Origin of the sequence: Streptomyces sp. NPDC035033, from assembly GCF_040636735.1 — a bacterium.
GTDB lineage: Bacteria > Actinomycetota > Actinomycetes > Streptomycetales > Streptomycetaceae > Streptomyces.
The window spans coordinates 1-41,442 of the sequence record NZ_JBEZUZ010000074.1 but is presented as its reverse complement, the minus strand read 5'-3'; the positions used below and the strand labels follow the sequence as shown (position 1 = coordinate 41,442).

General features: G+C 73.1%; 40 protein-coding genes, 1 tRNA gene, 1 pseudogene and 1 riboswitch. Of the genes and pseudogenes, 22 read left to right on the top strand and 20 right to left on the bottom strand.

What is annotated here, in order from left to right; all coding sequences use genetic code 11:
• A partial coding sequence (locus tag AB0E83_RS25990) for a family 2B encapsulin nanocompartment shell protein (protein ID WP_362116525.1) occupies positions 1 to 1,494 on the bottom strand: 1,494 nt, incomplete at its 3' end.
• Between the two features lie 251 nt (positions 1,495 to 1,745).
• On the opposite strand from AB0E83_RS25990, the gene AB0E83_RS25985 reads away from it, so the two are divergent.
• Together AB0E83_RS25985 and AB0E83_RS25980 are read left to right on the top strand one after the other, a co-directional pair.
• The gene (locus tag AB0E83_RS25985) at positions 1,746 to 2,336 is read left to right on the top strand and encodes a peptidoglycan recognition family protein (protein WP_362116522.1); all 591 of its coding nucleotides are present in this window, start codon (positions 1,746 to 1,748) and stop codon (positions 2,334 to 2,336) included.
• Positions 2,337 to 2,490: 154 nt separating this feature from the next.
• Positions 2,491 to 3,375: a pyridoxal-phosphate dependent enzyme gene (locus tag AB0E83_RS25980; protein ID WP_362116519.1), complete on the top strand. Its 885-nt coding sequence runs from the start codon at positions 2,491 to 2,493 to the stop codon at positions 3,373 to 3,375.
• A 7-nt stretch (positions 3,376 to 3,382) separates the two neighbouring features.
• Here AB0E83_RS25980 and AB0E83_RS25975 read toward each other — a convergent pair whose 3' ends face one another.
• Entirely contained in the window at positions 3,383 to 4,978 is a 1,596-nt protein-coding gene (locus AB0E83_RS25975; RefSeq protein ID WP_362116516.1) for a Na+/H+ antiporter, read from the bottom strand.
• 78 nt (positions 4,979 to 5,056) lie between these two features.
• On the opposite strand from AB0E83_RS25975, the gene AB0E83_RS25970 reads away from it, so the two are divergent.
• From AB0E83_RS25970 to AB0E83_RS25960, 3 genes are all read left to right on the top strand, one after another.
• Positions 5,057 to 5,317: a UBP-type zinc finger domain-containing protein gene (locus tag AB0E83_RS25970; protein ID WP_362116513.1), complete on the top strand. Its 261-nt coding sequence runs from the start codon at positions 5,057 to 5,059 to the stop codon at positions 5,315 to 5,317.
• 285 nt (positions 5,318 to 5,602) lie between these two features.
• Positions 5,603 to 6,016, top strand: coding sequence for an anti-sigma regulatory factor (locus AB0E83_RS25965; RefSeq protein ID WP_189946643.1), 414 nt, complete (start codon positions 5,603 to 5,605; stop codon positions 6,014 to 6,016).
• Entirely contained in the window at positions 5,905 to 7,005 is a 1,101-nt protein-coding gene (locus AB0E83_RS25960; protein WP_362116540.1) for an RNA polymerase sigma factor SigF, read from the top strand. The genes AB0E83_RS25965 and AB0E83_RS25960 overlap by 112 nt, the downstream gene beginning before the upstream one ends.
• A 3-nt stretch (positions 7,006 to 7,008) precedes the next feature.
• Here the strand turns inward: AB0E83_RS25960 and AB0E83_RS25955 are convergent, their stop codons facing one another.
• Positions 7,009 to 7,422 (bottom strand): hypothetical protein, encoded by a 414-nt coding sequence (locus AB0E83_RS25955; RefSeq protein ID WP_362116510.1) that lies wholly within the window; start codon positions 7,420 to 7,422, stop codon positions 7,009 to 7,011.
• A gap of 148 nt (positions 7,423 to 7,570) precedes the next feature.
• Here AB0E83_RS25955 and AB0E83_RS25950 point away from each other — a divergent pair, with 148 nt between their 5' ends.
• Both AB0E83_RS25950 and AB0E83_RS25945 read left to right on the top strand, forming a co-directional pair.
• The gene (locus AB0E83_RS25950; RefSeq protein ID WP_362116507.1) at positions 7,571 to 8,539 is read left to right on the top strand and encodes a diacylglycerol kinase family protein; all 969 of its coding nucleotides are present in this window, start codon (positions 7,571 to 7,573) and stop codon (positions 8,537 to 8,539) included.
• Positions 8,540 to 8,856: 317 nt separating this feature from the next.
• A complete protein-coding gene (locus AB0E83_RS25945) occupies positions 8,857 to 9,114 on the top strand; it encodes a WhiB family transcriptional regulator (RefSeq protein WP_003953983.1) in 258 nt (85 codons plus the stop codon).
• Positions 9,115 to 9,284: 170 nt separating this feature from the next.
• Here the strand turns inward: AB0E83_RS25945 and AB0E83_RS25940 are convergent, their stop codons facing one another.
• Both AB0E83_RS25940 and AB0E83_RS25935 read right to left on the bottom strand, forming a co-directional pair.
• Entirely contained in the window at positions 9,285 to 10,751 is a 1,467-nt protein-coding gene (locus AB0E83_RS25940) for a PAS domain-containing sensor histidine kinase (RefSeq protein ID WP_362116537.1), read from the bottom strand.
• A 483-nt stretch (positions 10,752 to 11,234) separates the two neighbouring features.
• Complete coding sequence (locus tag AB0E83_RS25935) at positions 11,235 to 11,837, bottom strand: TetR/AcrR family transcriptional regulator (RefSeq protein WP_362116504.1); 603 nt, start codon at positions 11,835 to 11,837, stop codon at positions 11,235 to 11,237.
• 81 nt (positions 11,838 to 11,918) lie between these two features.
• Here AB0E83_RS25935 and AB0E83_RS25930 point away from each other — a divergent pair, with 81 nt between their 5' ends.
• Together AB0E83_RS25930 and nagB are read left to right on the top strand one after the other, a co-directional pair.
• Positions 11,919 to 12,668 (top strand): SDR family oxidoreductase, encoded by a 750-nt coding sequence (locus tag AB0E83_RS25930; RefSeq protein ID WP_362116501.1) that lies wholly within the window; start codon positions 11,919 to 11,921, stop codon positions 12,666 to 12,668.
• Positions 12,669 to 12,906: 238 nt separating this feature from the next.
• Positions 12,907 to 13,692 (top strand): glucosamine-6-phosphate deaminase, encoded by a 786-nt coding sequence (gene nagB, locus AB0E83_RS25925; RefSeq protein ID WP_362116498.1) that lies wholly within the window; start codon positions 12,907 to 12,909, stop codon positions 13,690 to 13,692.
• Between the two features lie 79 nt (positions 13,693 to 13,771).
• Here nagB and AB0E83_RS25920 read toward each other — a convergent pair whose 3' ends face one another.
• From AB0E83_RS25920 to AB0E83_RS25905, 4 genes are all read right to left on the bottom strand, one after another.
• The gene (locus AB0E83_RS25920) at positions 13,772 to 15,298 is read right to left on the bottom strand and encodes a glycoside hydrolase family 3 N-terminal domain-containing protein (protein WP_362116495.1); all 1,527 of its coding nucleotides are present in this window, start codon (positions 15,296 to 15,298) and stop codon (positions 13,772 to 13,774) included.
• 7 nt (positions 15,299 to 15,305) lie between these two features.
• Positions 15,306 to 16,154, bottom strand: a complete 849-nt coding sequence (locus tag AB0E83_RS25915) for a carbohydrate ABC transporter permease (protein WP_362116492.1) — start codon at positions 16,152 to 16,154, stop codon at positions 15,306 to 15,308.
• The gene (locus tag AB0E83_RS25910) at positions 16,151 to 17,143 is read right to left on the bottom strand and encodes a sugar ABC transporter permease (protein WP_362116489.1); all 993 of its coding nucleotides are present in this window, start codon (positions 17,141 to 17,143) and stop codon (positions 16,151 to 16,153) included. The genes AB0E83_RS25915 and AB0E83_RS25910 overlap by 4 nt, the downstream gene beginning before the upstream one ends.
• Positions 17,144 to 17,218: 75 nt before the next feature.
• Entirely contained in the window at positions 17,219 to 18,502 is a 1,284-nt protein-coding gene (locus tag AB0E83_RS25905) for an extracellular solute-binding protein (protein ID WP_362116486.1), read from the bottom strand.
• 636 nt (positions 18,503 to 19,138) lie between these two features.
• Between AB0E83_RS25905 and AB0E83_RS25900 the strand changes: the two genes are divergently transcribed.
• The 6 genes from AB0E83_RS25900 (at position 19,139) to AB0E83_RS25875 (ending at position 26,230) form a co-directional block, all read left to right on the top strand.
• Positions 19,139 to 19,903 carry a GntR family transcriptional regulator gene (locus tag AB0E83_RS25900; protein WP_362116534.1) on the top strand — a complete coding sequence of 255 codons (765 nt, stop codon included), beginning with the start codon at positions 19,139 to 19,141 and terminating at the stop codon, positions 19,901 to 19,903.
• Positions 19,904 to 20,092: 189 nt separating this feature from the next.
• The gene (locus AB0E83_RS25895; protein ID WP_362116484.1) at positions 20,093 to 20,356 is read left to right on the top strand and encodes a DUF3311 domain-containing protein; all 264 of its coding nucleotides are present in this window, start codon (positions 20,093 to 20,095) and stop codon (positions 20,354 to 20,356) included.
• A complete protein-coding gene (gene mctP, locus AB0E83_RS25890) occupies positions 20,353 to 21,957 on the top strand; it encodes a monocarboxylate uptake permease MctP (protein WP_362116481.1) in 1,605 nt (534 codons plus the stop codon). Before AB0E83_RS25895 ends, mctP begins: the two co-directional genes overlap by 4 nt.
• A gap of 77 nt (positions 21,958 to 22,034) precedes the next feature.
• Positions 22,035 to 22,535 (top strand): GNAT family N-acetyltransferase, encoded by a 501-nt coding sequence (locus tag AB0E83_RS25885; RefSeq protein WP_362116478.1) that lies wholly within the window; start codon positions 22,035 to 22,037, stop codon positions 22,533 to 22,535.
• A 49-nt stretch (positions 22,536 to 22,584) separates the two neighbouring features.
• Positions 22,585 to 22,721, top strand: a riboswitch (cobalamin riboswitch).
• Positions 22,722 to 22,847: 126 nt separating this feature from the next.
• Positions 22,848 to 25,214: a ribonucleoside-diphosphate reductase subunit alpha gene (locus AB0E83_RS25880; RefSeq protein WP_362116475.1), complete on the top strand. Its 2,367-nt coding sequence runs from the start codon at positions 22,848 to 22,850 to the stop codon at positions 25,212 to 25,214.
• Positions 25,214 to 26,230: a ribonucleotide-diphosphate reductase subunit beta gene (locus AB0E83_RS25875; RefSeq protein ID WP_362116472.1), complete on the top strand. Its 1,017-nt coding sequence runs from the start codon at positions 25,214 to 25,216 to the stop codon at positions 26,228 to 26,230. Before AB0E83_RS25880 ends, AB0E83_RS25875 begins: the two co-directional genes overlap by 1 nt.
• Positions 26,231 to 26,291: 61 nt before the next feature.
• On the opposite strand, the gene def is transcribed toward AB0E83_RS25875, so the two are convergent.
• The 8 genes from def to AB0E83_RS25835 all read right to left on the bottom strand — a co-directional run bounded on the left by def (position 26,292) and on the right by AB0E83_RS25835 (position 33,542).
• On the bottom strand, positions 26,292 to 26,942 hold the full coding sequence (gene def, locus AB0E83_RS25870) for a peptide deformylase (RefSeq protein ID WP_362116469.1): 651 nt from the start codon (positions 26,940 to 26,942) through the stop codon (positions 26,292 to 26,294).
• A gap of 67 nt (positions 26,943 to 27,009) precedes the next feature.
• A complete protein-coding gene (locus AB0E83_RS25865) occupies positions 27,010 to 27,990 on the bottom strand; it encodes a hypothetical protein (RefSeq protein WP_282694244.1) in 981 nt (326 codons plus the stop codon).
• 79 nt (positions 27,991 to 28,069) lie between these two features.
• A complete protein-coding gene (locus AB0E83_RS25860; protein WP_362116466.1) occupies positions 28,070 to 29,326 on the bottom strand; it encodes an HD domain-containing protein in 1,257 nt (418 codons plus the stop codon).
• A 16-nt stretch (positions 29,327 to 29,342) separates the two neighbouring features.
• On the bottom strand, positions 29,343 to 30,713 hold the full coding sequence (locus AB0E83_RS25855; protein ID WP_362116531.1) for an HD-GYP domain-containing protein: 1,371 nt from the start codon (positions 30,711 to 30,713) through the stop codon (positions 29,343 to 29,345).
• Positions 30,714 to 30,833: 120 nt separating this feature from the next.
• Positions 30,834 to 31,145, bottom strand: a complete 312-nt coding sequence (rsrA, locus tag AB0E83_RS25850; RefSeq protein WP_362116463.1) for a mycothiol system anti-sigma-R factor — start codon at positions 31,143 to 31,145, stop codon at positions 30,834 to 30,836.
• Entirely contained in the window at positions 31,142 to 31,798 is a 657-nt protein-coding gene (locus tag AB0E83_RS25845) for a sigma-70 family RNA polymerase sigma factor (protein WP_362116528.1), read from the bottom strand. The genes rsrA and AB0E83_RS25845 overlap by 4 nt, the downstream gene beginning before the upstream one ends.
• 252 nt (positions 31,799 to 32,050) lie before the next feature.
• Positions 32,051 to 32,683 carry an alpha/beta family hydrolase gene (locus AB0E83_RS25840; RefSeq protein WP_362116460.1) on the bottom strand — a complete coding sequence of 211 codons (633 nt, stop codon included), beginning with the start codon at positions 32,681 to 32,683 and terminating at the stop codon, positions 32,051 to 32,053.
• 43 nt (positions 32,684 to 32,726) lie between these two features.
• Positions 32,727 to 33,542, bottom strand: a complete 816-nt coding sequence (locus tag AB0E83_RS25835; RefSeq protein ID WP_362116457.1) for an SOS response-associated peptidase — start codon at positions 33,540 to 33,542, stop codon at positions 32,727 to 32,729.
• Positions 33,543 to 33,591: 49 nt separating this feature from the next.
• Between AB0E83_RS25835 and AB0E83_RS25830 the strand changes: the two genes are divergently transcribed.
• The 4 genes from AB0E83_RS25830 (at position 33,592) to AB0E83_RS25815 (ending at position 37,081) form a co-directional block, all read left to right on the top strand.
• Positions 33,592 to 34,275, top strand: a complete 684-nt coding sequence (locus AB0E83_RS25830; RefSeq protein ID WP_362116454.1) for a M50 family metallopeptidase — start codon at positions 33,592 to 33,594, stop codon at positions 34,273 to 34,275.
• A gap of 20 nt (positions 34,276 to 34,295) precedes the next feature.
• Positions 34,296 to 35,648: a 3-phosphoshikimate 1-carboxyvinyltransferase gene (gene aroA / locus AB0E83_RS25825; protein ID WP_362116451.1), complete on the top strand. Its 1,353-nt coding sequence runs from the start codon at positions 34,296 to 34,298 to the stop codon at positions 35,646 to 35,648.
• Between the two features lie 3 nt (positions 35,649 to 35,651).
• A complete protein-coding gene (gene rsgA / locus AB0E83_RS25820) occupies positions 35,652 to 36,662 on the top strand; it encodes a ribosome small subunit-dependent GTPase A (RefSeq protein ID WP_362116448.1) in 1,011 nt (336 codons plus the stop codon).
• 95 nt (positions 36,663 to 36,757) lie between these two features.
• Positions 36,758 to 37,081 carry a multidrug efflux SMR transporter gene (locus tag AB0E83_RS25815; RefSeq protein ID WP_362116445.1) on the top strand — a complete coding sequence of 108 codons (324 nt, stop codon included), beginning with the start codon at positions 36,758 to 36,760 and terminating at the stop codon, positions 37,079 to 37,081.
• Here the strand turns inward: AB0E83_RS25815 and AB0E83_RS25810 are convergent.
• Positions 36,973 to 37,608: a helix-turn-helix domain-containing protein gene (locus AB0E83_RS25810; protein ID WP_362116442.1), complete on the bottom strand. Its 636-nt coding sequence runs from the start codon at positions 37,606 to 37,608 to the stop codon at positions 36,973 to 36,975. The two genes, AB0E83_RS25815 and AB0E83_RS25810, sit on opposite strands and share 109 nt — an antisense overlap.
• A 132-nt stretch (positions 37,609 to 37,740) precedes the next feature.
• Here AB0E83_RS25810 and hisN point away from each other — a divergent pair, with 132 nt between their 5' ends.
• The 3 genes from hisN (at position 37,741) to AB0E83_RS25795 (ending at position 39,541) form a co-directional block, all read left to right on the top strand.
• On the top strand, positions 37,741 to 38,553 hold the full coding sequence (hisN, locus tag AB0E83_RS25805; protein WP_362116439.1) for a histidinol-phosphatase: 813 nt from the start codon (positions 37,741 to 37,743) through the stop codon (positions 38,551 to 38,553).
• Positions 38,554 to 38,689: 136 nt separating this feature from the next.
• Positions 38,690 to 39,076, top strand: a complete 387-nt coding sequence (locus tag AB0E83_RS25800) for a CBS domain-containing protein (RefSeq protein WP_362116436.1) — start codon at positions 38,690 to 38,692, stop codon at positions 39,074 to 39,076.
• A 45-nt stretch (positions 39,077 to 39,121) separates the two neighbouring features.
• Positions 39,122 to 39,541, top strand: a complete 420-nt coding sequence (locus tag AB0E83_RS25795) for a Fur family transcriptional regulator (RefSeq protein ID WP_362116433.1) — start codon at positions 39,122 to 39,124, stop codon at positions 39,539 to 39,541.
• 110 nt (positions 39,542 to 39,651) lie between these two features.
• Here AB0E83_RS25795 and AB0E83_RS25790 read toward each other — a convergent pair.
• Positions 39,652 to 39,725 (bottom strand) — tRNA-Met (locus AB0E83_RS25790).
• 48 nt (positions 39,726 to 39,773) lie between these two features.
• A pseudogene (locus AB0E83_RS25785) lies at positions 39,774 to 41,351 on the bottom strand (sel1 repeat family protein); the annotation flags it as partial.
• Positions 41,352 to 41,442 lie beyond the last annotated feature (91 nt).

The window sequence follows — 41,442 nt, the reverse complement described above, 5'->3', positions numbered from 1 at the left end:
GTCGCCGCCGAGTCGCAGTACTCCCGCACCGCGCTCGTCCGCGCCACCACCCGCCCCCGGTGCACCACGATCCGGCTGTACGCGAGGGCGGCGGCCGATCTCGACGTTCTCCAGGACGCCGAGCGCGTCGGGCACGAGGACCGCCGCGGAGTAGTAGGCCGTGACCAGGTAGGAGGTGATCGCCTGCTCGTCGATGCCCATGAAGCGGACGGAGAGGCCGGGCTCCACCTCGTCCGGCAGGCCGGTCCGGTGCAGGCCGACGACGCCCTGGTCGGACTCGCCGGTCCGCATGCAGATGATCGAGCTGGTGCCGGCGGCGGTCACCGGGATCTTGTCGCAGGGGTAGATCGGGACCCCGCGCCAGGTGGGGATCCGGGTGCCGGCCACGTCGATCGTCTCCGGGACCAGGCCCCGCCGGTCGAGCTCGCGGCCGATGGCGGCGATGGCCCTCGGGTGGGCGAGGAAGAGCCGGGAGTCGCGGCGGCGGGAGAGCAGCTCGTCCAGGTCGTCGGGGCCGGGGACGCCGTCGTGCGGCTGGATCCGCTGGCCGTGGTCGCAGTTGGCGAGGAGACCGAACTCCTTGTTGTTGACGAGCTCGTGCTCCTGGCGCTCGCGCAGCGCCTCGACCGTGAGCCGCAGCTGGTGCTCGGTCTGGTTCATCGGATGGCTGTAGAGGTCCGCCACGCGCGTGTGGACCTTGAGGACGGTCTGGGCGAGGCTCAGCTCGTACTCGCGCGGCGCGGGCTCGTAGTCCACGAAGGTGTGCGGGACGACGGCCTCGCCGACGTGGCCGGCGGAGAGGGCGACGGCGGCCTCGCCGTAGGCGTTGACGGGCCGCTCCGGGCGGGCGGCGGCGCCGGCGAGGTGGGCGGAGAGCGAGCCGGAGCGGGCGGCCAGGGCCGTCACGTCGGCGCGGGTGAGCTCCAGGACCGTGCAGGGGGTGACGGCGCGGGCGGTCCACTCCCAGGTGGCGTCCCCGGCGAGGAGGGCGGCGTCGCCGAAGTAGGAGCCGTCGGCGAGGACTCCGAGCACGGTCTCGTCGCCGTACGGGCCCTCGCCGACCCGCTCGACCCGGCCGTGCGCGAGGAGGAGGACGCGGTCGGCGGGGGCGCCGGCGGCGGCGATGACCTCGCCGGCGGCGAACCGGCGCTGGACGCAGCGGGCCGCGAGCTCGCCGAGGACCTCCGCGTCCTCGTACCCGCGCAGGGCGGGCAGCTCGCCGAGCTCCGCGGGGATCACGGCGACCCGCTCCCCGGTCTGGACGAAGGTGACGCGGCCGTCGCCCACGGAGTGGGTGAGGCGCCGGTTGACCCGGTAGACGCCGCCCTCGACCTCGACCCAGGGCAGCGTCCGCAGCAGCCAGCGGGAGGTGATCTCCCGCATCTGCGGGGCCGACTTGGTGGTCGAGGCGAGGTTCCGCGCGGCGGCGGTGCCGAGACTCTGCCGCGGGGGCCCCTCCGCGAGGACCTCGTCGCCCACCGAACCAACGGACATGGAACTCCCTCTCGTACGTCTGGCTTGCGAAGGAAGCCTTTCAGCACGGAGCGTGGCGGCGCCATTACACAATCGGGTGGGACTGTTCGGCGATCATCGGGGCATGTCGGCCGATTTCCGCCCGGACGGCGGAGCACGTGGCCCGGCCATTTCGTCCTGATCGGTTCGTACGCGGATCGAACGGATGGCAGCGGAGGGGCGGCCTCCGGTACTCCGGAGACTCGGTCCGTTCCGTCGGAAGGAGCACCCCCATGGCCGTTCCGCTGTCCGCGAGCAGGGTCCTCGGCGCACTGCGCGGCGAGGGCCTCTCGGTCGTCGAGGTCGGCGACTGGTCCACCCACAACAGGAACCACAAGGGCCCGTGGGGCCCGGTGCACGGAGTGATGATCCACCACACCGTCACCCGGGGCACCGCGCACACCGTCCGCATCTGCCGCGACGGTTACGAGGGGCTGCCCGGCCCGCTCTGCCACGGCGTCATCGCCAAGGACGGCACGGTCCACCTGGTCGGCCACGGGCGCGCCAACCACGCGGGGCTCGGCGACGACGAGGTGCTGCGGGCCGTGATCGCCGAGCGGGGCCTGCCGGCGGACGACGAGGCCACCACCGACGGCAACCGGCACTTCTACGGCTTCGAGTGCGAGAACCTCGGCGACGGCGAGGACCCCTGGCCCAAGGTCCAGCTGGAGGCGATCGCGAAGGCGTCGGCGGCGCTCTGCCGGGCGCACGGCTGGACCCACCGCTCGGTGATCGGGCACCGGGAGTGGCAGCCGGGGAAGGTGGACCCGCGCGGCTTCACCATGGCCTCGATGCGCGAGCGGATCGCCGACCTGCTGCGCTGAGCCCGGGGCACGCGCGCGTGCGGGGAGGCGACGGCCCAGGGGCCGCGGCACGCGCGCGTACGCGGGGCGCCGGCCCGGGAGGAGCGCCGGCCCCGGGCGCGCGCGGCGGAGGGGCTCCGGGGCCGGCGCGCCCGCCACCCGCGAGAATGGCCGGGTGGACACGTACGCCCTCTCCGCCCTGCGGCCCCGGCTCCCCTCGCCCCTGGAGCCGGTGGAGGACGAGCGGTTCACCCGGCGCGGGCTGGCGCTGCTGCTCAAGCGGGACGACCTCATCCACCCCGACCTGCCCGGCAACAAGTGGCGCAAGCTCGCGCCCAACCTGCGGGCGGCGGGCGGGCGCCCGGTGCTGACCTTCGGCGGCGCGTACTCCAACCACCTGCGGGCCACCGCCGCCGCGGGCCGGCTGCTCGGCTTCCCCACGATCGGGATCGTGCGCGGCGACGAGCTGGCCGGGCGGCCGCTGAACCCCTCGCTCGCGCGGTGCGCGGCGGACGGGATGCGGCTGGAGTTCGTGGACCGGGCCACGTACCGGGCGAAGCACGAGCCCGCGGTGCTCGCGGCGCTCCTCGGCCGGGCCCCGGAGGGGACGTACGTGGTCCCGGAGGGCGGCAGCAACGCGCTCGCGGCGGAGGGGTGCGCGGCGCTGGGGCGGGAGCTGTCCGGGCGCGCGGACGTGGCCGCGGTGGCCTGCGGCACGGGCGGCACCCTGGCGGGCCTGGCGGCCGGTTTCGACGGCCGGACGCTGGGGGTGCCGGTCCTGAAGGGCGGGTTCCTCGGCGGCGAGGCGCGGGCCCTCCAGGAGGCCGCCTTCGGCGGTCCGCGCGGCGACTGGTGGCTGGACGAGCGCTTCCACTGCGGCGGTTACGGCCGTAAGACCCCGGAACTCGACGCGTTCGCACAGGACTTCGAGGCGCGGCATGGACTCGCCATCGAGCGGCTGTATGTCGCCAAAATGCTCCTCGCACTGGTGTCCCTCGCCGAGGAGGGCGCCTTCGCGCCGGGCACCCGGGTCGCCGCGGTGATCACCGGCGCCCCGTGAGGGCCCCTCAGGCGGTCTCCTCGCGGTGGGCGGCGGCCTCCTCCAGGTCGAGCCGGCGCAGCAGGGTGCGCATCATCTCGTCGTCGATCCGGCGCTCGTCGCGGAGCCGGACGAAGACCGCGCGCTCGGCCTCGATCATCTCCCGGGAGAGCCGGCGGTAGGTGTCGTCGGCGGTCTCGCCGGTGAGCTCGTTGACCGCGCCGAGCCGCTCCCAGACGCTGTTGCGGCGGCGCTCCAGGACCGTGCGGAGGCGGTCGGAGAGGGGGCCGGGCAGGGTGTTGCGCTCGTCGGCGAGGAGCTCGTCGAGGCGGGCCTCGGCGGCCCGGGAGGCCTCGCTCTGGGCCTGCGCCTCGGCCAGGGTCTCCTGGTGCCGGTCGCGGCCGGGGAGCTTCAGGGCGCGGATCAGCGGGGGCAGGGTGAGGCCCTGGACGACGAGGGTGGAGATGACGGTGGTGAAGGTGAGGAAGAGGACGAGGTTGCGCGCCGGGAACTCGACCCCGTCGGTGGCGACGGGGATGGAGAAGGCGATGGCGAGGGAGACCACCCCGCGCATGCCGGCCCAGCCGACCACCACCGGCGCCTTCCAGTCGACGCCCGGTTCCCGCTCCCGGACGCCGGCGGAGAGCCAGCGGGGCAGGAAGGTCGCCGGGAAGACCCAGACGAAGCGCACCACCACGACGAGGACGAAGACCCCGAAGGCGTACCAGAGCGCCTCCCCGACGCCGTACCGGCCGAGCCCCTGGACGACGTAGGGCAGTTGGAGGCCGATGAGGGCGAAGACGGCGGACTCCAGGACGAAGGCGACCATCTTCCACACCGCCTCCTCCTGGAGGCGGGTGGCGAAGTCGACCTGCCACGCCTTGTGTCCGAGGAAGAGGCCGACCACGACGACGGCGAGCACCCCGGAGGCGTGGACCTCCTCGGCCGCCGCGTAGGCGATGAAGGGGATGAGCAGGGAGAGGGTGTTCTGGAGCAGCGGCTCGGTGAGCCGGGTCCGCAGCCAGTGGATGGGCACCATGAGGACCAGGCCGACGCCGACGCCGCCGACGGCGGCGAGGGCGAACTCGCCGAGGCCGCCGGCCCAGCTGACGCCCTCGCCGACGGCGGCGGCCAGGGCGACCTTGTAGGCGGTGATCGCGGTGGCGTCGTTCACCAGGGACTCGCCCTGGAGGATCGTGGTGATCCGGTGGGGCAGGCCGAGGCGGCGGGCGATGGCGGTGGCGGCCACCGCGTCCGGCGGGGCGATCACCGCGCCGAGGACGAGGGCGGCGGTGAGCGGCAGGTCGGGGACGAGGACGTACGCGAGCCAGCCGACGGCCACGGTGGCGAAGAGGACGTACCCGACGGAGAGCAGCGCGACGGGCCGGATGTTGGCCCGCAGGTCCAGGTAGGAGGAGTCGACGGCGGCCGTGTAGAGCAGCGGCGGCAGGATCAGCGGCAGCACGATGTGCGGGTCGAGGGTGTAGTCGGGGACGCCGGGGACGTAGCCGGCGGCCAGACCGGCCGCGACGAGGAGGAGCGGCGCCGGTACGGGGGTGCGGCGGGCGAACCCCGCCACCGCCGCGCTCGCCGCCACCAGTGCCACCAGCCGCAGTGCGTCCATGCCGTCCCTCCGCCGTCCCGGCCCGTGGCCGCGTTCCGTCCCTCCGGTCCGGGGCGTCCGCCACGTACCCTGGCCATCATGATCGAGTGCCCGCACGTAGCAGAAATGCCGCGCCCCGAGCCGGCCCCGCTCCACGAGACCTGCCCCGAGTGCCTGGCCGAGGGCACGAACCCGGTGCAGCTGCGGCTCTGTCTGACCTGCGGGCACGTGGGCTGCTGCGACTCCTCGCGGGGGCGGCACGCGACCGGGCACTTCGACGCGACGGGGCACCCGGTGATGCGGACCTTCGAGCCGGGCGAGGCGTGGCGGTGGTGCTTCGTGGACGAGGCGCTGGTCTGAGCCGGCCCGGTCTCCCGGCGGCGGCGCGGTTCGACCGGCGGGCCGTTGGGTACGTCACCCCTCCGCCGGTCGCCGCGTTTTGGCCCCCGCACACCCCTGGCCACGGTCCGCGCCCATGGTCCTACCATGAGTGACGGGCCGGGCTCGGGGGCCCGGGGGCTTGCGGCGACACGGCAGGATGGATCGCGATAGCGTCACGGCGGACCGCGCAGCCCCTGCGTGACCGCCCGGTCCGGGGGCCTTCCCCCGGGCCCCGATTGAGCTTGTGCCACCTTGGAGGTGAGGGTGTCCCAGATCGCAGGCGAGCCCGGGACCCAGGACTTCGTGGAAGTCCGGCTGCCCGCTGCGGGTGCCTATCTGTCCGTGCTGCGTACGGCCACGGCCGGTCTCGCGGCGCGCTTGGACTTCACCCTCGACGAGATCGAGGACTTGCGGATCGCGGTGGACGAGGCCTGCGCGATCCTGCTCCAGCAGGCGGTGCCCGGCTCGGTCCTGAGCTGTGTCTTCCGGCTGGTGGACGACTCCCTCGACGTGACCGTGTCGGCGCCGACCACGGACGGCCGGGCTCCCGAGCGGGACACCTTCGCCTGGACGGTGCTGTCGGCGCTGGCCGGGAAGGTGGAGTCCTCGGTCGCGGACGACAACACGGTCTCGATCAGCCTGTACAAACAGCGCGGCGCGGGGCCAGGCCCGGCGTGAGGAGCGGGGACGCGACGGCCGGCTTCCCCGGCCAGCAGGCACGGTCGCACGAGGTCGCTACGGAGCAGCAGGCGGACCAGATGAGCGAGCACGATCAGCAGCACGACGGGGCTCCCCCGGCGCCGGTCCACGCCCCGGAGGCGGGCGCGGAGGCCGGGGCCGCGGTGCCCGCGCCCGCCGCGGCGGACGGTTCGGCGGACGGGGCGGCCGGTGACGGCGCGCGCGGCCACGACCCGCAGGACCGCACCGGCGCCCGCGCGCTCTTCGTCGAACTGCGGTCGCTGCCGGAGGGCTCCCCGGAGAAGGCCGAGCTGCGCAACCGGCTGGTGCGGATGCACCTGCCGCTGGTCGAGCACCTGGCGCGGCGCTTCCGCAACCGCGGCGAGCCGCTGGACGACCTGACGCAGGTGGCGACGATCGGTCTGATCAAGTCGGTCGACCGGTTCGACCCGGAGCGGGGCGTGGAGTTCTCCACGTACGCGACCCCGACGGTGGTCGGCGAGATCAAGCGGCACTTCCGCGACAAGGGCTGGGCGGTCCGGGTGCCGCGCCGGCTCCAGGAGCTGCGTCTCTCGCTGACCACGGCGACGGCGGAGCTGTCGCAGCAGCACGGACGGTCACCGACCGTGCACGAGCTGGCCGAGCGGCTGGGGATCTCCGAGGAGGAGGTCCTGGAGGGTCTGGAGTCGGCGAACGCCTACTCGACGCTCTCGCTGGACGTGCCGGACACCGACGACGAGTCGCCGGCGGTCGCGGACACGCTGGGCGCGGAGGACGAGGCCCTGGAGGGGGTCGAGTACCGGGAGTCGCTCAAGCCGCTCCTGGAGGGCCTGCCGCCGCGGGAGAAGCGGATCCTGCTGCTGCGCTTCTTCGGGAACATGACCCAGTCGCAGATCGCGCAGGAGGTCGGCATCTCGCAGATGCACGTCTCCCGGCTGCTGGCCAGGACCCTGGCGCAGCTGCGGGAGAAGCTCCTCGTGGAGGAGTGAGGCTCAGCCCTCCTGGCCGGGGCGCCGGATGCCGAGCGCCTCGGTCGTGGCCGGGCTCACCAGGAGGACGAGCCCGGTCACGGCGAGCGCGGCGAGGACGATCCCGAAGGGGATCACGCCCTCGGACTGGAGCATCTGCCAGGCGACGGGCAGGGCGAGGATCTGGGTGATCACGGCCGGGCCGCGGCTCCAGGAGCGCATCCGCCACAGGCCGCGGGCGGCGGCGAGCGGGATCAGGCCGAGCGCCAGCACGGTCACGGCGCCGGTCACCCCGCCGGTCAGGTCCCCGCCGTCATCGGTGAGCGCCCTCACCAGCATGTAGACGCCTCCGGCGAGGAGCCCGAGGGCCTCGACGAGGGCCACGCCCGCGGCGGCGGCCAGGCGGGTGGGGCGGGGGGTCTGCTCCGTACTGCTCATGCAGGGCAGCGTAACGGGGGCGGCCGGGGAGCCGGGGGCGGGCCCGGGGCGGAGGGCCCCGGCGCGAAGGGTCCGGGCGGGGCCGTGGGGGCGTCCGCGCACCGGGCGGGACTGGGATCGGTACCGCCGGGTAGGTACGCTGGCGGTCATGCGCGCACTTCTCGTGGTCAACCCGGCAGCCACCACCACCAGTGCCCGCACCCGTGACGTGCTGATCCACGCGCTGGCGAGCGAGATGAAGCTGGAGGCCGTCAGCACCGAGTACCGCGGGCACGCGCGGGACCTCGGCCGGCGGGCCGCCGAGTCGGGGGAGATCGACCTGGTCGTCGCCCTCGGCGGCGACGGCACGGTGAACGAGGTCGTGAACGGGCTGCTGCACGGCGGCCCCGATCCGGACCGGCTGCCGGGCCTGGCGGTCGTGCCGGGCGGTTCGACCAACGTCTTCGCCCGCGCGCTGGGGCTGCCGAACGACGCCGTGGAGGCGACCGGCGCCCTCCTCGACGCGCTGCGCGAGCGGAGCGCCCGGACGGTGAGCCTGGGGCTCGCCTCGGGGACGCCGGGCACCCCGGACGAGGAGGTGCCGGCCCGCTGGTTCACCTTCTGCGCCGGGCTCGGTTTCGACGCGAGCGTGATCGGCCGGGTCGAACAGCAGCGCGAGCGCGGGAAGCGGTCCACGCACGCGCTCTATCTGCGCCAGGTGTTCCGCCAGTTCCTGGAGGAACCGAACCGGCGGCACGGGACGATCACGCTGGAGCGGCCCGGCGCCGAGCCGGTCGAGGACCTGGTCCTCTCCATAATCTGCAACACCTCCCCCTGGACCTACCTGGGCAATCGCCCGGTGTACGCGTCCCCGGAGGCGTCCTTCGAGACCGCGCTCGACGTCCTCGGACTGAGCCGGCTCTCCACCCCGGCGGTGGCCCGGTACGCCACCCAGCTGCTCACTTCCAGCCCCGAGCGGGGCCCTCGCGGCAAGCACGCCACGACCCTGCACGACCTCACCGACTTCACCTTGCATTCGAAGGTGCCCCTCCCTCTCCAGATGGACGGAGACCACCTCGGACTGCGTACGAGCGTGACGTTCACAGGCGTACGCCATGCACTGCGTGTGATTGTGTGAGTGGAAGGGCCTAAAGTCCTTGCACTCGAACGTTTAGGCGCGCATCCACCCCTTAGAAGTACGGCTGTGACCTAGCCGACACCGAGGAATCAAAAAAAACTTTCCGGAAGGGGTTGTATCCGCTGCCGAGGTTTGCGAGTCTCTTCTTGGCGATCGGGACGGCCCGCAAGACCGGCCTCCACTGAGAGCCAGAACCCCTCCTCAAACCCAGGACCACACCGGTTCATCCGGCAGTCGGCCCTTCACTTGTTGAGGGATTCGTGAAAGCGTTCACATTCACAAGCAACCTGCATGTAACACCGAGAGAGGTAGCAGCCATGGACTGGCGTCACAACGCCGTTTGTCGTGAGGAAGACCCCGAGCTGTTCTTCCCCATCGGCAACACCGGTCCTGCGCTGCTGCAGATCGAGGAAGCCAAGGCCGTCTGCCGCCGCTGCCCCGTCATGGAGCAGTGCCTGCAGTGGGCGCTCGAGTCCGGCCAGGACTCCGGCGTCTGGGGTGGCCTCAGCGAGGACGAGCGCCGCGCGATGAAGCGCCGCGCCGCCCGCAACCGGGCGCGCAACGCCAGCGCCTGAGCCACCTGCACAGCCTGAGGCACGCGGCGCGTACACCGTGTACGCATTCACCGCCCCCCGAGCCGCAGCGCGCAGCAGTTAGCAGTACCCCACAGCATTCGAGCCCCGGACCGAGCACTTCGGTCCGGGGCTCGCTGCTGTGCGTGACCGGAACGCCGGCCCGCCGGGCGCTACTTCTGCGGGCGGACCGGGATGTCCAGGACCACCTTCGTGCCGCCCTCGCTGCCCGGCCGCATGTCGAAGGTGCCGCCCAACTCCCCTTCCACCAGGGTCCGTACGATCTGGAGGCCGAGGTTGCCGGCCTTCTGCGGGTCGAACCCCTCGGGCAGGCCGCGGCCGTCGTCCCGGACGGTGATGAGCAGCCGCGCGTCGGCGCGGGGTTCGCCGCGCACCGCGCTGACCTCGACCGTGCCGTGCTCGCCGGGGGCGAAGGCGTGCTCCAGGGCGTTCTGCAGGATCTCGGTGAGGACCATGGAGAGCGGAGTGGCGACCTCGGCGTCCAGGATGCCGAAGCGGCCGTTGCGCCGGCAGGTGACCTTGCCCGGGGAGATCTCCGCGACCATCGCGATGACCCGGTCGGCGATCTCGTCGAACTCGACCCGCTCGTCCAGGTTCTGGGACAGCGTCTCATGGACGATGGCGATCGAACCGACGCGCCGGACCGCCTCGTTGAGCGCCTCGCGGCCGCGGTCGGAATCCATCCGGCGGGCCTGGAGGCGCAACAGGGCCGCCACCGTCTGGAGGTTGTTCTTCACCCGGTGGTGGATCTCCCGGATGGTGGCGTCCTTGGTGATCAACTCGCGCTCGCGGCGGCGCAGTTCGGTGACGTCCCGGAGCAGGACCAGGGAACCGATCCGGCTGCCCTTCGGCTTGAGCGGGATGGCCCGCAGCTGGATCACCCCGCCGCTCCCCTCCACCTCGAAGTTCCGGGGGGCGTAACCGGAGGCGAGTTTGACCAGGGCCTCGTCGACCGGGCCCCGGGAGGGCGCCAGTTCGGCGGTGATCTGGCCGAGGTGCTGGCCGACCAGGTCGGCGGCGAGGCCGAGCCGGTGGTACGCGGAGAGGGCGTTGGGCGAGGCGTACTGGACGAAGCCGTCGGCGTCCAGGCGGACCAGGCCGTCGCCGGCGCGCGGCAGGGAGTCCATGTCGGACTGCTCGCCGGGGTACGGGAAGGAGCCGGCCGCGATCATCTGGGCGAGGTCGGAGGCCGACTGGAGGTAGGTGAGCTCCAGCCGGGAGGGGGTGCGGACGGTCAGCAGATTGGTGTTCCGGGCGATCACGCCCAGGACCCGGCCGTCCCGGCGGACCGGGATGGACTCGACCCGGACCGGGACCTCCTCGCGCCACTCCGGGTCGCCCTCGCGGACGATCCGCCCCTCGTCGAGCGCCGCGTCCAGGAGGGGGCGGCGGCCCCGGGGGACCAGGTGGCCGACCATGTCGTCCTGGTAGGAGGTGGGCCCGGTGTTGGGCCGCATCTGGGCGACGGAGACGTACCGGGTGCCGTCGAGGGTGGGCACCCACAGGACGAGGTCGGCGAAGGAGAGGTCGGAGAGCAGCTGCCACTCCGACACCAGCAGGTGGAGCCACTCCAGGTCGGAGTCGCTCAGGGCGGTGTGCTGGCGGACGAGGTCGTTCATGGAGGGCACGGTGCGAGCGTACCCGCGGAATTAACAGCTGGTGAACCTGGATCTCCGGGGCTTCGTGTTGGAGGATGGGCCCGGAAACACCGCGTTCAGATGGATGGACAGACAAGAATGGTCTAGTCCACAATGAGCGCATCGAACTTCACACAGCCTCCGTCCTCCCCGCACAGGAGGACGGACGAGGTGCCCGGCGCTCTCTGCCCTGACTGCGCCGAGACCTCCCTTCACGGCCGAGGGACCGCACACCCCCGGCCGGGCACACCCGGGCTGCGGTGCCGGGCGGGTTGAGGGTCCCGCCGGGCGCCGCGGCCCGCGGTCTTTCCGGGCCGGGGTTCGCGCGTCCTCCGGGACGGACCCCCGCACCCTTTCCGGGGCAGGCCCCGTGCGCTCCCCCGGGGCGACCCCGTGCGCTTCTCCGGGGCGGCCCCCACGCGCCTCTCCGGGGCGATCCCCGCGCGCACCCCTCCGGGGAGGCCCCTACGCGGACGTGCGCGGCCAGGCGAGCATCGCCGCCTCGGCCACCGCCGCCAGCTCCTCCTCCGTCGCCCCGTCCCTCGCCTGCTGGGACATGCCCTGGAGCACGGCCCCGCTCAGTCGCGCGAGCACCCGGGGGTCGGTCGCGGCCGGCAGCTCGCCGGCCTCCACGTCCCGGCGGATCCGCTCCTCGATGGCGGCCAGGTTGGCGTTGCGCCGGGCGCGCAGGGCCTCCTCGACCTCCGGGGTCGAGCAGTTGACGGCGGCGGAGATCACCAGGCAGCCGCGCGGGTGGCCGGGCTCCGTGTAGTGGAAGGCGGCCTCGCGGAGCATCCGCGCGACGCCGGCGCGGGCGGTCGGCTCCTCCGCGAAGGCGCGGTCCCCGAAGGCCCCGTGCGAGAGCGCGTACTCCGCCACGACCTCCTCGAAGAGCGTCTTCTTGTCGCCGAAGGCCGCGTAGAGGCTCGGGGCGCTGATGCCCATGGCGCGGGTGAGGTCGGAGACCGAGGTCGTCTCGTAGCCGTGCTCCCAGAAGGCCATGGTGGCCTGCTCCAGCGCCGTCGGACGGTCGAAGGAACGGGGCCGGCCGCGCTGTCCTGTCGTCATGACGCCAATTCTATAGCGGCCGCTAAAGAACGTGGTACGGTCACTTCTGTAACGACCGCTAGGAAATGAGGGGGCGTCGCCATGGGCGTGCTCACGGGAAAGACGGCACTGGTCACGGGCGCGAGCCGGGGCATCGGACGGGGGATCGCCGAGCGGCTGGCCCGGGAGGGCGCGCGGGTCGCGGTCCACTACGGGACGAACGAGGCGGCGGCGAAGGAGACGGTCGCGGCGATCGAGGCGGCCGGCGGGGAGGCCTTCGCGCTCGGGCAGGAGCTGGGGGTGCCGGGGGACGCGGCGGCGCTCTGGGCGGCCTTCGACGAGCGGGCGGAGGGGCTGGACGTCCTGGTGAACAACGCGGGGATCGGAGCGTCGAGCCCCTTCGCCTCCATCGAGGAGGCGGAGTACGACCGGATCTTCGCGGTGAACGCGAAGGCGCCCTTCTTCCTGGTGCGGTCGGGCGCGGAGCGGCTGCGGGACGGCGGCCGCGTCGTGAACGTGTCGACGGGGCTGAGCAGGACGGCGCTGATGCCGGAGCTGATCGCGTACTCGATGTCGAAGGCGGCGCTGGACGTCTTCACCCGCGACCTGTCGAAGCTGCTGGGCCCGCGCGGGATCACGGTCAACTCGGTGGCGCCGGGGGTCGTGGCCACCGACAACACGGCCTGGCTCGAGGACGACGAGGAGGCCCGGGCGCGGGTGGCGGCGTACTCGGCGCTGGGCCGGATCGGGAGCACGGCCGACATAGCCGACGTGGTGGCCTTCCTCGCCTCGGACGACGCGCGCTGGGTGACGGGGGCGTGGATCGACGCGACGGGCGGTTCGCTGACCTGAGGCGGCGGGTCCGGACGGCCCGGACGGGGGTCGGACCGTCCGGACGGGCGCGCGCGGGACGAGGGGGTTCGAGTGGCTGGCGAGGAGCGGGCGGACGACGATGGAGGGGCCGGGAGGGCCGGGCCGTCCGGGGTGCGGAACGGCATGAGAAGAAGGGGTCTCCTCTGCTAGATTTGGGCTTGATTGGTCTATACCACCTGACCCCTCCCCAGCCCCTCACCAGATCGGCAGGCACAGCGTGGAAGTTGTCATCGTCAAGGACGCCGAGGCGGGCGGCGAGCTCATCGCGGACGGCATCGCCGGCCTCCTGCGCCGCAAGCCCGACGCGCTGCTCGGCGTGGCCACGGGCTCGACCCCGATCCCGATCTACGACGCCCTGATCGCCCGGGTGCGAGCCGGTTCCGTGGACGCCTCGCGGGCCCGTATCGCCCAGCTGGACGAGTACGTGGGCCTGCCCGCCGGGCACCCGGAGTCGTACCGCTCGACCGTCCTGCGCCAGGTCGTCGAGCCGCTCGGCCTGCCCGAGGACCACTTCATGGGCCCTGACGGCTCCGCCGAGGACGTCCAGGCGGCCTGCGAGGCGTACGACCGGGCCCTGCGCGACGCCGGCGGCGTGGACCTGCAGATCCTCGGCATCGGCACCGACGGTCACATCGGCTTCAACGAGCCGTGCTCCTCGCTCGCCTCCCGCACCCGGATCAAGACGCTCACCGAGCAGACCCGGATCGACAACGCCCGCTTCTTCGACGACGACATCGACCAGGTCCCCCACCACGTCATCACCCAGGGCATCGGCACCATCCTGGAGGCCCGCCACCTGGTGCTGCTCGCCACCGGCGAGGGCAAGGCCGAGGCCGTCGCGCAGACCGTCGAGGGCCCCGTCGCCGCGCTCGTCCCGGCCTCCGCGCTCCAGCTCCACCCGCACGCCACCGTCGTCGTCGACGAGGCCGCCGCCTCCAAGCTGAAGCTCGCCGACTACTTCCGCCACACCTACGCGAACAAGCCCTCCTGGCAGGGCATCTGATCCGCCGCGGCGCACACGCCGAAGGGGCCCGGCACCTGGATCAGGTGCCGGGCCCCTTCGCGTGCCGTCCGGGCCGGCGTCAGGCGCCGGTGCCGACCACGGCCTCGGCGGCGGCGCGGCCGCAGACCCGGGCGGCGCCGTACGTCGCGACGTGCAGGGCGCCCCGCGGCTCCGCCTCGTTCAGGCCCATCTCGACGACCACGGTGTCCGGCCGGACGGCCAGCAGGCCGTCCAGGGCCGCGGTCATCCACGGGTGCCGGTGGAGGTCGCGGACGACCGCGACGATCCGCCGCTCCCCCGCCGCGGCGAGGACCGAGTCGACCGCGTCCCCGGCGCCGAAGGAGCCGGAGCCGGTGCCCGGCAGCAGCCGGTCCAGCTCGGCGGCGACGCCCCACGGGGTCTCGTCGCCGACGGCGAAGTTGGCGACCGGGGTGAAGGAGGCGACGAAGGGAGCGCTCGACACGGGGGTGTAGGGCCCCGCCCCCTTGGTGACCCGCAGGGCCCGGCGGGCCGCCACGAGTCCGATGTCGGCGCCGGGCGCGGTCCCCTCCTGCACTGCCGCGCCCGGCACCGATCCAGCCCCCCTCGCCCGGTGCGCCTGGGTCCAGGCCGCCAGGGCGCGCACGCGCGCCGCGGCGTCGGCCAGCCGCTCCTCGGGCAGTTCACCGGTCCGTACCGCCGTGACCAGCGCGTCGCGCAGCCGCAGTACGGTGTCCTCGTCGCACAGCCCGCCGCCGACGCAGATGGCGTCGGCGCCCGCGGCGATCGCGAGGACGGATCCGCGCTCGATGCCGTACGTCGCCGCGACGGCCTGCATCTCCATGCCGTCGGTGACGATCAGACCCTCGAAGCCCAGTTCCTGACGGAGCAGACCGGTGAGGATCTGCGGGCTCAGGGTGGCCGGGCGTTCGGTGTCGAGCGCGGAGAGCAGAATATGCGCACTCATGACCGCTTTGGTACCCGCGGCGATGGCCGCGCGGAAAGGCACCAGCTCACGGGCGTGCAGTGTGGCGAGGTCCACATCGATCCGGGGCAGCGCGTCGTGCGAGTCGACGTTGGTGTCGCCGTGCCCGGGGAAGTGCTTGGTGCAGGCGGCGACGCCGACGCCCTGGAGGCCGTCGACGTACGCCACGGTGTGCCGGGCGACCAGGTCCGGGTCCGCTCCGAAGGAACGGACGCCGATGACCGGGTTCTCGGCGTTGGAGTTCACGTCGGCCGAGGGGGCCCAGTTGAGGTCGATGCCGCAGGCGACGAGGCGGCGGCCGAGCTCTCGGGCGACGGCCCGGGTGAGCTCGACGTCGTCGACCCGGCCCAGGGCGTGGTTGCCCGGGAAGGACGAGCCCTCGTTGACCTCGAGGCGGGTGACGTCGCCGCCCTCCTCGTCGATGGCGACGAGGACGTCCTCCCGCTCGGCGCGGAGCCGGGCGGTGAGGCGGGCGAGCTGCTCGGGTCCCGCGACGTTGCGGCCGAAGAGGCCGACGGACGACAGGCCCTCGCCGATCCGGCGGAGCAGCCAGTCCGGGGCGGTGGTGCCCGCGAAGCCGGGCTGGAGCACCGTGAGCGCGTCCCGGGTCAGGGTGTCCGAGCCGTGCGTGAGTGTGGTCATGGCGCCGCTATCCCTTCACCGCGCCGGCGGTCAGACCCGCGGCCATCTTGCGCTGGACGAGGAGGAAGAGGATCACGATGGGGACGGCCATCATGGTCGAGCCGGCCATCATCGGGGCGTACTCGGTGCCGTTCTTGGTGATGAAGTTGGAGAGCCAGACGGTGGCCGTCTGGTTCTGCTGGCTCATCAGCATCAGCGCGTACAGGTACTCGTTCCAGGCCTGGATGAAGCCGTAGACCGAGGTGGCGACCATGCCCGGGGCCAGGAGCGGGAAGACGATCCGGATGAAGGCCCCGCTGGGGGTGCAGCCGTCGACCTGGGCGGCTTCCTCCAGTTCCTTGGGGATGTTGACGATGAACCCGCGCAGCGTCCACACCGTGAAGGGCAGGATGAAGGTGAGGTAGGTGATGATCAGGCCGCTGAGCTTGTCGTACTGCCCGAGGTCGTTGAGGAGCAGGAAGACCGGGATGATCATCGCGACGAGCGGGACCATCTGGACGGCGAGGATGCCGACGATGACGATCTTGCGGCCGCGGAAGGCGAACCGGGAGATGGCGAGGGCGGCGAGCAGGCCGACCGCGATGCCGATGACGACCACCACGGCGGAGACGGCCAGGCTGCGGCCGACCGGGCCCCAGAAGTCCGCGATGTCCAGGGCGCGGCGGAAGTTCTCCAGCGTGAAGGTGGAGGGGAAGAAGTGCGGGTCCGGGTCGATCGCGTCCTTGGCCGGCTTGAAGGCCGTGTTGAGCATCCAGTAGACCGGGAAACCGGCCGTGACGACGACGAGCAGACCGAGCAGGTTCCAGCCGAGCTTCGACTTGCGCGGCTTGTGCGGGTGCTGGGCGGCGGTACTCACTCGACATCTCCGATCTTGAGCATCTGGCGCATGTAGACGGCGACGACTCCGAGCAGCAGCAGGACCGTGACCAGTGCGATCGCGGAGCCGGTGCCGTAGTCGTTGACGACGAACGCCTTGTCGAACGAGTACGTGGTGAGCAGCTGGAACTCGGCCTCGGGGTGGCCGTTGCGCATCACGTAGACCTGCGGGAAGACGCCCATGTCCCAGATCACCGAGAGCGTCGTCAGCATGACGATGATGGGCTTGAGGATGGGCAGGGTGACGTAGCGGAACACGCCCCAGGCGCCGGCGCCGTCGAGGCGGGCGGCTTCTTCGAGTTCCTTGGGCACCTGGGTGAGGCCCGCGCTCAGGGTGATCACCACGAAGGGGACCGCGCCCCAGACCACCAGGAGCATGATCACGGCCAGGCCCTGGGGGCCGCTGGCGAACCAGTTGTGGCCGATCATGTCGACGCCGGGAAGGCGGCTGAGCAGCCAGTTGAGCACGCCGTAGTCGGCGTCGAAGAGCCACTTGAAGATGGCCGTGGCGACGATGATGGGCATGCCCCAGCTCGCCACGAGCACGATGTTGATCAGCACCTTGACCCAGCCCGAGACGCGCTGGAGCAACAGGGCTATCGCCATGCCGAGGACCATCGTGACGATCACGGCGCCGGCGGCGAAGAGCACGGTCCGCAGGACGACCGTCCAGAACTCGCCGTCACCGAGGATGCTGGTGAAGTTGGACAGGCCGGCCGATTCGGCTTCCTGGAACCCCCACAGCTGGGGCTGGCCGAACTTCTGGAACGAGAGGGTGACCAGGCGGATCAGCGGGTAGCCGAGCACCAGCAACAGGACGAGCAGGCATGGCGCGAGGAGCAGCCATGGGATCCCGGCTCCGCCTTTGGACTTCCCGCCGCGGGGGGCGGGTGTACCGGCTCCGGGGCCGGTCGGCGGCGATTGGCGCACCGGCGGCACCTTCGCGGTGGATATGTCTGCGGCACTCATCCCGTGCTCCTCAACGGTCACTCTCGTGGTACGGGAGGCAGGGCCCCGTCGCGGTGACGGGGCCCTGCCCGAAGGTCACTTGGTGTTGATGACCTTGTCGATCGCGGCGTCGGCGTCCTTGGCCGCCTGCTCGACCGACTTCTTGCCGTTGGCGATCTCGATGAGCATCGTCTTGAGGATCTGCCCCTTCTCGACCTGGCCCCAGCCGGGGGCGGTCGGGACGAACCAGCTGGACTCGGCCGCGGTCGCCGGGACGGCGGTGGCCGGGTCGTTCTTCAGCGGGGCGAGGTCCGCCTTGTTGTTGGGCAGGTTGCCCTTGGCGATGAGGCCCTTCTGGCCCTCGGTGCCGGTGAAGGCGGCGATCCAGTCGGCCGCCGCGCCCTGCGCCTTGGACTTGACCGGGATGGCCAGGTCCGAGCCGCCGAGGAAGACCGGGAGGTTCTTGCCGGTCGGGCCGGGCATCACGAAGTTCTCGAGCTTGTCCTTGAGACCGCCGACCTTGTCGCTCTTCGGGTCGGCGGCGGTGGCGCCCTCCCAGCCGGCGGCGAAGATCGTGGCGGACTTGCCCTGGCCGAAGACGACGGGACGGTCGGCCTCGTCCTTCGTCTTGTCGCCGTGCATGTACTTGTCGAGGACGTTCTTGTACTCGGTGAGGCCCTTGACGGACTCCGGCGAGGAGAGGTTCGCCTTCCAGGTCTCGCCCTCCTGCTTGGCGATGGAGCCGCCCTGCTCGAAGACGAAGGACATCGCGGCGTACCAGTCCGGCGACGGCTGGTACCAGGCGCTGAACTTGTCGCCCTTCTTGGCCTGGATCTTGTCGAGGGCCGCGGTCAGCTCGGCCCAGGTCTTCGGGGCCGCCTTGACGCCGACCTCGGCGGCGATGTCCTTGCGCCAGGTGCCCACGCGGCCACCGGCGTAGTAGGGGACGCCGTAGGTCTTGCCGTTGTAGGTGACCGAGTCCTTGAGGGCGTCCAGCCACTTGTCGGAGTTCTCGAACTTCGACGCGTCGACCTCGGCGAAGGCGCCCTTGGCCATGTAGCTGATCATCTCGGAGTTGCCCATCTCGACAACATCCGGGGCCTTGTCGGTCGCGAGCACCGCGTCGAGCTTGGTGTTCTTGTCGCCCCAGCCGTAGTACTCGTGCTTGACCTTGATGCCGGGGTACTTCTTGGCCACCGCGTCGTCGGCGGCCTTGACCAGCTCGGGCCAGTTGTTCTGGGCGTCGACCGTCAGCCAGACGGTCAGCTCCTTGACGTCGCCGCCGGCCTTCTGCCCGCCCTTGTCGTCCGAACCGCCACACGCGGCGATAGAGACCATCATGCCCGCGACGCCGATCGCCGCGATGAGCTTGCGCTTCACGCCACCCTCCTCAGGGATGCCTGCAACCCCTGCCCACCGCGCGAAGACATACGTCAGGTAATGCTCGTGGGGCTGGGACCTGGCCTTTAGTGGTTTAGACCAGTATCCGGAGCTTGGCCTAGACCTTTGGGGGTGTCAAGGGTGTGCAAGACGGGCGCCGGGGTCCGTTATCGGACCGACACCTCGCCCCGCGTGCGCGCGAGTTCTTCCTCCCGGACACGGAACCGCGCGCCCGGCGGCGGGGCGCGGGCGCCGCGGTCCGCCGAGGTCCCTCCGGCACCGCCCCGGCGGCCCCCGCGAGAACCGCCCCGGCGTTCCCCGTGCGAGCCGACACCCGGCCTCCCTCACTCGCCGTCCACGGGCAGCAGGAAGGTACAGACCTTCCCTCCGGGGCGTCCAGAGGACCGGGGCATTCCGTGACAACTGCCGAAGATCCTCCCCTCGCACCCCAGGAACGCAATGGCCTAGACCAACGAGGGATGACTCGGTGTATACAGAGGCAGGGAACGACTCCTCCTCGCGGAAGCGGCACGCGTCGGCAGGAGAAACCGTGCCGGTGTCCGAACCGTGCCACCATGTGAGCCGCGACAGACGGAGGAGCCGGTGACGGCAGCAGCACAGTCGGGAAGGCGGGCCATGGCCACGGAGGCGGGCAGCACGGAGTCAGAGGGCGGGGCGGCGACCCGCACCGCGCGCGTGCCCAAGTACTACCGGCTGAAAAGGCACCTCCTCGACATGACGGAGACCCTTCCGCCCGGTACGCCGGTGCCGCCGGAGCGGACGCTCGCGGCCGAGTTCGACACCTCGCGCACGACCGTGCGCCAGGCGCTCCAGGAGCTGGTCGTCGAGGGCCGGCTGGAGCGGATCCAGGGCAAGGGCACCTTCGTGGCGAAGCCCAAGGTCTCCCAGTCCCTCCAGCTCACCTCGTACACCGAGGACATGCGCGCCCAGGGCCTCGAACCCACCTCGCAGCTCCTCGACATCGGGTACGTGACCGCCGACGACACCCTCGCCGGCCTGCTCGACATCTCCGCCGGCGGCCGGGTGCTGCGCATCGAGCGCCTCCGGCTGGCGAACGGCGAGCCGATGGCGATCGAGACCACCCACCTCTCGGCCAAGCGCTTCCCCGCGCTGCGCCGTTCGCTGGTCAAGTACACCTCGCTCTACACCGCCCTGGCCGAGGTCTACGACGTGCACCTCGCCGAGGCCGAGGAGACCATCGAGACCTCGCTCGCGACCCCGCGCGAGGCCGGCCTGCTCGGCACCGACGTCGGCCTGCCGATGCTGATGCTCTCCCGCCACTCCCTGGACGCCCAGGGCGAACCGGTCGAATGGGTGCGCTCGGTCTACCGCGGCGACCGGTACAAGTTCGTCGCCCGCCTCCAGCGCCCCAACGGCTGAAAACCGATCTGAACCCGTACCCCGGCCCCTCCGTGTGAGAGGTCGGGGTACGCCGTTCTCCGGAACGAGACACCTGCGCCGAGACCCGCCCGATACACGTCCGTTATTCGGACCGGGCTTCCCACGGACGGGGCGGTCCCCTACATTTCGTCGGCATTAACCGGTGATCAGCGAGGGGACTTTTCCACCATGTCAGAAGCCGCAACCGGGAAACAACCGGTCATCACACCGATCAGAGTCGTCATCGCGCTCTGTCTGATCGCCCCGTTCGTGGCGATGCTGTGGGTGAGTTCGTACGCGAAGGCCGAACCCCTTCTCGCCGGAATACCTTTCTTCTACTGGTACCAGATGCTGTGGGTGCTGATCGCCACCGCGCTCACCGCCGTCGCCTACAAGCTCTGGCAGCGCGACCAGCGCGCCCGTCGCGTCCGTGAGGGGGGTGCGGACCGATGAAGGACGTCAACGTCGTCGCGCTCGCCGTCTTCGTCTTCTTCTTCCTGGCCGTCACGGTCATGGGCTTCCTCGCCGCGAAATGGCGGAAGGCGGAGAACGAGAACAGTCTCGACGAATGGGGCCTGGGCGGCCGTTCGTTCGGCACCTGGGTCACCTGGTTCCTGCTCGGCGGCGACCTCTACACCGCGTACACCTTCGTCGCCGTCCCGGCGGCCATCTACGCGGCGGGCGCGGCCGGATTCTTCGCCGTGCCGTACACGATCCTGGTCTACCCGCTGATCTTCACCTTCCTGCCGCGCCTGTGGTCGGTCTCGCACAAGCACGGGTACGTCACCACCTCCGACTTCGTCCGCGGCCGCTTCGGCTCCAAGGGCCTCTCCCTCGCGGTCGCGGTCACCGGCATCCTCGCCACGATGCCGTACATCGCGCTCCAGCTCGTCGGCATCCAGGCCGTCCTGGACGTGATGGGCGTCGGCGGCGGCGAGGACACCCACTGGTTCATCAAGGACCTGCCGCTGCTGATCGCCTTCGGCGTGCTCGCCGCGTACACCTACTCCTCGGGTCTGCGCGCGCCCGCGCTCATCGCCTTCGTCAAGGACACCCTGATCTACCTGGTGATCGCGGTGGCGATCATCTACATCCCGATCAAGCTGGGCGGTTTCGACGCGATCTTCGACGCGGCGAACGAGAAGTTCACCACCAACAAGGCGGGCGGGCTCGTGCCGACCGAGGCCGGGCAGTGGACCTACGCGACGCTCGCGCTCGGTTCGGCGCTCGCGCTCTTCATGTACCCGCACTCCATCACGGCGACCCTGTCGTCGAAGAGCCGCGAGGTCATCCGCCGCAACACCACGATCCTGCCGCTCTACTCGCTGATGCTGGGCCTGCTCGCGCTGCTCGGCTTCATGGCGATCGCCGCCGGGATCAAGGTCGAGAACGGCCAGCTCGCCATCCCGCAGCTCTTCGAGTCCATGTTCCCCGCCTGGTTCGCGGGCGTGGCCTTCGCCGCCATCGGCATCGGCGCGCTCGTGCCGGCCGCGATCATGTCGATCGCCGCGGCCAACCTCTTCACCCGGAACATCTACAAGGACTTCCTCAAGCCCGGGGCCACCCCCGAGCAGGAGACCAAGGTCTCCAAGCTGGTCTCCCTCCTGGTGAAGGTCGGCGCCCTCGTCTTCGTCCTCACCATGGACAAGACGGTCGCCATCAACTTCCAGCTCCTGGGCGGCATCTGGATCCTCCAGACCTTCCCGGCCCTGGTCGGCGGCCTGTTCACCCGCTGGTTCCACCGCTGGGCGCTGCTCGCCGGCTGGGCCGTCGGCATGGTGTACGGCACGATCGCCGCGTACAACGTGTCGACGCCGAAGCAGAAGCACTTCGGCGGCTCCTCGGCCGAGATCCCCGGCATCGGCGAGATCGGCTACATCGGCCTCACCGCCTTCGTCCTCAACGTCCTGGTGACGGTGGTCCTCACCTTCGTCCTCAGGGCCGCGAAGGCCCCCGAGGGCGTCGACGAGACCTCCCCCGCGGACTACACGGCCGACGCCGGCGACGCCGGGGTCCGCACCGAGCTGCCGAAGGTCGGTGCCGGAAGCCACTGACGGCACGCGGTACGGGGCGAGGGCCCGGGGCGGAAAACCCCGGGCCCTCGCCGTGCCCGCCGGGCAGACTGCCGGGCATGGACTTCACGATCAGGGCCGTGCGGCCCGAGGAGCACAAGGAACTCGGCGAGATCACCGCACGGGCGTACCTCGACGACGGCCACCTCTCCTTCGGCGAGGCCGACGGGTACCTGCCCGTCCTGCGGGACGTGACCCGCAGGGCCGGCCTGGCGGAGGTGCTCGTGGCGGTGGACGGGGACGGGGCGGTCCTCGGCGGCGTCGCCTTCACGGCCGGCGGGAAGGAGTACGCCGACATGGCCGTCGACGGCGAGGCCGAGTTCCGGATGCTGGCGGTCGCCCGCGCGGCGCGCGGCCGGGGCGTCGGCGAGGCGCTGGTACGGGCCTGCGTCGAGCGCGCCCGCGAACGGGGCAGCGCGCGGCTCGTGCTCTCCACCCAGACCCGGATGACCACCGCCCACCGGCTCTACCGGCGGCTGGGCTTCGTCCGGGTGCCCGAGCGGGACTGGAGCCCGGTGCCCGGCCTGCCGCCGCTGATGGCCTTCTCCCTGGAACTCTGAACCACCGCGACCCGCGGGGACACAACATGTGGGGGGTGCCGAGAGGGGCGCCCCCCACATGTATGCTCGTCCTCGCTGTCGCCGCAGGGGAATCCGGTGCGAATCCGGAACTGTCCCGCAACGGTGTGCTTCGTGCGCTTATCCACGGAGTGAGTCCGAGCACCTGCCGGCAGTGCGCCCGGTCCGACCGTTCCGGGTGCCGACGACGTCCGGGCCTCGCGGAATGGGCCGGTGGACGCGGGCGCATCCGCGCGTACGGACGCCCGCCCCTCCCCCGCCGCGGCCCCGGGCCGAGCGAGGGAGAGCCCCCACGTGACCATCGCGCCTGCGGGTCCGTCAGCTGCCGAGACCGCCGCGACCGACGGCGACGGCCCCGGGACCGTACTGCTGCGGACCCTGACCGACCTCACCGCCGACCTCACCGACACCGACCCCGGCCGGGTCGCCGCCGCCGCGCTGCGCGGCCGGCACGCCGGTTCGGACGAGGCGGAGCTGCGCGAACTGGCCACCGAGGCCGCCGCGGGCCTCATCTCCGAGGACCCCGCCTACTCCCGGCTCGCCGCCCGGCTGCTGACCCTCACGATCGCCGAGGAGGCGGCCTCGCAGGGCGCGGTCTCCTTCTCCGCCTCGGTCGCCACCGGCCACCGCGAGGGCCTGATCGCCGACCGCACCGCCGCCTTCGTGGCGCTGCACGCGGACCGGATGGACGCGCTGATCGACCCGGCCGCCGACGACCGCTTCGGCTACTTCGGCCTGCGGACCCTGTACTCGCGCTACCTGCTGCGCCACCCGATCACCCGCAAGGTCGTCGAGACCCCGCAGCACTTCATGCTCCGGGTGGCCGCCGGCCTCGCCGAGGACGACTCGGTCCGCGCCCTGGACGAGGTGGCGGCGCTGTACGGGCTGATGAGCCGGCTCGACTACCTGCCCTCCTCGCCCACGCTCTTCAACTCCGGCACCCGCCACCCGCAGATGTCCTCCTGCTACCTGCTGGACTCCCCGCTGGACGAGCTGGACTCGATCTACGACCGCTACCACCAGGTCGCGCGCCTGTCGAAGCACGCGGGCGGCATCGGCCTGTCGTACTCCCGGATCCGCTCGCGCGGCTCCCTGATCCGCGGCACCAACGGCCACTCCAACGGCATCGTGCCGTTCCTGAAGACGCTGGACGCCTCGGTCGCCGCCGTGAACCAGGGCGGCCGCCGCAAGGGCGCCGCCGCCGTCTACCTGGAGACCTGGCACGCGGACATCGAGGAGTTCCTGGAGCTCCGCGACAACACCGGCGAGGACGCCCGCCGCACCCACAACCTGAACCTCGCCCACTGGATCCCGGACGAGTTCATGCGCCGGGTCGACGCCGACGCCGAGTGGTCGCTCTTCTCCCCCGCCGACGTGCCCGAGCTCGTCGACCTGTGGGGCGAGGAGTTCGACGCCGCCTACCGCGCCGCCGAGGCCAAGGGCCTGGCCCGTCGCACGATCCCGGCCCGCGACCTGTACGGCCGGATGATGCGGACCCTGGCGCAGACCGGCAACGGCTGGATGACCTTCAAGGACGCCTCGAACCGCACGGCCAACCAGACCGCCGAGCCCGGCACGGTCGTCCACTCCTCCAACCTGTGCACCGAGATCATCGAGGTCACGAACGACGGCGAGACGGCCGTCTGCAACCTCGGCTCGGTCAACCTCGGCGCGTTCGTCGACACCGCCACCGGCGACATCGACTGGGAGCGGCTGGACGCCACCGTCCGCACCGCCGTGACCTTCCTCGACCGGGTCGTGGACATCAACTTCTACCCGACCGAGCAGGCCGGCCGGTCCAACGCGAAGTGGCGCCCGGTGGGCCTGGGCGCGATGGGCCTCCAGGACGTCTTCTTCAAGCTGCGCCTCCCCTTCGACTCGGCCGGGGCCCGCGCGCTGTCCACCCGGATCGCCGAGCGGATCATGCTCGCCGCGTACGAGGCGTCCGCCGACCTCGCCGAGCGCAACGGCCCGCTGCCGGCCTGGGAGAAGACCCGTACCGCCCGGGGCGTGCTCCACCCCGACCACTACGGCGTCGAGCTCGCCTGGCCCGAGCGGTGGGCCGCGCTGCGCGAGCGGATCGCCGCCGTCGGCATGCGCAACTCCCTGCTCCTCGCCATCGCCCCGACCGCGACGATCGCGTCGATCGCGGGCGTGTACGAGTGCATCGAGCCGCAGGTCTCCAACCTCTTCAAGCGCGAGACGCTCTCCGGCGAGTTCCTCCAGGTCAACTCGTACCTGGTGGACGAGTTGAAGGAGCTCGGCGTGTGGGACGCGCAGACCCGCGAGGCGCTGCGCGACGCCAACGGCTCGGTGCAGGGCTTCACCTGGGTGCCGGCCGAGGTCCGCGAGCTGTACCGGACGGCGTGGGAGATCCCGCAGCGCGGCCTGATCGACATGGCCGCCGCCCGCACCCCGTTCCTGGACCAGTCGCAGTCCCTGAACCTGTTCATGGAGACGCCGACCATCGGCAAGCTGTCGTCGATGTACGCGTACGCCTGGAAGCAGGGCCTGAAGACCACGTACTACCTGCGCTCCCGCCCGGCGACCCGGATCGCCCGCGCGGCGCGGGCCGCCGCCCCCGTCCCCGTCCAGGTGACCCCCGAAGAGGCCGTCGCCTGCTCCCTGGAAAACCCCGAGTCCTGCGAGGCCTGCCAGTAATGACCACTTCCGCGGAGAAGAACCTCCTGGACCCCGGGTTCGAGCTGACCCTGCGTCCGATGCGCTACCCGGACTTCTACGAGCGCTACCGGGACGCGATCAAGAACACGTGGACGGTCGAGGAGGTGGACCTCCACTCGGACGTCGCCGACCTCGCCAAGCTCACCCCCGGCGAGCAGCACATGATCGGCCGCCTCGTCGCGTTCTTCGCGACGGGCGACTCGATCGTGGCCAACAACCTGGTCCTGACGCTGTACAAGCACATCAACTCCCCCGAGGCGCGGCTGTACCTGAGCCGTCAGCTCTTCGAGGAGGCGGTGCACGTCCAGTTCTACCTGACCCTCCTGGACACCTACCTGCCCGAGCCGGACGACCGCGCGGCGGCCTTCGCGGCGGTCGAGAACATCCCCTCCATCCGCGAGAAGGCGCAGTTCTGCTTCCGCTGGATGGACTCGGTCGAGAAGATCGAGAGGCTGGAGACGGCCGCCGACCGCCGCCGCTTCCTCCTCAACCTGATCTGCTTCGCCGCCTGCATCGAGGGCCTGTTCTTCTACGGGGCCTTCGCCTACGTGTACTGGTTCCGCTCCCGCGGCCTGCTGCACGGCCTGGCGACCGGCACCAACTGGGTCTTCCGCGACGAGACCATGCACATGAACTTCGCCTTCGAGGTCGTGGACACGGTCCGCAAGGAGGAGCCGGAGCTCTTCGACGACGCCCTCCGGCAGCAGGTCACGGAGATGCTGAAGGAGGCCGTCGAGGCGGAGCTCCAGTTCGGCCGCGACCTGTGCGGCGACGGCCTGCCCGGCATGAACACCGAGTCCATGCGCGCGTACCTCCAGTGCGTCGCCGACCAGCGCCTCCAGCGGCTCGGCTTCCCCCCGGTCTACGGCTCCGAGAACCCCTTCGCCTTCATGGAGCTCCAGGGCGTCCAGGAACTCACCAACTTCTTCGAGCGCCGCCCCTCCGCCTACCAGGTGGCCGTCGAGGGCACGGTCGACCTGGACGAGGACTTCTGATCCGTACGCGAAGGGCCCCGCACTCGTGGAGTGCGGGGCCCTTCCGTGTCTCCGGGGCCGGTCAGGCGTTGGGGACGACCGGGTAGCGGGGGGTGCCCTCCTCCATCTGGCGGAGGGCGTCCTTGCGGTCGCGCTTGGAGAGCTTGTCGATGTACAGGGTGCCGTACAGGTGGTCCGTCTCGTGCTGGAGGCAGCGGGCGAAGTAGCCGGTGCCGCGGACCTTGATGGGGTTGCCGTGCAGGTCCTGGCCGTGGACCTCGGCGAAGTCCGGGCGGGCCAGCGCCGCGTAGGCGGTGGGGACCGACAGGCAGCCCTCGTTGGAGTCGTCGAGGAAGCGGCGGTCGGCCGGCAGCTCCTGGAGCACCGGGTTGACCACGTGGCCGGTGTGGCGGACGCCCTCGTCGTCGGGGCAGTCGTAGACGAAGACCTTCAGGCCGACGCCGATCTGGTTGGCGGCGAGGCCGACGCCCTCCGCGGTCTTCTGGCTGGCGAACATGTCGTCGACCAGCGCCGCGAGCTCGGGGCCGAACTCGGTGACGTCCTCGCACTCGTGGTGCAGGACCGGGTTGCCGACCACCGTGATGGGACGGGAGGTGCCCCGCTCGCGGTGGGCGAGCTCGCGCGCCTCGCAGTCCTCGGTGTCCACGATGTAGCCGTCGTCGTCCAGGGCGTAGCCCGTGAAGATCTGCTCGCCCGTCTCCTGCTGCGCCATGTGCCGCCGCGCCTTCCTGAAAACCCGATTCCGTCGGAGGACAGCCTACGGGGCCGGGGCGGAAGGCTCAGCAGACCTCTTCGAGATCGCGCCACTCCCGGCTGTCGGGGCTGTCGGCGACCCAGCCGTCGAGGAGGCCGCGCACCAGGTCGGCCGGGGCGGCGATGCCGCACTCGCGCTCGGGCACCCACAGCTCGCCGGGCGAGCGGTGGCCGAGCGGGCCGGGGTGGCCGGGCTCGCTGTGGTCGTGCGGGTCGACGTGGTCGCCCTCGCCCTCGGCGCTGGGCATGGTCGACTCGGAGCAGGCCCGGCACAGGAGGCGTACCGACGAGGACCAGTCCTCGGCGGCGAAGCCCGCCTCGGCGGCCAGCTGCTCCAGGGCGTCCCGGTCGGCCTCGGTGGCGGCCTCCAGGAGGACCACCCAGGTGGGGACCGGTGAGGGCGCCCACAGCTCGATCTCGTCGAAGACCGGGTAGGAGGGCCCGGCGGTGGTGGTCCGCTCGCCGTTGGGCACGCCGTCGTGGAGGACGACCTCGCCCCAGCGCCGTCCGGAGGACGGCAGCGGGATGGAGAGGACCTCGATGCGGGCCGGGTCGAGCCGGCGGCCCCACACCACCTCGGCCTCGCCCTCCGGCGAGAGCCGCACGGCGGCGCTGCCGAGCTCCATCCCGGCGGGCTCGCCGGTGCCGGCGGAGGCTCCGGGCACCTTCAGGCCGTACGCCTGCCAGGCCCGACGGGCCAGCGGCCAGTCCTGGAGGGCGGTGGCGGCGATGCCGACGTTCCACCAGTCGGGGGCGCCGGTCTCCTTGTCGAGGAGGGCCACGGCCCGCAGTCCGGCGGCCCGCGCCTGCTCCCAGTCGTGCCGGAACTTGTGCAGCAGCGCCAGGTTGAACCAGGACTCGGAGAGCCAGGGCTCAAGATCCGCCGCCCGGGTGAGCAGCGCGCCCGCGTCCTCGTACCGGCCGTCGCCGATCAGCGTGAACGCGCGGTCGGTGGCCTGCCGCCACGAGGCGGAGGGCCGATGCCGTACCTTCCCGAAGATCCTCACGATTCCCGCCTGCCGGTCGCTTCACCCTCTTGTTCGCATCCAACCATGCCGGGTCGGACGCGCGCTCATTACCCATGGGTTACCCCGTGGGGACCGAGGTCACCCCCGGGGCCCCGCCGCGGGCGAGGACCCTGGCCAGGCAGGCGACGACCTCCGGGTGGTAGTCGCGGGCGGTGCCGAGCCGGAGCCGCTCCAGGGCCTCCAGGGCGGCCGCCGGGCCCTCCCCCGCGAGGTCGTCGTAGGCGTTCACGGCGCGGACGATCCGGGCCGGGAGCGGCTGGTCGCGGTACGGGTCGGCCTGCCGCTCGACGACGTGGGCGACGGCCGCCGGGACGCCGGTCATCCGCACCACCTCGCCGCCGAGGAGGGCGATCCGGCGCTGTTCCTCGGCCGGCAGGAGGGCGGTGGCGCCGCCGGGGACCGGGTCGACGAGGGAGAGCTGGCCGATGTCGTGCATGAGCGCCGCGTACTCCAGGACGGTCAGCCGCTCGCCGCCGAGGCCCAGCTCGCGGCCGACGGCGGTGGCGAGGGCGGCGACCCGGTGGGCGTGGCCGGGCGGGGTGCAGCCGGCGATCTCGGTCGCCCGGGCGAGGGAGGCGATGGTCTGCCGGTTGACGGTGCGGACGGCCGCGTACCGCCGGAAGGAGACCTGGGCGAGCAGCAGCGGCACGGCGAGGAGGGGCAGCGCCCAGAGGCCGGCGGCGGCGACGCCGAGGGCCATGACGACGCCGGTGGCGCAGACGGCGGAGCCGATGCCGCCGAGGGCGCGCAGTTCGTCGCGGAGGAGGGGGCCGTACGGGTATCCGGTGCGGGCGCGGAGCAGCAGGGCGGCGAGGACGGCGTCGCACAGGCCGGTCACGAGCAGGACGAGGACCAGGAAGAGGGCGTACCCGGCGCCGAGGCCGAGGTGGCCGGTGACGGCGCCCGCGTTGTAGAGCGGCTGGAAGCAGAGGGCGGCGAAGCCGACGGTGAGGACCCGGCGGGCGAGCTGGTCGAGGCCGGGGCCGCGGCCGCGGGCGGTGTGGGGGACGATCCCGGCGAGCCCGCCGGCGACGGTGACGGCGACGACCTGGAGGACTCCGTGGGTGGTGGCGGCTCCGGCGTCGTCGCCGAGGAGGGCGTAGGCGAGGGCCCCGGCGGCGGCGAGCGGGGCGGGTTCGCGTTCTCCCGGGCGGGCGCCCCAGCGGGCCAGTTCGCCGAGCGCGACGAGGGCGCCGAAGGCGAGGGCGTTGCCGGGTTCGGCGACGCCGTGCCAGAGGGTGCCGGCGACGCCGGCCAGGCCGAGGAGGAGGGCGGCGGCGTGGACGGTGCCGACGGTGGCCGCCCCCGGCCTCACGCGGGCTCCCGGGGGCTCATGCGGGCTCCTCGGTCCTGGCGGCGAGCGGGCCGGGGGCGCGGGGCGCGGGGACCTGTCCGCCGGGTTCGTCGGCGGTGACGGCGGTCTGCCAGCCGTACCGGTCCAGGGCGCGGGCGAGCGCCCCGACCATCCGGGGGTCGAACTGGCTGCCCGCGCACCGCTCCAGTTCGGCGAGGGCGGTGGCGACGGGCCGGGCGCGGCTGTAGGAGCGGGTGGAGGTCATGGCGTCGAAGGCGTCGGCGACGGCGACGACCCGGGCGCATTCGGGGATCTCCTCGCCGCGCAGCCCGTACGGGTAGCCGCTGCCGTCGATCCGCTCGTGGTGGTGGAGGACGGCCTCGCGGGCCTCGCCGAGGAAGCCGATGCCGCGGATCATCTCGTGGCCGTACTCGGGGTGGAGCTCGATGATCCGGCGCTCCTCGGGGGTGAGCGGGCCGTCCTTGCACAGGACGCGGGTGGGGACGCCGAGCTTGCCGACGTCGTGGAGGATGCCGGCGAAGCGGACGGTGTCGAGGCGATCGCCGTCCATGCCGAGTTCACGGGCGATCAGGACGGAGGCGCGGCCGACGCGTTCGCTGTGGCCGCGGGTGTAGCTGTCCTTGATGTCGACCGCCTGGACGAGGGCCCGGATGGTGGCCTGGTGGGCGGCGCGCTCGCGGTGGTACTGGGCGAAGACCCAGCAGGAGACGTACATGGGCAGCAGGACGAGGAGGGCGGCGGCGGGGCCGTACGGGCTGTGCCAGAGGACGCCCATCATGAGTCCGGCGAGGCCGTGGACGAGGTGCGGGGCGAGGGCGCGGCCTAGGTGGCCGCGCCGGACGGCGCGGAGCGGGAGCCCGTCGGCGGTGGCGCGGACGCCGGTGTCGAGGGCGGTGAGGGCGAGGCAGAAGACGAGGGCGGCGGCGAGGGCGACCGGCAGCGCGCGGGGGATGTCGGGGTCGCCGGGGCCGGCGCCGAGGGCGGCGGGGGCGCGCAGGGCCGCGGCGGTGTGGGCGGCGGCCCAGGCGGCGAGGGCGGTGGCGGCGGCGCGCCAGGTGCGGCGCCAGCCGGCGGGGGCCTCGTCGACGCGGGCGAGGAGGCAGCCGGGGAGGGCGGTGAGCGCGGCGGCGGCCGGGGGCAGTAAGAGGGCGGCGGCGAGGAGCACCGGGAAGAAGGAGCCGGCGCCCACGGGGGCGGGGCCGCCGGCGGCGCGGCCGAGGAGGCGGCGGCGGGCGGGCAGCTCGCAGAGCGCGTACAGGCCGGCGAGGAGGCTGGCGGCCGCCCAGGGGGTGGGCGACGGGGGGAGGAGCGCGGGCAGGGCGCACGCTCCGGCGCCGAGGGCGGCGCAGACGATGTACGCGCGGGCCGTTCGCGGGAGGGGCTTCACGACCGTCACGCGGTCACGCTAGCGAGGACGGCGGCCGCGGGAGGCGGGCCGCCGTCGATTCCTCCCATCGGGTGATACAAGCTGACGGGTGCACGGGGGACGGCTCGCGCACCCGTGCGGTCACTCCTGGGCGGCCGGGGTCTCCGGGGCGACCGCGTCCTGCTCGGGGACCAGGTGCCCGGCGCGGATCAGGTCGATCCGGCCCATGACCTTGGCCCGCAGGTCGGTGGGGACCTCGTCGCTGCCGCAGCAGCGCTTGACGAGCTTCTTCACCGCCTGCTCCAGGCCGTACTTCTCCAGGCACGGGGAGCACTCCTCGAAGTGCACCTCGAACTTGGTGCATTCACCGTCGGGCATCTCCCGGTCGAGGAACTCGTAGAGATGATCCAGGACTTCCGAGCAATCCGTCTCGTGCGGCTCTCCGCAGCTCATGAGTCCGCGCCTTTCCGATCCTGGGACGACTCCCCGGCTCCGGCCGGGACGAGGCCGCGCTCGCGGGCGTAGTCCTCGAGCATGCCGCGGAGCTGGCGGCGGCCCCGGTGCAGCCGGGACATCACCGTACCGATGGGTGTCCCCATGATGTCGGCGATCTCCTTGTAGGCAAAGCCCTCGACATCGGCGAGGTAGACCGCGATGCGGAATTCCTCGGGGATCGCCTGGAGCGCTTCCTTCACGTCCGAGTCGGGGAGGTGGTCGAGCGCCTGCGACTCGGCGGAGCGCAGACCGGTCGACATGTGCGACTCGGCGCGGGCGAGCTGCCAGTCCTCGATCTCCTCGGCGGCGCTGCGCTGGGGTTCACGCTGCTTCTTGCGGTACGAGTTGATGAAGGTGTTGGTGAGGATGCGGTACAGCCACGCCTTGAGGTTGGTGCCCTCGCGGAACTGGTGGAAGGAGCCGTACGCCTTCGCGTAGGTCTCCTGCACCAGGTCCTCGGCGTCCGCGGGGTTGCGCGTCATCCGCAGCGCGGCCGAGTACATCTGGTCGAGGTAACCGAGGGCGTCCCGCTCGAAGCGCGCGTTGCGCTCCTCGGTCGTCTCCTCGGGGCCGTCGTCGGTCCCTGTGTCGGTCCCAGTGACCGGACCCACCTCCTCCAGCGCGGTGACGGGGCCGGTGCCGGACCCGCTCGTCTCGGAGGATAGACGAGGAACGGCTCCGCCCGCCGCCCGAATCGGGGCGGCCTTGGGCGCGGGCAGCACGGTCCAGTCGAGCTCCGCGGACCTGGCCCGCTCCGGGCAGATGGTCGAACCCATGCGACGGACTCCCTCTCTCGCTTCTCACACCGACGCCCAGCACAACAGCGGCCCCCGCCGCCGCATTCCCGGGCCCCCGGCGGGGTTTCAGCCGAGGTCCCCGAGCCAGTCGCCGACCGCGCCGACGAGCCGGGCGAGGGCCTCGTCCTGGCCGAGGGGCGCGCGCTTGGGCACGGCGAAGCCGTGGTCGCCGTACGGGATCTCCACGAGGCCGTACGGGCCCTCCGGGAACTCGTCGGGCCTGCCGAAGGGGTCGTTGCCGCCCTGGACGACGAGGGTGGGCAGGCCGGCGGCGAGGAGCTCGTCGGCGCGGGACCGCTCGGGCCTGCCCGGGGGGTGGAGCGGGAAGCCCAGCGCGAGGACGGCGGCGGCGCCGAGGCCGGCGGCGGTCCGGCAGGCGACCCGGGCGCCGGCGCTGCGGCCGCCCGCGACGACCGGGAGGCCGGACGCCGTCAGGGCGGGCCAGAGGCCGCGCCAGGCGGTGTCGAGGGTCTTCGGGGCGGGCGCGACCTTCTTGCCCGCGACCCGCCAGGGCTGTTCGACCAGGGCGACGGTGACCCCGCGGGCGGGCAGGGCGGCGGCGAGGGCGGCCAGGTCGCGGGCCTCGACGCCGCCGCCGGCGCCGTGGCCGAGGGCCAGGACGCGGCGGGGCGCCGGAGCGGGGTGCCAGGTGATGCGGGCCTCACCGGCTTCGGTGGGGACGGTCTCGGTCTTCGTCACGCCCCCATCCTGCCGTCCGGGCCCGGCCGCCCCGGGCACCGGTTCAGAACAGCGTGCCGACCTCCGGCCCCTCCAGCTCGGTGAGCAGCTCGGGGCCGTTGTTGCGGACGTTGCTGACCGCGGTGGAGACCGGGTAGGCCCGCATCAGGCCCTCCGGCGGCGGGGCGAGCAGGGCGCGCAGCTCGTCGGGGCCGGTGGTCTCCGGGTCGAGCCAGGCGTCCCAGCGGTCCTCGGTGAGCATCAGCGGCATCCGGGGGTGGATCTCGGCGAGGGTGGCGGGGCCCTCGGCGGGCGCCACGCCGAGCGGGCCGGTCTCCGCCTCGGTGGTGATCACCGAGCAGGTGGCCCACCAGGCGTTCGGGTGACCGTCCGGCAGCGTGGGGTCGCGCCAGAACTCGTAGAGGCCGGCCATGGCGAAGACCGAGCCGTCCGCCGGGGTCACGAAGTACGGCTGCTTGCGGGGCCGCTTCTTCTTCCCCTCGACCTCCAGCTCGCGCTCGGCCGTGCCGGTCACCCACTCGTAGTAGCCGTCGGCGGGCAGGATGCAGCGGCGGGACCGGAAGGCGCGCTTGAAGGACGGCTTCTCGTGCAGGGTCTCGGCCCGGGCGTTGATCATCCGGGCGGCGCCCTCCGGCGACTTCGACCAGGACGGGACCAGTCCCCACCTCAGGACGCGCAGCTGGCGAACCGGGCGCCGGCTCTCCGCGTCCTTCAGGGGGCGTTCGAGGACCGCGTGCACCTGCTTGGTGGGGGCCACGTTCCAGTCCTGGTCGAGGGTCTCCTCCGGCTCCCACCGCTCGACCCCGAAGATCTCCACGAGGTCCTCGGGGGGCCGGCTCGCCGCAAAACGTCCGCACATACGTGCCACACTGCCACGATTCCCGAGCCAGAGAGGAGCGGACCGGAGGATGGACCTCTTCAGCCCGCAGACCGACCCGGCCGCATGGCTGGTGATCGCCACCGGCGTCGCCGCGCTCGCCGTCACCGTGCCCCGCCGTCCCTGGCTGTTCGCGCGGAACGCGATCACCATCGCCCACGAGGGCGGCCACGCCCTGGTCGCCCTCGCCGTCGGCCGCCGGCTGCGGGCGATCCGGCTGCACTCGGACACCAGCGGCCTCACCGTCACCCGGGGCCGCCCGACCGGCCTCGGCGTCGTCCTCACCCTGGCCGCCGGCTACACGGCGGCCCCGCTGCTCGGCCTCGGCGGGGCGGCGCTGCTCGGCGCGGGCCTGGTCGCGGTGCTGCTGTGGGCGGCGACCGCGCTGCTGCTCGCCGTGCTGGTCATGGTCCGCAACGCGTACGGGATCCTCTCCGTCGTCCTCACCGGCACGCTCTTCGTCCTGATGTCCTGGCTGGCGGCCCCGGAGGCGCAGGCGCTCTTCGCCTACGCGGTGGTGTGGTTCCTGCTCCTCGGCGGGGTGCGGCCGCCCTTCGAGCTCCAGGCGAAGCGCCGGCACGGCGGGGCGCCCGACTCGGACGCCGACCAGCTGGCCCGGCTCACCCACGTGCCCGCCGGGGTGTGGCTGGCCTTCTTCCACACGGTGTCGCTCTGCTGCCTGATCGGCGGTGCCACCTGGCTTCTGGGCTTCTGACACCCCCGTACAGTGAGGGCATGACCGCAGCCTCCCCCGCGCACCCCGATCCGTCGCACCCCGCCGCCCCCGCCGGCCCGGACCTCTGGCCCGCCCCGTACGCGGGCGGCCCCGTCGACGCGACCGTGACCGTGCCCGGCTCGAAGTCGGTCACCAACCGCGCCCTGGTGCTGGCCGCGCTCGCCGCCGAGCCCGGCTGGGTGCGCCGCCCGCTGCGCTCCCGCGACACCCTCCTGATGGCCGAGGGCCTGCGCACCCTGGGAGTGAAGATCGAGGAGGGGATCGGCCCCGACGGGACCGGCGAGGCCTGGCGGATCATCCCCGCCCCGCTGCGCGGCCCCGCCGCGGTGGACGTCGGCAATGCGGGCACGGTCATGCGCTTCCTGCCGCCGGTCGCCGCCCTCGCCGACGGCCCGGTCCGCTTCGACGGCGACCCCCGCTCCCACGAGCGCCCGCTGCACGGGGTGATCGACGCGCTGCGCGCGCTCGGCGCCCGGATCGACGACGAGGGCCGCGGCGCCCTCCCGATGACCGTGCACGGCACCGGCGGCCTGGACGGCGGAACGGTCGAGATCGACGCCTCCTCGTCCTCCCAGTTCGTCAGCGCCCTGCTGCTCTCCGGCGCCCGCTTCAACCAGGGCGTCGAGGTCCGGCACGTCGGCGGCCGGCTGCCGTCGATGCCGCACATCCGGATGACCGTGGACATGCTGCGGGCGGTCGGCGCGAAGGTCGACGAGCCGGAGCACGGCGGCGAGCCGGACGTGTGGCGGGTCACCCCGTCGGCGCTGCGCGGCCGGGACCTGGTCATCGAGCCCGACCTGTCGAACGCCCAGCCGTTCCTGGCGGCGGCGCTGGTCACCGGCGGCCGGGTGACGGTCCCGGACTGGCCGGCCCGCACCACCCAGCCGGGTGACGAGCTGCGCCGGATCTTCACCGAGATGGGCGGCGCCTGCGAGCTGACGAGCGCCGGGCTCCGCTTCACCGGCACCGGCCGGATCCACGGCATCGACGTGGACCTGGGCGAGGTCGGCGAGCTGACCCCCGGCATCGCGGCGGTCGCGGCCCTCGCCGACTCCCCCTCCACCCTGCGCGGGGTGGCGCACCTGCGGCTCCACGAGACCGACCGGCTGGCCGCGCTCACCCGGGAGATCAACGGGCTCGGCGGCGACGTCACCGAGACCGAGGACGGCCTCCACATCCGCCCCCGCCCCCTCCACGGCGGCGTCTTCCACACGTACCACGACCACCGGATGGCGACCGCGGGCGCGATCATCGGCCTCGCCGTGCGGGGCGTGGAGATCGAGGACGTGGCGACCACGGCCAAGACCTTGCCGGACTTCCCGGGGATGTGGACCGAAATGCTCGGAGTCTGAACCATGCGGCACTACGGCAAGCGCACCGACGAGGACGACATCCGCCAGCGGCCCAACCGCAAGGGCACCCGGCCGCGGACCTCCCTGCGCCCCAAGCACGAGGACGCCGTCGAGGGCATGGTCCTCACCGTGGACCGCGGCCGGCTGACCTGCCTGGTCGAGGGCCGGACCGTGGTCGCGATGAAGGCCCGCGAGCTGGGCCGCAAGGCGGCCGTGGTCGGCGACCGGGTCTCCCTGGTGGGCGACCTCTCCGGCGAGAAGGACACCCTGGCCCGGATCGTGCGGATCGGGGAGCGCGACTCGGTGCTGCGCCGCACGGCGGACGACGACGACCCGTACGAGCGGGTGGTCGTGGCCAACGCCGACCAGCTCGCGATCGTCACCGCGCTCGCCGACCCCGAGCCGCGCCCCCGGCTGATCGACCGCTGCCTGGTGGCCGCGTACGACGGCGGCCTGGAGCCCTTCCTGGTGATGACCAAGTCGGACCTGGCGCCGCCGGAGAAGCTGCTGGAGCTCTACGGCGCCCTGGACATCCCGCACGTGGTGGTGAACCGGGAGGAGCTGTACGACGGCGGGGCCGCGGACCGGGTGCGGGAGCACCTGGACGGCCGGGTGACGGCCTTCGTCGGCCACTCCGGCGTCGGCAAGACGACGCTGGTCAACGCGCTGGTGCCGGAGGAGAAGCGGCGGATCACCGGCCACGTGAACGCGGTGACGGGACGCGGCCGGCACACCACCACCTCGGCGCTCGCGCTGCCGCTGGACGCGGTGGACGGCTGGGTCATCGACACCCCGGGCGTGCGCTCCTTCGGCCTGCACCACGTGGATCCGTCCCGGGTCATCCACGCCTTCCCGGACCTGGAGCCGGGCACGGAGAACTGCCCGCGCGCGTGCAGCCACGACGAGCCGGAGTGCGCCCTGGACGCCTGGGTGGCGGAGGGGCACGCCGATCCGGCGCGGCTGTTCTCGCTGCGGCGGCTGCTCGCCACCCGGGAGCGCCGCGAGGGCGACTGACCCCGGCGCCACCGGGGTGTTTACGTCTCCACCCAGGCCGGTAAGGACATAACCGCACAAGTGCGACGAATCCGAACGGGTGGGAGGCAGGGACGATGGCGTGGCTGCTGGTGGTGGTCGCGGGGCTCCTGGAAACGGGTTTCGCGGTCTGCCTGAAGCTCTCGCACGGATTCACCCGACTGTGGCCGACGATCGCCTTCGCCTGCTTCGCCCTCGGCAGCTTCGGGCTGCTCACGCTCGCCCTGCGGAAGCTCGACGTGGGTCCGGCGTACGCGGTGTGGACCGGGATCGGGGCCGCCGGCACCGCCATCTACGGCATGGTCTTCCTCGGCGACCTGGTCTCCACGCTCAAGATCGTCTCGATCAGTTTCGTCATCGTGGGGGTCATCGGCCTCCAGCTCTCCGGCTCGGCGCACTGACCCTCCGGCGGCAGCGCCGGGGCGACCACGTGGCTGAGGGCGAGCCGCAGGGCCAGCTCGCAGCCGGCCGCCCGCCGCTCCCCCGCGCAGAGCGCGGCCGTCGCGAGCAGTTCCCCCGGCGCCGGCGGCCCGGTGTCGGCCCGCCGCTGGGCCGGCACGGGGGCGGGGCGGGCGCCCGGCCGGGCCGGACGGGGCCGGGGCAGGCCCTCGGTCCAGGCGCCGGTGAGCAGCGCGCGCAGTATCGGCCGGTCCCCGGCCCGGACCACGGTCCACTCGGCGACGGCCGCGAGGGCGGCCGGGGTCGGGTCGGGCGCGGCGAGCAGCCGGCGCACCCCGTCGAGGTAGGCGTCCGCCTCGTGGCGGACGAGGGCCCGGGCCAGCCCTTCCTTGCTGCCGAACTCGTTGTAGAGGGTCTGCCGGGAGACCCGGGCCGCGACGGCGAGGTCGGCCATCCGGACGGCGGACCAGGGGTGCCGCGCCAGCGCGGTGCGGGCGGCGTCGAGCAGTGCCTCGCGGGCGGTCGGCATGCGCGCCTCCGGGCCGGACGGTGGTCCCCCAGCGTCGGCAGGCGCGCGGGCGCTGTCAAGGGGCGGGCGGCGTGGTCCGGCGGGGCGAGACGGTTCGCCGGGCGGGCCCGGGGCGGCGCTAGAGTGCCGGGCATGGCCGATTACCACGATGACCTGCGCCTTGCCCACGCCCTCGCGGACGCCGCCGACGCGGCCACCACGGCCCGCTTCCGGGCCCTGGACCTCAAGGTCGAGACCAAGCCGGACATGACCCCGGTGAGCGAGGCGGACCGGGCCGCCGAGGAGCTGATCCGCGCCGGACTCCAGAAGGAGCGGCCCGAGGACGCGATCCTGGGCGAGGAGTACGGCGTCGAGGGCACCGGCCCGCGCCGCTGGGTGATCGACCCGATCGACGGCACCAAGAACTACGTGCGCGGGGTGCCGGTGTGGGCGACCCTGATCGCGCTGATGGAGGAGGGCGAGTCCGGCTTCCAGCCGGTGGTCGGCGTGGTGTCGGCGCCGGCGCTGGGCCGCCGCTGGTGGGCGGCGAAGGGCCTGGGCGCCTTCACCGGCGCCGACTTCGCGTCGGGGAGCCGGATCGGCGTCTCCCGGGTGGCCTCGCTGGCCGACGCCTCGTTCGCGTACTCCTCGCTGAGCGGCTGGGAGGAGCGGGGGAAGCTGGACGCCTTCCTGGACCTCACGCGCGCGTGCTGGCGGACCCGGGCGTACGGCGACTTCTGGCCGTACATGATGGTCGCCGAGGGTTCGGTGGACCTGTGCGCCGAGCCGGAGCTGTCGCTGTGGGACATGGCGGCGGTGGCGATCGTGGTGCAGGAGGCCGGCGGCTCGTACACCGGCCTCGACGGGCGGCCCGGCCCGCACAGCGGGAACGCGGCGGCCTCCAACGGCCTGCTGCACGAGGAGCTGCTGGGCCGCCTGGGGCACGAGGGGGCCGCCGGCGCCTGAGCACGCCCCCGACCGCCCCGGGGACGCCCCGCACGCCCCCTTGTCGGCCCCCTCCCGCGGTGCGACGCTGAGGGCCTCCACTTGTGCATGTGTGAACCGCCCCCGGGGCGGTTCTCCGAGGAGGTGGCCGACAGCCATGCTCGTCCGCGACGCCATGAGCACGGTGATCCTCACCGTGGGACCCGCCCACACCCTCCGGCAGGCCGCCCAGCTGATGTCCGCCCGCCGGGTCGGCGCGGCCGTCGTCCTCGACGGGGACGCCGGGATCGGCATCCTCACCGAGCGCGACGTCCTGAACTCCCTCGGCCGCGGCGAGGACCCGGACCGCGAGACGGCCGGCGCCCACACCACCCACGAGGTCGTCTTCGCCGCGCCCGGCTGGACCCTGGAGGAGGCGGCCGGGGCGATGACCCGCGGCGGCTTCCGCCACCTGGTCGTCCTCGACGGCCTCGGGCCGGTCGGCATGGTCTCGGTCCGCGACATCATCCGCTGCTGGCTGCCGGCCCACAGCACGGCCGACTGAGCCGGGCCCTCCGCCCGGTTTCTCCCCGCTGTTACCCTGGCCCTCATGAGCGACCTGTTGGAACGGCTGCGCGGACGCGGCTGGCGGATGACCGCGCAGCGCCGTGTCGTCGCCGAGGTCCTCGACGGCGACCACGTGCACCTCACCGCCGACGAGGTGCACGCCCGCGCCGTCGAGCGCCTGCCCGAGATCTCCCGTGCGACCGTCTACAACACGCTGGGCGAGATGGTGACGCTCGGCGAGGTCATCGAGGTCGCCACCGACGGCCGCGCCAAGCGGTACGACCCCAACGCCCACCGGCCGCACCAGCACCTGGTCTGCGCCGGCTGCGGCGCGATCCGGGACGTCCACCCGGCGGGCGACCCGCTGCGGGACCTGCCGGCCACGGAGCGCTTCGGCTTCACGATCTCGAACGTCGAGGTCACGTACCGGGGTCTCTGCCCGGACTGCGCCGCGAAGGCCTGACGGGAAGACGACGGGGGCGCCCTCCGGGGCGCCTTTCCCCTGCCCGCCCTCCCGGGGAACGCCGAAGGCCCGGACCGTCCTGAGACGGTCCGGGCCTTCGGGCTACTGAGTAGCGGGGACAGGATTTGAACCTGCGACCTCTGGGTTATGAGCCCAGCGAGCTACCGAGCTGCTCCACCCCGCGTCGGTGAACACCACCTTACGGGACCCGTGAGACAGGAGCAAATCGGTTCTACGCCGTGAGCTCCTGGTGCAGCGCCTCGCTGAGCCGCGCGGCCCGCTCGGCGACCTCGGCGGGGCCGAGCTCCACGGCGCGGGCGCACCAGCCGCGGCCCTCGGACAGCTCCCCCCGGCGGGCGGCGAGCAGCGCGAGCCGGAGCGCGGCGCGGCCGTGGCCGGCCCGGGCGGCCCGGGTCCACCAGAGGGCGGCCTCCCGCTCGCTGCCCTCGCGGGCGAGGAGCAGCCCCAGGTTGAAGGCGCCGTTGCGGCTGCCGGCCTCGGCGGCCTCCCGGTACCAGCGGGCGGCCCCGGTGAGGTCGCCGCGGCCGGCGGCGAGCATCCCGACCCGGACCTGGGCGCGCCGGTGGCCCTGCTCGGCGGCCCGCTCGTACCACTCCTCGCACTCGGTCTTCTGGTCGACGGGGGCGCCGAGGACCACCGGGCCGGGGTCGGGGCGGCGGGCGTCGAGGACGGTGGCGAGCCGGAAGGCGGCCTCGGCGCTGCCGCCGCCGGCCGCGCACCGCAGGTGTCGCTCGGCGGTCTGCTCGTCGCCGTCGCGCAGCGCGGCGATGCCGACCTGGAGGGCGGCCTCGGTGTGCCCGGCGGCGGCGGCCCGCTCGTACCAGACGAGCGCGGTGCGGTCGTCGTCGCGGCCCGCGTGGATGATGCCCAGGTTGAAGGCGGCGTCCACGGAGCCGGCCTCGGCGGCCTTGGAGAACCACGGCTCGGCGCCGTTCGCGTCGCCGGCCTGGAGGAGCAGCACGGCGAGCGCGTTGGCGGCCTCGCGGTGGCCGGCGTAGGCGGCGCGGCGGTACCACTGCTCGGCCTGCGGGAGCCGGTCCTGGGCGGCGCAGAGCAGGCCGAGGTTGTAGGCGCCGTTGACGTCGCCGGCGTCCATGGCGGCGCGGTACCAGCGCTCGGCGGTCTGCTGCTCGCCGCGGGCGGCGTGCAGGGCGCCCAGGGCGTTGGCGGCGTTGCCGTCGCCGTCCTGGGCGGCGCGCAGCCACCAGACGGCGGCGCTCTCCTCGTCGCCCGCGTCGCGCAGCAGGAAGCCGAGGGCGCAGGCGGCCTTGGCCTCGCCCTCCTTGGCGGAGCTGAGGTACCAGCGCCCGGCCTCCTTCAGCTCGCCGCGCTGCTCCAGGATCGCCCCCAGATGCAGGGCGGCCCGGCGGTGGCCCCGGGCGGCCGCCTGCCGGAACCACTGCTCGGCCTCGCCGAGCAGCCCGGCGCCGGGGGTCTCCCCGGCGGGGGGCGGGGCCGCCGCCGGGCGTGCGGCCGCGGGGGCGCGGTCGCCCGTGCGGAGGGGGTCGGCGGCGCGCAGCCGGCCGGCCGTGTCGTACGCCCGACCGGCCCGGCCGGCGGGCGCGGCGGGGCCGTAGGCGTGCGGGCCGCGCAGGGCCTCGGTGGCGCGCCGCTCCAGGGAGAGGGCGAGGCGGTAGGCGGCCTCGCGGTGGCCCTGTTCGGCGGCGGCGCGCAGCCAGCGCTCGGCGCCGACGTCGCTGCGGTGCTCCAGGAGGTCGGCGAGGGCGTAGGCGCCCAGTGCGTGGCCCTGCTCGGCGGCCTGGCGCAGCCAGTACTCGGCGGCGGGCTCGGACCCGCCTGACCGTCCTCTCCGAGATCACGGCCAACGTCGACTTCCTCTTCCTGCCCGAGCCGGTCTTCGACCAGCCCTCGTGGGACAA

Excerpts from the sequence above, each read along its gene's own strand:
- AB0E83_RS25810 (WP_362116442.1), bottom strand. The coding sequence starts at position 37,608 with ATGCCGACCGCCCGCGAGGCACTGCTCGACGCCGCCCGCACCGCGCTG.
- AB0E83_RS25950 (WP_362116507.1), top strand. The coding sequence starts at position 7,571 with ATGCGCGCACTTCTCGTGGTCAACCCGGCAGCCACCACCACCAGTGCC.
- AB0E83_RS25795 (WP_362116433.1), top strand. The coding sequence starts at position 39,122 with ATGAGCGACCTGTTGGAACGGCTGCGCGGACGCGGCTGGCGGATGACC.
- rsrA (WP_362116463.1), bottom strand. The coding sequence starts at position 31,145 with ATGAGCTGCGGAGAGCCGCACGAGACGGATTGCTCGGAAGTCCTGGAT.
- AB0E83_RS25800 (WP_362116436.1), top strand. The coding sequence starts at position 38,690 with ATGCTCGTCCGCGACGCCATGAGCACGGTGATCCTCACCGTGGGACCC.
- AB0E83_RS25975 (WP_362116516.1), bottom strand. The coding sequence starts at position 4,978 with ATGGACGCACTGCGGCTGGTGGCACTGGTGGCGGCGAGCGCGGCGGTG.
- AB0E83_RS25815 (WP_362116445.1), top strand. The coding sequence starts at position 36,758 with ATGGCGTGGCTGCTGGTGGTGGTCGCGGGGCTCCTGGAAACGGGTTTC.
- hisN (WP_362116439.1), top strand. The coding sequence starts at position 37,741 with ATGGCCGATTACCACGATGACCTGCGCCTTGCCCACGCCCTCGCGGAC.
- AB0E83_RS25910 (WP_362116489.1), bottom strand. The coding sequence starts at position 17,143 with ATGAGTGCCGCAGACATATCCACCGCGAAGGTGCCGCCGGTGCGCCAA.
- AB0E83_RS25900 (WP_362116534.1), top strand. The coding sequence starts at position 19,139 with ATGGCCACGGAGGCGGGCAGCACGGAGTCAGAGGGCGGGGCGGCGACC.
- AB0E83_RS25895 (WP_362116484.1), top strand. The coding sequence starts at position 20,093 with ATGTCAGAAGCCGCAACCGGGAAACAACCGGTCATCACACCGATCAGA.
- AB0E83_RS25830 (WP_362116454.1), top strand. The coding sequence starts at position 33,592 with ATGGACCTCTTCAGCCCGCAGACCGACCCGGCCGCATGGCTGGTGATC.
- def (WP_362116469.1), bottom strand. The coding sequence starts at position 26,942 with ATGGCGCAGCAGGAGACGGGCGAGCAGATCTTCACGGGCTACGCCCTG.
- AB0E83_RS25885 (WP_362116478.1), top strand. The coding sequence starts at position 22,035 with ATGGACTTCACGATCAGGGCCGTGCGGCCCGAGGAGCACAAGGAACTC.
- AB0E83_RS25955 (WP_362116510.1), bottom strand. The coding sequence starts at position 7,422 with ATGAGCAGTACGGAGCAGACCCCCCGCCCCACCCGCCTGGCCGCCGCC.
- AB0E83_RS25945 (WP_003953983.1), top strand. The coding sequence starts at position 8,857 with ATGGACTGGCGTCACAACGCCGTTTGTCGTGAGGAAGACCCCGAGCTG.
- AB0E83_RS25935 (WP_362116504.1), bottom strand. The coding sequence starts at position 11,837 with ATGACGACAGGACAGCGCGGCCGGCCCCGTTCCTTCGACCGTCCGACG.
- rsgA (WP_362116448.1), top strand. The coding sequence starts at position 35,652 with ATGCGGCACTACGGCAAGCGCACCGACGAGGACGACATCCGCCAGCGG.
- aroA (WP_362116451.1), top strand. The coding sequence starts at position 34,296 with ATGACCGCAGCCTCCCCCGCGCACCCCGATCCGTCGCACCCCGCCGCC.
- mctP (WP_362116481.1), top strand. The coding sequence starts at position 20,353 with ATGAAGGACGTCAACGTCGTCGCGCTCGCCGTCTTCGTCTTCTTCTTC.
- AB0E83_RS25920 (WP_362116495.1), bottom strand. The coding sequence starts at position 15,298 with ATGACCACACTCACGCACGGCTCGGACACCCTGACCCGGGACGCGCTC.
- AB0E83_RS25970 (WP_362116513.1), top strand. The coding sequence starts at position 5,057 with ATGATCGAGTGCCCGCACGTAGCAGAAATGCCGCGCCCCGAGCCGGCC.
- AB0E83_RS25835 (WP_362116457.1), bottom strand. The coding sequence starts at position 33,542 with ATGTGCGGACGTTTTGCGGCGAGCCGGCCCCCCGAGGACCTCGTGGAG.
- AB0E83_RS25875 (WP_362116472.1), top strand. The coding sequence starts at position 25,214 with ATGACCACTTCCGCGGAGAAGAACCTCCTGGACCCCGGGTTCGAGCTG.
- AB0E83_RS25985 (WP_362116522.1), top strand. The coding sequence starts at position 1,746 with ATGGCCGTTCCGCTGTCCGCGAGCAGGGTCCTCGGCGCACTGCGCGGC.
- AB0E83_RS25930 (WP_362116501.1), top strand. The coding sequence starts at position 11,919 with ATGGGCGTGCTCACGGGAAAGACGGCACTGGTCACGGGCGCGAGCCGG.
- AB0E83_RS25940 (WP_362116537.1), bottom strand. The coding sequence starts at position 10,751 with ATGAACGACCTCGTCCGCCAGCACACCGCCCTGAGCGACTCCGACCTG.